Below are 50,493 nucleotides of genomic sequence, written 5' to 3' on the forward strand. Positions count from 1 at the left end.
TTAGCTCAAATTGTTTTGCTGGCATCATGTTTGATGTCCAAAATTTTGTTTCGTTCACTAACTCAAGGTTAGCTACTAAAAACTTTATTGATTACGTTTTGCTTGTTCAGTTTTCAAGGTTCATTTACCATCGCTCGTTTTCGGCGACTTCTTTATATTAACATCTCACTCAAATCATGTCAACAACTTTTTTTAAAAAGTTTTTTTCTTCATTTCCTTGAGTTGTTTTGTTATGTCTTAGCGACAATTAATATAATACAATATCAATATATTAGTCGTCAACAACTTTTTTTAAAAAATATCGAGGTATTTTTTATACCTCGATATTTAGCATACTACAGTCCTTGCTCTATTTCTAGAGCTTCTTTATTTACCTTATAATGACGGTGGAATATCATTTCGCTTTTCGCAACGACAGGTTCAATTTGAATATAGCCTTTATCCACTAAATATTCTATAAACACTTCTAAATCCACTGAATAATTCATAAGCTCATCATGGTCGTGCAATTCCTGAATTGTCCAACTTTCTTTTGCTTGCATTACCTCTAAAATATGTTGAGCGCCGTCTCGAGTACGCGAATGTATTAAAAACTCACTTGCTAAAAACAATAACTCTAATCGTTTTTCAATCGGCTCATTACTCGTTACAAGCTCCTCATATAACTTATAAATCGCCGGCTCGATTTTTTTCACTTGTGCCCAAACAGTTACTTCCGGATAAAGTCCACTATCAATAATGGATAAACGCCCTAAATGATGCAACGAATCTACTACATGATTATAAGCATCAAGATAACTACCCTTATCAAAGTACTCTTTCCCTTCTAAATAACGTCGAATTAATTTTGAGAATTGAATACCCGTTTTAATTTTACGACCGCTAAACGGAAACTCCTGTAATTCAATTTTTAATTTATGAAGAAATTCATTACGATCAAATAATACTCTACCAAAGAAAATCCAATCGACCACTTTTTTATTTGAGCCAATTAGTAACCATTTTCGTATTATTTTCTCACTAACAGTATGTAAAGCTACTTTATTCCCTTCATATACGTAATGTTTCGTAAAGACTGGCTTTTCCGCTTCTTTTACAATAATAAGTAAGACTGTATCAAAAGTATCTGTAACATTACTTTGTTCCTCACGTTTTTCTACTAAAATAACGCCTAATGTATTCGACTGACTTGCACGTTCCTGGTATATCGGACGTAAAACTTGCTCCATGTTCAGCCCTCCTCTATTTGCTTATAACCTTTTATCTTCATTCAGCGGATGTCACGGATTTTCAAAGGAATGAATTTAAGGATGTTAGCCTAAAATCTTCGCATCCTGCGAAAACGGCTAACTGACCTGCATCGGTGCTGCTGTCGCTACGCTTTCGCGCAAAAAACATCTGCAGGACTGAGCACTATTGAAAATCCGGACGAATTGTTGATCTGCGCGAAAGCGCAGCGACAAAACAATTACGCCAAGGCGAAATCGATTTCGTTAAAATTTCGACATACTCTAAAAGTATTCCTTCTTTCTATACTCTCAAAGCTAAAATACTTTGTTCTTATGTGTTATAGTAGATTTTAGATTGGGAGGCAAGATGATAAATGAAACCTTACAAAAGTAAAATTAATAAAATTCGTTCATTCGCATTAGCACTTATTTTTATCGGCTTTGTAGTTATGTATGGGGGAATCTTCTTTAAAAACAGTCCTATTCTAGTATTAATTTTCATGTCCCTTGGTGTACTTTGTATTATTGGTAGTACAGTCGTATATGCATGGATTGGCCTTCTCTCAGCGCGAGCCGTTCAAGTAGAATGTCCTAATTGCCATAAGCACACAAAAGTATTAGGCCGTGTAGATATGTGTATGTACTGCAATGAACCATTAACGCTGGATCCAACTCTAGAAGGAAAAGAGTTCGACCAATCTTATAATAAGCCAAAAAAATCCTAGCCCTTATATAAGAGCTAGGATTTTTCATTACACCTTTGCAGATTCATCTTTACACGATGGACAAGTACCGTAAATCTCTAAACGATGCGAATGCACATCATAGCCTGTTACTTGTGATGCAAAATGTTCAATTTCATCGAGACCAGGATAATGGAAATCGACTATTTTCCCACAGCATTCACAAATCATATGATAATGATCATTTGTAATGAAATCAAAGCGACTTGAAGCATCACCAAATGTTAGTTCTTTCACTAAACCAACTTCACGGAATACGCGAAGATTATTATAGACAGTCGCTACACTCATATTCGGGAATTTCCCTTCAAGTGCTTTATAAATTTCATCCGCCGTTGGATGTGCCATAGATTGAATTAAATATTCTAAAATCGCATGACGCTGAGGAGTAATACGTACACCAGTTGTTTTTAACGTGTCAAGTGCATCCTGTAAATGCGTTGCAGACATCGTCATGCACCTCTTTCATAAATATTATTACTTTATAATAGTTATAAATAGTGTATCGAATTAGACTTACTTCTGTCAACATTCGTACATTTTCTAAATCAATAACATTTAAATATATAGGGACATACGATATCTATTGCTTAATACATTACTGGCCCCATTTTGAAAAATAATGATAAATGCTAAAAAACGATTCTTATACCGCTTCAATAGCCCCTTGATAAATCCATTACATTTTCTAAATCTGTTTCACCACGCAACCACTTCTCTAAACTTGGCTTAAAGATCTCTAAGCTACGTTCAACATATCGGTATGAGTGACTTGAAATATGTGGAGATACAATAACATTCGGTAAAGTCCATAAAGGATGATTAGTAGCTAAAGGTTCTTGTTCAAATACATCTAAAACAGCATAACCAATTTCACCTGATTGAATAGCATGAACCAGAACATTATCCTCTACTAAGTTTCCACGACCAAAATTCATAAATATAGCATCTTTTTTCATCGCTTTAAAATGTTCTTCTTTCAATAAGTGTGTAGTCTCTGCTGTTTTAGGTAATACAGAAATGACAATATCAGCCTTGGGTAACACTTCGATTAATCGATCAAAGCTCACCATGTCATTCATATAAGCCGATTCTTTCCCTGAACGGTTACAGCCTATTGTCGTAACACCAAAAGCTTGCAATAAACGACCTACTTCCGAGCCGATCGCTCCTGGTCCTAAAATAAGTGCTGTACTATCACGCAACTCGGTTTGTTTCGCTTTTTTTGACCATTCGCTTTTCTTTTGCTGCTCATACATCCAAGGCAGTGCACGCTTAATCGCTAAAATATGGGCGAGCATCGATTCTGCCATTGGTGTTTTATGAATGCCACGCACATTTGAAACTAAAATCCCTCGTTCAACAATGGCTTGAGCTGGCATTTTTTCTATCCCCGCTGAAGCTACAAAAATCCACTTAAGATTTATGGCATACTGAATATTTTCATCATTTAAATCTTCACCATATGTTACAAGCACATCTGCTTTTTGTAGCTCATCGTTTGATAAACCATTTTCAAAAATAAAATCAACTTGTGGAAATTGTGCTACCAGTGGTTCGCGTAAGTCTGGTCTTGGTTCAAATGTAAAATAAACTCTCATTGCTTTGCCTCCCATTCCGCTAAATATGTATATACTTCTTCAATATGATTTTTCACACGTACTTTACGCCAAGCCTTTACCAAATTTCCTTCTATATCAATTAAAAATGTTGAACGTTCAATCCCCATATATTCACGTCCATACATTTTCTTCAGCACCCATACTCCATACGCCTCTGCCACTGCATGATCTTCATCCACTAATAATGAAAATGGTAATCCGTGCTTATCTATAAATTTTGTATGCTTTTTTTCATCGTCAGGACTAATGCCAAGTACAACTGCATTTAATTGACTAAAATCTTCATGCTTATCACGGAAGTCACATGCCTCCGTCGTACAGCCTGGTGTCATATCTTTAGGATAAAAATATAAAATAACATTTTGTCCCTTATAATCCGCTAACTTTACAATTTCTCCTTTTTCATTCACAAGGGAAAAATCTGGTGCTTTTTTTCCTTCTATTAAAGTCATATCAATCTCCTCCTCTGTATGATTCATTTTACTCTAAGAAACAAAACAAGTCATATTCCTTAATTTCTTTGGATTTCTTTCACTGATAGGTCTACAATAGATGAAGTATAAAAATTAAGGAGGCAATATATATGAATCACACAAAATCTGAGGCAGTACACGCAGAAGCGCTACAGCATATCGTTGGTGGTGTAAATAGCCCTTCTCGTTCTTATAAAGCAGTTGGCGGTGGCTCACCTGTTGCCATGGTCCGTGGGAAAGGTGCTTATTTTTGGGATGTTGATGGCAACCGTTATATCGACTATCTAGCAGCTTACGGCCCAATCGTTACTGGTCACGGTCATCCACATATCGCAAAAGCAATTACAAACGCTGCTGAAAACGGCACTTTATTTGGTACTCCAACTGAATACGAGGTTACTTTTGCAAAAATGCTAAAAGAAGCAATTCCATCAATGGATAAAGTACGCTTTAATAACTCTGGTACAGAAGCTGTCATGACAACAATTCGTGTCGCTCGTGCTTACACTGGTCGTACAAAAGTTATGAAGTTTGCTGGCTGTTATCACGGTCACTTTGACTTAGTATTAGTAGCTGCTGGCTCTGGTCCTGCAACATTAGGAACACCAGACTCAGCAGGTGTTACAACTTCAACAGCAGAAGAAGTTATTACTGTACCATTTAATAACCCTAAAGCATTTACGGAAGCAATGGATAAATGGGGCGATCAAATTGCTGCTATTTTAATAGAGCCTATCGTTGGAAACTTCGGTATCGTAGAACCAAACCCAGGCTTCCTAGAATTAGTTCATGCAACAGCCAAGGAAAAAGGTGCATTAACAATTTACGATGAAGTGATTACTGCATTCCGCTTCCACTATGGTGGTGCTCAAAACTTATTAGGCTTAACACCTGACCTTACTGCACTTGGTAAAGTAATCGGTGGTGGTTTACCAATCGGTGCATATGGTGGCCGCAAGGAAATTATGGATACAGTTGCTCCACTTGGTCCTGCCTACCAAGCAGGTACAATGGCCGGAAATCCTGCATCCATGCAAGCTGGTATTGCCTGCCTAGAAGTATTACAAACGCCAGGTATTTATGATGAAATGGACCGTCTCGGAGGCATTTTAGAGGAAGGTATCTTGGCTGCCGCGCAAAAACATGATGTAACAATTACTGTTAATCGTCTTAAAGGGGCTCTTACAATTTACTTTACAGATGTGAAAGTAGAAAACTATGAGCAGGCTGAAAACTCAGACGGTGAAATCTTCGGCCGTTTCTTTAAATTAATGCTTGAACAAGGGGTTAATTTAGCTCCATCGAAATATGAAGCATGGTTCTTAACAACAGAACATACAGAAGCAGATATTCTTGAAACAATTAAAGCAGTAGATAACGCATTTTCTCAATTGTAATGATCTAATTACACAAGTCTGATCAACAGTTGCTTTCAAGCTGAAAGGGGCACTTTTGCCTCATCGTGAATAGAGCAATTTAGTGTTGACGAAAACAGCGTCTTCGATTAACTACAACTATAAATGAAAGGCGACTCTCCTAAGAGTCGTCTTTTTCATTTAAATGACATACAAATCTATGTATTTTATGAACACTTCCTTCTATAATGTAAAGAAGCATCAATTATGCCTCGGCATAAAGAAGTTAAAATTTTAGACAGAAAGGACATCCATTTTCTATGAAATTAGGTGCCCGTGTATTTAAAACTGGTGTAGCCATTGTGTTCGCACTATTTATTGCTGAGTTGCTAGAGTTACCTTCACCTGTTTTTGCTGGAATTGCAGCTATCTTTGCGATTCAGCCATCTATTTATCGCTCCTATCAAACGATCGTTGAGCAAGTACAGGCCAATATTATAGGTGCTACCATCGCGGTCATTTTCGGCTTACTTTTTGGTCACCATGTAGTAGCAGTCGGCATTGCCGTCATTACTGCTATTGGCTTAATGTTAAAATTTAAACTTGAAAAATCGTTGTCTCTAGCACTTGTCACAGTTGTAGCAATTATGGAGATTCAGGGTGATGACTTCATTACATTTGGCCTTATTCGCTTTATTACCATTTTAGTTGGGGTGTTAGCAGCATTTGTCGTCAACCTATTATTCCTGCCACCAAAATATGAAGTAAAGCTTTTCCGTAAAATTTACTTTTTACAGGATGATATAATTCGCTGGACGAGACTTGCTGTACGTCAGGCATCTGAACATACGTCTACAAAAGGAGCATTAAGCAAATTTAAGGATCGTATGCAACGAGTTGATACACTGTATGATTTTTATAAGGAAGAGCGTAATTACTTAAAAAATAAAAAGTATGTAAAAGCACGTAAATTGGTCGTTTATCGCCAAATGATCACAACGTCAAAGAAAAGCTTGGAGCTGCTTCAGCGTCTTCATAATCATGAAAATGAATTAGCACAGCTACCAACACAATTTCATTTAATGATTCAAGAGCGACTTGATTTCCTGCTGACTTACCATGAGCAGCTATTGTTAAAATATACCGGGAAATTAAAGCCTGAACATTCAGAGTGGAGTAAAAACATTGATTATGTTCAGCGCAATGAGTTGATGGAAATATTCATTAAACAAATAACGTATGCACATGATGAAGGCGATACAGAATTCTCAAGCTATCACTTGCTTTATATTTTATCGCGTATTTTAGATTATGAAGAAAACCTAGAGCATTTAGATACGCTCATCGTGTCGTATCAGACTCATCATGGTCATGAAATCAATGTGGAATTTGAAGAGGAATTTATTTAGTAGCTAAAATCATACAAAAGGGCGAAGGGTTGGAAATATCCAATACTTCGCCCTTTCTGTTAACTTTTCATTTTTGGGTCAAGTGCATCACGCAGACCATCCCCCATTAGATTAAATCCAAGAACCGTCAACATAATAGCCAAGCCTGGGAAAATCATCGTCCACGGTGCCTTTAATAAATAGATACGTGCATCCGCAAGCATTTTACCCCACTCTGGTGATGGTGCTTGAGCTCCTAATCCAAGGAAACCTAGTGCTGCTGCTTCAATAATCGCTGTCGCTATTGCTAGCGTTCCTTGTACGATGATTGGCGTCATTGAGTTGGGTAAAATATGCGAGAATAAGATTCGTGAATCACGCATTCCAATCGCCTTTGCTGCAACGATATATTCCTCTTCTTTAACACTCAATACTTTCGAACGAATTAAGCGTCCAAAGTTCGGTACATTAATAATCGCAATAGCAATCAATGCATTTTGTAATGATGGCCCAAGTACTGCTACAACTGCAATAGCTAGTAAAATACTAGGGAACGCTAACAAAATATCGAAAATACGCGAAATAAACGTATCAATCCATCTTCCATAATAACCCGCAATAATACCAAGTAAACTACCTACAACCACAGAAAGAATAACCGAAAAAAAGCCTACCGATAAAGAAATACGAGCGCCATGTATGATTCTAGAAAAAATATCCCGACCAAAGTCATCAGTGCCAAACCAATGCTCACTTGACGGTGCTAATAAACGATTCGTTAAATTTTGTTCATTACTACCTTCAGGAGCTATCATCGGACCAAATATAGCAATTAAAATGAAAAATAGTACAATACCTGCACCTACTAGGGAAATTTTGCTCTTTTTAAAGCTACGCCAGCCTTCTCTCCAAGGACCTGACGCACGTTCACGACTTGGTGCTGCCTCTGTTTTTATATTTATCGCTCCAGTCATTATCGCATCTCCCCTCTACTTGTATTTAATCCGTGGATCGATCACTGTATACAGTAAATCCACAATCAAGTTAATCATGATAAAAATAAAAGCAATTACTAAAATACCTGATTGAATAACAGGATAATCTCGGAAGCCAATGGCATCATAAATATAACGACCAATTCCAGGCCAGCTGAAAATTGTCTCTGTTAAAATTGCACCACCAAGCAATAAACCTGTTTGCAAACCGATAACTGTTAACACTGGAATCACTGCATTTTTCAAAGCATGTTTATACACTACAATAAACATTTTTTGTCCCTTCGCCCGTGCTGTACGTACATAGTCAGAGCGCATGACTTCAAGCATCGACGACCTAGTGATCCTTGCGATAATCGCCATCGGAATTGTCGCAAGTGCCATCCCCGGCAATACTAATCTCTTTAAAACCTCAATAAATTGATCAAAGCGTCCTTGTATAAGCGTATCCAGTAAATAAAAATGAGTAATGGAAGTTATCGGATCTCGTACATCCTCTCGTCCAGACGTTGGAAACCAACCAAGCTGATTACTAAAGGCCCACTGTTCCATCAAACCAAGCCAGAAAACGGGCACGGACACCCCAACTAAAGCAACAACCATTACTACATAATCAAACCAGGAGTTTTGAAACCATGCCGAAATAATTCCAGCGTTCACTCCAACTACCACTGCGATAATCATTGCAAATAGTGCGAGCTCAGCTGTTGCTGCTAAATATGGAATTATTTCCTCGGAAACAGGTAACTTAGTTCGTAGTGATATCCCTAAATCCCCCTGAAAAATGCCACCTAAATAACTAACATATTGCGTATACCATGGCTCATCTAATCCTAAACTTGCGTTTAATGCTTCGACCGCCTCTTTCGTTGCCTGTTGCCCTAAAATTACTTGCGCTGGGTTACCAGGGATTGCACGAATTAACATAAAGACGATAAAAGTCATTCCAAGCAAAACTGGGATTAATTGAAATACACGTCTTCCCATATAGTGAAGCATCTTCTTCACCCCTCTGTTATTTTCATAATATACTTTTGCATCAGGTGTATTGATTAATCGTTTTTGTCCACTTTTTTAAATTAGAGGATTGTCACCATAACGTGGGATTGATTTCCGTTCCGACTGGGCGCTTTCCTGGGGGCGTCCGATGAGCCGCTTCGCTTCGCTCCAGGGTCTCGGGCCTGCACGATGTAGGTCACGAAGGCGTTATCACAGGACGTGATGTTCTTAGCCTTCGTTCCTCTAACGCTGATCCCCAAGGAGTCGCCCTGTCTCCACTCCAATCAACTTATATACATGGCGTTTTAACAATGGCATTCCCAACTTTTGATGATGCGTCACATAAAAAAATAACTCTAGCCTACCAAAAAACGAGTATTTTCATATAATTCTTTAGTAAAAAGAATCTGCGAGATTTCTACGGCTTACCCGCAGAAAAGCAAGCAGATTCTTCTAAATCCATATTAAAATAGAATTCTACTATCTACTGCATATCTACTACATCTAAACGGTCAGAACCTGTTGGATGTGCAATATAGTTTGTAACTTTAGTGTTCCCAGCTAAAATTGGAGTAGAGTGAGCAAGTGGAACCCAAGGAGCATCCTTAGAGATAATCTCTTGAGCTTGCTTGTAAAGTTCATTACGCTTGTCCTCATCCATTTCTGTTTGTGCAGCCACTAATAGTTTGTGTAGTTCTTTGTTGTCATAGAACGTATAGTTGTTAGAGCCAATATTATCACCGTCTAATAAAGTGTAAAGGAAATTATCCGCATCTCCGTTGTCACCTGTCCAACCAAGTAAGAACGCATCCGCCTCTCCATTTTCCGCCTTATCTAAATACGTAGCCCATTCAAACGTTACAATCTTAGATTTCATACCAACATCTGCTAAATTCTTTTGAATAGCTTCCGCAATTTTTTGACCATCAGGCATGTACGGACGTGGCACAGGCATAGCCCATAGTTCGATTTCTTTACCATCATAGCCTGCCTCAGCTAATAATGATTTTGCTTTTTCTGGATCATATTCATAGCCTTTAACCTCATCGTTGTAGCCTGCAATTAATGGAGGCATTGGATTTTTTGCTGGCTCACCTAATCCTTCAAAAAATGCATCTACTAATGCTTGTTTATCGATTGCATAGTTTACTGCTTGACGGACTTTTACATTATCGAACGGTGGACGTGTTACCGTTAGTCCAAGATAGCCAACATTCATAGATGGACGTTCGATTAATTGTAAATTTGCATTGGATTCGATTGAAGCTTTATCTGAAGGGCTTAGGCCATCAGCTACATCAACCTCACCATTATTTAGAGCATTTAAGCGAGCTGAGTTATCTGGGATTGAACGGAAAATAACTTTATCTATTTTCGGTAAATCTGCAATACGGTAATCAGGGTTTTTCTCAATTGTGATAGAATCATTTCGTTTCCACTCTACAAATTTGAATGGACCAGTACCTACTGGATGATCTTTAAGTGCCTCATCATTCTTTTCAAATGCTGCTGGTGAAGCAATAGCAAATGGTGACATCGCTAAGTTTTTCAAGAACGTTGCTTGTGGTTGAGCTAGTTTAAAAATAACTGTATAATCACCTTCTGCAGTAATTGATTCAACTATTTGCTTCCCACCCATAGTAAATTGAGAGTGGTAGTATGGGAATTTATCAGCACCAGCTTTCCAGCGCTCAAAATTTTTCACGACTGCTTCAGCATTAAAATCAGTACCGTCATGGAACTTAACCCCTTCTTCAAGTTGCATCGTGTACGTTAGACCATCCTCTGAAGGTTCCCAAGATTTTGCTAGACCTGGTTGCAATGTTACATCTTTCTCTCCAAAGTTAATTAGAGTCTCATAGATGTTAACCGTAACTTTAAACGATTCACCTTCTGTCACTGTCGCTGGATCAAGAGCAGTTGAATCTCCACCACGACCATATACTAATGTTTTTGGTTCACCACTACTAGCTGTATCGCCACCAGTTGAAGTATCTTTACTACCCGTATCCTTAGTATCTGAGCCACCACAAGCAGCTAAGATTGTCGAGAGAACAAGGATAAGCATTACACCCAGAGTCCAAAGCTTCTTTTTCTTCATTGATTTTCCCCCTAAGTTTTTTTATATCATTGAATGTTGGATTGCGGGATAAAGATGGCAAGCAACATAATGACCCGGCTTCACTTCTTGCATTTTTGGAACTTCTTGAGAACATTCTTCCTTTTTAAAAGGGCATCTCGTATGGAAAGTGCAACCACCTGGCGGATTTGAAGCACTTGGAATATCTCCAGAAATAATGAGCTGTTCACGTTCAAACGTAGGATCTGGAACAGGTACCGAAGATAGCAGTGCCTGTGTATAAGGGTGAAGTGGCTCAGCATATAAATCCTCGCTAGCCGTAAGCTCTACTAACTTCCCTAAATACATCACACCTACCCGATTACTAATATGGCGTACAACCCCCAAATCATGGGAGATAAAAATATAAGTTAACTTCAGGTCCTTTTGTAAGTTTTGCAATAAATTCAATACCTGGGCCTGTATGGACACATCGAGTGCAGAAACGGGCTCGTCCGCAATAACCATACGAGGATTCGTCATAAGTGCACGGGCAATACCAATACGCTGTCTTTGACCACCACTAAATTGATGTGGGTACCGTTTCACATGGTATTCATTTAACCCTACGATTTCGAGAAGCTCTAAAACTTTTTGTTTCCGTTCCTTTGCATTGCCTATTCCATGAACAATAAGAGGCTCCTCTAATATTTTCCCAATATTATGTCTCGGGTTAAGAGAGGCATAAGGATCTTGGAAAATCATTTGAATATCTCTACGTGCTTTACGCATTTCGTTGTTGGATAATTCTGAAATCATTTTGCCTGCAAATTCAATTTTCCCCTCTGTTGGCTCAAGTAATCGCATTAAAAGTCGACCAGTAGTTGATTTGCCACATCCCGACTCCCCTACAATGCCTAAGGTTTCCCCTTCAAAAACCTCAAAGGAAACATCATCTACTGCCTTTACATCACCAACCTGTGTATTAAGGATGCCTTTCCGAATCGGAAAATACTTTTTTAAGCCATCAACCTTCAATAACACTTTCGACACGTTGCTCCACCTCCTGTTTCCCTAGTAAAAAACATCTGGATTTATGCTGCTCTGCTGCTTCATATAAAGGTGGTGTTTCTTGTACACAACGATCCATCACAAATTCGCAACGCGCTGCAAAACGACAGCCTACCTGAACACTTCCTGGTTTTGGTACACTACCCGGTATAGAGTAAAGATTGTCCTTTTTATAACGCATATCAGGTACAGATTTAATAAGTCCTTGTGTATAAGGATGCTTCGGATTTGCGAATATCTCTTGAATAGGCGCCTCCTCTACAATCTGACCAGCATACATGACAATTACACGCTCGCATGTTTCTGCTACAACACCTAAATCATGTGTTATTAATAACACAGCTGTATTTAAACGTTTATTTAAATCTTTCATAAGCTGCAAGATTTGAGCTTGAATCGTAACATCTAATGCAGTAGTCGGTTCATCAGCAATTAATACCTTCGGATCACAGACAAGTGCCATCGCAATCATAACCCGTTGTCGCATTCCACCTGATAATTGATGAGGATAATCTTTTAATAATTCCTCAGCACGCGGTAAACCTACAAGCTTCATAATTTCTACTGCCCTTGCAAAGGCTTTCTTTTTCGACCACTTCGGATTATGAATTAAAATCGCCTCTTTTAGCTGGTCTCCAATAGTAAATAAAGGATTTAAGGATGTCATAGGCTCCTGAAAAATCATCGCCACATCTTTTCCACGAATTTTCTGCATTTGTTTATCAGATAATGTCGCGAGATTTTTGCCATCTAATAGTATGTCTCCACCCGTTATTTTTCCTGGTGGTGATGGTATTAATCCCATAATAGATAAAGAGGTGACACTTTTACCGCTTCCTGATTCCCCTACAATCCCTAAAATTTCTCCCTCATGTACAGAAAAATCAATATCATCTACGGCAGGAATTTGTCCATCATCTGTAAAAAAGGTTGTCTTTAAACCTTTTACTTCTAGCAACTTTTTCCTCATGATCAATCGCCCCATCCTACCTATATTTTACTTAATTACATCTGTCCTAAAAAACCTACTCTAACTATCACTTTTTTCTATATTTTCAGATAATTCTATCTAAAAAATATTACTCTTTCAATCATTATTATTCTTCAATAAACATAAATTTTCTACATCATTCGATTTTTGTATTAATAATATCTTATTAAACGAAAGTATTTTATAAAGATAACAAAAAAATAGCCTCCCATTTACATTTAAATGGAAGACTTTTTATAGTTTATTTACTATTAACGCATATGCATGCTCAGAGTCTTTAACTTGAATATCTCAATCTAAATGTTGCACTTGGAATAAATTGTAGTATGTCCCCTCTTTTTGCATTAATTGCTCGTGTGTACCACTTTCAATTAATTGTCCATGATCGATAACAAGAATTTTATCAGCATGTGTAATTGTAGAAAGTCTGTGAGCAATAATAATTGTTGTACGCTCATGCGCAAGTGCATCTAGTGATTCTTGAATAAGCGCTTCACTTTCTAAATCCAATGCAGAGGTTGCTTCATCTAGTATTAAGATAGGTGGATTTTTTAAAAATACACGAGCGATCGCTACTCGTTGCTTTTGGCCACCTGATAACTTCACACCGCGTTCCCCGACCTTTGTGTCATAGCCATTTGGCAAGCTCATTATAAAATCATGTGCATTTGCCGCCTTGGCAGCAGCAATGACCTCTTCATCAGACGCATCTGGCTTGCCCATTAAAATATTCTCTTTTACTGAATCACTAAACAAGATATTATCCTGTAGAACTATGCCAATTTGTGAGCGTAAAGAATGTAAAGTTACATCTTGAACATCATATCCATCAATACGCACTGTCCCATTTGATGTATCGTAAAAGCGTGGAATCAAACTAATAATGGTTGATTTACCTCCACCGCTCATACCAACAAATGCTACTGTCTCTCCAGCATTAATGGTGAAATTAATATTGTTTAAAATTTGTGAGCCATCAGCTTCATACTGAAAGTTCACATTGTCAAAGCGGACCTCACCATTTGCCCGAGGTAGCTCTAACGCATTCGCCTTGTTTACTACTTCATATGGTTCGTCTATTAATTCAAACATTCGATCCATCGATGCAATGGACTGTGTTAACATCGTTGATGAACTTACAAGACGACGGAGTGGACCATAAAGGCGTTCTATATAAGCAATAAAGGCAACCATCGTTCCAACTGAAAGAGAACCATTAATAACCTGATAACCTGCATAAGCAATTACTAAGAGAGGTGCTACATCAGTGATTGTATTTACTACTGCAAAGGATTTAGCATTCCATTTTGTATGGTCCAGTGCCTTCTCTAAAAATTCACCATTTGCTTCATCAAATAATTTTTGTTCATGTTTTTCTAGTGTGAAGCTCTTAATAATGCTCATTCCAGCTACACGTTCATGTAAATAACTTTGTACACCTGCAAGTGCTTGCGAACGTTTACGTGTCAAAGACCGAAGTTTACCAAAGAAGTACTTCACACTAAATGCATAGAACGGGAATGCAACTAGTGCTACTAGCGTCAGCTTAACATCCATGGCAAACATAATACCGATAGCAATAACGATTGTCGCAAGATCGAGCCAAATATTCATTAAGCCTGTCATGACAAAGGTTTTTGTTTGTTCCACATCATTAACAACTCTTGAAATAACATCGCCAGCTCTTGTATTTGCATAGTACCTTAAACTTAGTCGCTGTAAATGCGCATATATTTGTTGTCGAATATCAAAAAGCACTTTGTTACTAACATGTTGAGCAAAATATTGACGGTAATATTCAATCGGTGGTCGAATAATAAAGAATACAATGATCGTACCACCTAACCAGTAAAACAGCTCTTTCGTTTTCTCAGCATCCGTTAGATTGTCTGCAGCGATTATATCATCTAACACAATTTTTATGAGTAACGGGATAAATAACGGAATTGCAAATTTCACTATACCGATTAATATTGTTAAAATAATTTCCCATGTATATGGTTTTACAAACTTCATATAACGCTTTATGCTACCCAATCCATTTCACATCCTTATCAAAAAGCCTCATGGCAAAAATTGAGTATCTCATTACGTGATTATCATTTGACCGATCACTTTGCCACACAAAAAGAAACAGACATCCAAAACTGAATGCCCAAACGTATTATAGCAATATTTCGTTTGAAGTACAGTTAATATAACTTTGTCGCTAACTATTTTGGAATTAGAATAGCCCATTCACGCCATAAAAAAACACCCATTAGTAAAACTAATAGGTGCTATTAACAATCATCTGCTTGCATATCGAGCTGAAACTTATATCGATTTGTCCAGGCATCGATGAAATCAGGTGCAAAGGGTCCTCTTTTTTGTTGAATCCAGCTAATTAATTTATCGACATTGCGCTTTAAAATTTTATCAATGACATCTGGATAAGACATTTCCTTCCGATGCAACTCATATTCATCCTCATCTAGGAGTGAAAAAGACATGTCAGGAAAAACTTTTATATCCAAATCATAGTCAATATATTTAATGGCATTATTATCGAAAACAAATGGTGAGCTTAGATTACAATAATAATACACACCGTCCTCACGTAGCATGCAGATGATGTTAAACCAGTGCTCCGCATGGAAATAACAAATAGAAGGCTCTCTCGTTAGCCACGTACGACCATCGGATTCTGTCACAAGTGTCCGTTCATTCGCACCAATAATGATATTTTTCGTTCCTTTTAACACCATTGTTTCTTGCCAAACACGGTGGATACGGCCATTGTGCTTATAACTATGTATTTGTATCGTTTCTCCTTCTACCGGTATTGCCATTTTTGAAGCCCACCTTTTCGTCTATGCTACCTAAATCTAGCAGTCTCTAGTATATTATAGCAATGTGTACGCGAAAGGTGTAGTTAGAAAACCACAAATTTCCCTGCGCTCTTTTAAATTTGTACAAAATTTTGTGAATTTGAAGCAAATTTAATCAAAACAATAACCCAATTGGAATTTTTTTAAAATTTTCACTCGGAGCTGACGGTTCTTTTCTTGACCCGAGCAGTTCTTTCGTCTGCCTGAGCGTTTAAGTTTCTCACTAGTCCCGTTTTTCAAAATAGAATTAAAAAGGAGCTGCCTTTTTTAAATCTTTTCGATTTAGACAGCTCCTTAGAGGTAAATGCAGCTATGCAATTACAAAGTGTTATTCACCAAGGTCTTGGTTAGTTTTTTTGAAGTTTCCTGAAGCTGAAGCTTTCTTTTGTTCTGCTTTAGCATTTTGCTTTTGCACTTCAGTAACGTCTGTTTCATAACCAAATTCTTGACTTTGACGTTGCATGTTTTTATTTGGCTGGAAATTTTGGTTGTTGTTCTTTTTCATGATCATTCACCTCCACGCTAATTATTGTGTACCGAGGTAAATGTTTTTATGCCCATAAATTTTTATAAAAATAATTTTGTCGATTAATCCTTTATTTCTTGCCAAATTTTCAGCATTGGAACAGGCATTGGTAATAACTCTATCTGTTCGCGAGTCAGCCATTCGCCCTTTACTGTTGAATTACATTTCATAAAATAGCTATTTAGATGCCATGTTAAATGTGAAAAAACATGTTTAAATGTTAGCAAATCCTGTTGAGATTGAACATTTATAGCGTAGTCATTCATAAAAGTATCTATTGAATCTTTACCATGTTCAAGCATCGGAAACTGCCATAGATTAGCTAATAAACCCTCTGCTGGACGCTGCTCCAATAAAATTCGACCTTTGTCATCTTTACATACAAGAACATCATATGTGATATGCTTCATCTTTACTTTTTTAGATTTAACAGGCAGTTTTTCGGGCTCACCTTCATTAAATGCAATACAATATTCCCGAACTGGACATAATAAGCACTTTGGGGAAGTCGGTGTACAAATAAGCGCCCCAAGCTCCATTAAACCTTGATTGAAAGACGATGCATTTTCAGGATCGATAAGTTCTTCAACTGCCGCTTCAAAAATCTTTTTAGTCTTTGGAAGTGCTATATCATCATGAATAGTAAGCACACGACTTAAAACACGCATAACATTGCCATCAACTGCATGTTCGGGTTTATTATAGGCAATACTTAAAATAGCTCCAGCAGTATACGGACCTACACCTTTTAATTTTGAAATTTCATGGCGATTATCGGGTACTACCCCACCGTAGTTCTCTAATACCTCGCGAACACCCGCTTGTAAGTTACGTGCACGGGAATAGTAGCCTAAGCCTTCCCAATGCTTCAATAAATATTCTTGTGGTGCTTCGGCGAGCAATTCTAATGTTGGAAAACTTTCCATAAAGCGATTGTAATAAGGAATAACTGTGTCGACACGTGTTTGCTGTAGCATCACTTCCGATACCCATATTTGATATGGATCCGTAGTATGCCTCCAAGGTAAATCACGTTTCTCAACATTAAACCATTCGACTAAAGATTGTCGAAATTCTGTTACATATGGATAATTCACAATGACCTCCAGTGTATTTACGATTTAAATTATGGTAAAAAGGGTATACAATTAAGAAAAGATCATTTGTGTGAAACGGTCTTAAACCCATATTCAGCACAAATGTTCATGAAGTAAATATCAGGTATTACGAATTATTGAAATATACATGTATGCAAATTGTACTCTAATTTTATGCATACTAGGAGTGGATATTTTTGGATTCAGGTACACATTTCGTTATGGGTATTGCACTCGGTGGTCTTGCTTTAGCCGATCCCGTAATAGCAAATCATTCAATGACATTTACTGCAGTAATTGCAGGTACGATTATTGGCTCACAGGCGCCTGATGTCGATACAGTATTAAAACTACGCAACAACGCTGTTTATATTCGACATCATCGTGGAATTACACATTCAATACCAGCAGTAGCGATTTGGCCCATCTTAATTACAGCAGTTTTATCATTTATTTTTCAAGATGCCAATGTGTTTCATTTATGGCTTTGGACGTTTTTAGCTGTAGTACTTCACGTCTTTGTCGATATCTTCAATGCTTATGGTACACAAGCATTCCGACCATTTTCTAGCAAATGGGTTGCACTTGGTGTCATTAATACATTTGATCCTATTATTTTTACACTACATTGTCTTGGCATTTTACTTTGGGTATTTGGTGCAAATCCAATTTGGACATTTGGCATCATGTATGTCATTATCATCATTTACTATATTTTACGTTTTGCAGTTCAAAAAGCTGTTAAGAAAGCTGTGCATAATACCATTCAGGATGAGGAGTATGTAATTGTAGCTCCTACAATGCGATTCTTCCACTGGCGAATTGCTGCAAAATCAAAAACACATTATTATGTTGGTCGTGCATACGGGCGAACTGTTAATATTTACGATAAATTCGAAATAGAACCTTTACCAAAAACGCCTCTTATTGAAACAGCCATGAAAGATCGCAATCTCGCTGCATTCACTTCATTTTCGCCATTATATCGGTGGGAAATTTCAGAGCTTGAAAATGGCTTAACAGAAGTGAGATTAATTGATCTGCGTTACCGTAGTGATAATCGCTATCCTTTCGTTGCTGTCGCTCATTTAAACGATGACAACGAGATTATCACTTCATATACTGGCTGGATTTTTACAGAAGATAAACTCCAGAAAAAATTACAGATTGGCGCAAGTAATTAAATAGCAAACCCTGACCAGCTTTGGTCAGGGTTTTGTTATTGCACCATATCATCGCTAGCATCAAGTAAATGTGAGTATTTAGGATTGCGTCCTGCAAATGCATGCAACTTATCACCATAGCTAGTAATTAATTGGCGTACTAAATTTTCAGTATAATCTGCCCCACGATAGCTATAGCCAGCTTTAGCAGATGTTGATTCAAAATCACTCCATAAAAGTTCAATCCATACTCGTGCACGGCCTACGGACATCTGTGGATTTTTTGCAAGTAACTCTGCTGTAAGCTTTTCGATTTTTTCTTCCACTTATTTGCCCACCTTTATTGGAGATAGAATTGAAACGGGTAGAGCTTCTTGATATTTTTCGCCGCCTAAACGATGTCCCCAAGCAAAGCGTCCTTTTAAATAATCTACTTGAAAAAATTCATTTTCCGAGCCGTCTATACGATACATCTCTCCAGGAATTATTGTATCTAAATCCACTAAATACGCAGCCGCCATTAAAGCCTTACGCTCATACACTGCAAATTCATTAATGATTCCTAGCTGCTCCGCCTTACGTGCTTTTTCCTTAAGCATGGCTATTTCTTCTCGTAATTCATGCTCTGACATTACAGCATAATTTTTTTCGTTCATTCCTCATTCTCCTTTTCTTCTATAAAACGATCGATAACCTCTATAGGAAAACCCTTTTGATAGAGCACCTGCTTTATTTTCATTTTCAGTTCATAACCAGTATACTTCGATGAGTACTTTTTCCAAACTTTTTCGCCTTGTACATTAAGTAGCTGTTGCCATTCATCTTCACCTTGTTCAAGCTCTATTTGCCCCAGCACCTCATCTACAACAGTAAAAGAATACCCTTTTCGCATTAAAAAATCTTGAATTTTAGCTTTTACTTGTGTTGGCGTTTTCTTTTTTTCTGATCGAACGACCTTGTCAGCCAACTGTGTCGCAAGTTTTACCTGTTCCTCATGACTATATGTAGCAAGTACCTCATCCTGTAAGCTCTTATCAATCCCCTTTTTCATAAGATCTTGTCTAATCGCTTTAGGACCTTTTTTCATAGTAGCCTTTTTCGTATCGAGTAATGCTTTGGAGTAAGTTTCATCATTTAAAAAGCCATATGATTTCAACTTTTGTATAGCCTCTAAAATAACTGCCTCCCCAAATTCTAATGTGAGAAGCTTTTTCTTTACTTCATGCTCACTCCGCATTTGATAAGATAAAAAATTTAGCCCTTTATTAAAAGCTTTTCGAATCTCATCCTCATATGCAATTTCCTGTATATCAAATTCCTCAAGCACTTTCCCCTTTGTTAATCCAAATTGAAGGAGAATTGCCTCATCTACAGGAAAAGCATATTCTTCGTTCAAATATATATTATAACGTTCTGGATTGTTTTTTTGACGTGCAATTTTCGTAATAATACGCATTGGTAACACCTCGCTAATCACCATTATAACATTTTTCGTGGGTATTGCTTTTTCCCTACAGTATACATGTTCGCGGGTATTTTCTCGTCGCGCGCGGATTTGGGGGTTCTATCCACGATTTCGAAGGTTCTATCCATCACTCATAGTTCTATTCGCCATTTCAGAAGTTCTCTCCGTTATTTGATTGATTTCTATACTGACCATTCCACTAGACAGGAATGGATAAAAACCAACTTCCCTGGAAATTGGTTTTAATGATTACTCATCATCCAAATTTCGCTTCTCTTCCACGGGTATTTTCCTGTCGCGCGCGGATATTCGCTTCCCTTCCGCGGGTATTTTCACGTCGCGCGCGGATATTCGCTTCCCTTCCGCGGGTATTTTCACGTCGCGCGCGGATATTCGCTTCCCTTCCGCGGATATTTTCACGTCGCGCGCGGATATTTACTTCCCTTCCGCGGGTATTTTCTCGTCGCGCGCGGATATTCGCTTCCCTTCCGCGGGTATTTTCTCGTCGCGCGCGGATATCCACTTCCCTTCCGCGGATATTTTCACGTAACGCGCGGATATTTACTTCCCTTCCGCGGATATCCATTTCAGACATTGGTAATTAGATAGATGGTAAACTTGCTCATATAGAGTAGTTTAAAAAAGGGAGGAATTCTTATGAAGATTGTTATTGCAGGTGGTACTGGTTTTGTAGGGAGAGCTCTTACAAAGCTATTGCAGGAAAAAGGACATGAAATCATTATTTTAACCCGGAACAAATCAGGTCGTGAAAACGATATTCAATATGTACAATGGCTACAACAAAATACACGACCTGAACAGTTGTTAGATAATGTCGATGCATTTGTTAATTTAGCAGGAATTTCTTTAAATAATGGACGTTGGACAAAAAAACAGAAGAAAGCCATTTATACAAGTCGTATGGAAGCGACACTTGAAATAGTACGTATTATGGAACATCTTACCTCAAAGCCAAAAGTGCTTGTCAATGCAAGTGCTGTCGGGATTTATCCTACTTCTACAACGACTATCTATACCGAAGACTCCACAGACTATGCAACTGATTTTTTAGGCACGACAGTTTATGATTGGGAACGCCATGCAAAACGTGCTGAGAAATTAGGGGTTCAAGTTGCCCTTGCACGTTTTGGTGTTATTTTAGGTCGTACCAGTGGTGCACTTCCTTCCATGTTACTACCATATAAATTGCATATCGGAGGCACAATAGGTTCAGGTGAACAATGGCTTTCATGGGTTCATGTCGAGGACGTAGCACGAGCTATATATTTTGCAATTACGAATAATGATATTCATGGCCCTTTTAATGTTACTGCACCTCATGCTACACGCATGAAGGATTTCGGAATAACAATTGCAAGTGTAATGGGAAAACGCCATTGGATGCCGGTACCAAGCGTTGCAATGCGTTTAGTGTTAGGTGAGCAAAGCACGCTTGTATTAGAAGGTCAGCACGTGCTACCTACTGTCTTAGAAAAACATCATTTTACATTTAATTTCCCACATTTAAACGACGCACTTAAAGATTTATTGTAGGATCTAGTCGGATATTTTTTTGAATATAACGCATCCTAATGAAAAAGAAAGGATGCGTTTTTATGTGGAAACAGCATATAGTAGGAGCAACAATCGCTACTTTTATTATTGCCGCAGCAATTAGCTTTAATCCATTTTCTGCTTTTAGCTCTGATGAATACAACTGGGGCTTTAAACGAGCAAAAAACGGTGAACAAGCCGAGGCTGGAGCTCAGCTTGATCAGCTACTTGAGCAATATGATGCTATTTATAAAGGTAAGCCTGATAAAAAGGTTGCGTATTTAACCTTTGATAACGGCTATGAGAATGGCTTTACAGAAAGTATTTTGGATACTCTGAAGAAGGAAAACGTACCAGCTACCTTCTTTTTAACTGGTCATTACTTAGAAAGCGCCAGTGATTTAGTGAAACGCATGGTTAAAGATGGACATACTATTGGTAACCATTCATACGGACACCCAAATATGGCGAGGCTAACTCCCGATGGTATGCGTACTGAATGGAAGAAACTCGACGATAAGTTACGTGAATTAACAGGCATTGAACGTACAACATATGCCCGACCACCTGAAGGTACATTTAATGCGAAAGTATTAGAGGTAGGCAATGCTGCAGGCTATCGTCATATTTTTTGGTCTGTTGCCTTTAAAGACTGGGTAAGAGATGAACGACGTGGTGCAGATTATGCGTATAATGCACTAATGGAACAGCTACACCCTGGTGCTGTAATTTTAATGCATACAGTTGCTCAAGATAATGCAGAAGCACTTCCGATGTTTATTGCTGAAGCGAAAAAACAAGGCTATACATTTTTATCCCTTGACGATTTAGTTTTAGAACACGAAGATTTCCCTGTCGCTTTGCAATCGTCTACTCCTTAGTTATAATGGGGAGATGATATTAAAAGAACAGGGACGTGGAACGCTTGACGCAACAAACAACAATGGAAGTAGGACAAAAATTCCCACTAACAATAAAAAGACTTGGTATTAATGGCGAAGGAGTAGGCTTTTATAAACGCAACGTTATATTCGTAAAAGGCGCAATTCCTGGTGAAGAAATTACAGCACAAGTGACGAAAACACAGCGAAACTTTGCCGAAGCTGAAATATTAGCAATTCGCAAAGCTTCAAAATATCGTCAGGAAGCACCTTGCTCCGTTTACAACGAATGTGGTGGCTGTCAGCTTCAGCATATGACATATGAAAAACAGCTAATCGAAAAGCGTGATATCGTTATTCAAGCATTAGAACGCTATGCTAAGCCTTTAGCTAACACAGTTGACGTGCGCAAAACGCTAGGGATGGAAAATCCATGGAATTATCGTAACAAAAGTCAATATCAAGTACGTAAAGAAGGTAAGCGTGTCTATGCAGGGCTATTTGCGGAAGGAAGTAACAAGTTACTGAACATCAATGATTGCCTTGTCCAACACCCAGTTACATCAAAAATTACGGTGGCGACACGTAAAATTTTGCAAAAACTAAATATTACTATTTACGATGGTCGTACACTTGATGGATTAGTACGTACGATTGTTGTACGTACAGGAATTCGTACGGGTGAAACACAAGTCGTGCTCGTCACAACACGTAAGGAAATTCCACATCTAGCGGAACTCATTACACGTATAAAGAAAATCGACCCAAGTATCGTATCGATTGCACAAAATATTAACCATGAGAAAACATCGTTAATCTTTGGCGATGAAACGATTGTTCTCGATGGTAAAGATACGATTCATGAGGAGCTTGGCGAATTAGCCTTTGATTTATCAGCTCGCGCCTTTTTCCAACTGAATCCAACACAAACCGTTCATCTCTATGATGAAATCAAAAAAGCCGCAGCATTAACAGGCAAAGAAACAGTTGTTGATGCTTACTGTGGTGTTGGGACAATCGGTCTATGGCTAGCTGACAAAGCGAAAGAAGTTCGTGGAATGGATGTTATTCCAGAAAGCATTCAGGATGCACGTAAAAACGCCCGAAATCATGGCTTCAAACATACAAAATACGCAGTCGGCACTGCAGAAAATGTATTAGCAAAATGGCGCAAAGAAGGATTCACACCAGATGTTATTACAGTAGACCCACCACGCACAGGTCTAGCACCTGAGTTCATTCGTACGGTGTTGAAGTTAAAACCGAAGCGCTTTGTTTATACGTCTTGTAATCCTTCAACATTGGCGAAGGATTTAAACGAATTAACGAAGCTTTATGATGTGGAGTATATTCAGCCTGTGGATATGTTTGCACAGACGGCGCAGGTGGAATGCGTGGCAAAGCTTGTGTTGAAAAATAAATAGTGATGAAAAAGGACGTCTCAAATATTATTTGGGACGTCCTTTGCAATTGTTGAACCATTAATACAGAAATTTGTATAGTAGATAACTCTCATTTTCAATATTTGTCCATTTTATAGTTTTTCAAAATCAATATTAATGCGATACATACTAAAATAAATGATAGTAAATAGAATATTAAAGAGACTTTATTTCTAATACCAATTGCCACAAAGGTAGACATATTAGCAAAGAGCAAAAATGCTACAGCTACTCCTCTTTCACCTTTTTTATATCGCTTATTATATACAGTAATGCTAATTAACAGAATTAGCCCTATTAAAAACCAAAACATCGAGACAAAATTATACCAGTACATATAACCCCTCTTTTTTTAACCGGATTGCCTGCTATACACCCTGTTATTGAAGCAATGTCAAACCCCAAATATGCACCTATACAAATAACACAAGCCGTTCCTGCTGATAGAACACAGGCTGTTCCGCATACAGCAGCCAATACTGCACCGACACTCCAGCTTATACCTAAACATTTTGCTATACCTCCCCAATTAACTCCCTTTGTTTGAAAAATTGGATATGAGATAATACAGAATCTGAATCTTCCTGTTCCTGGTATTCTTTTGCCGTTATAAATGTATCTTTTGTTATTTCATTAGCTATTTCTTGTCCATTTGAATAGTAACTTACTTGAAAAGTACCTAAATTGGATTCTTTTACATGTAATTCTGTATAAGTATCTACACTATATTCACCATTGTAAAATACGGTTAAATTACTGATTTCATGGAATTTTTGTTTAAAACCTTTTATTGGAATGATATAAGCCTTTAGGAAAGTATTATTAACTCTATATAGTTTGGCATTAAAATAGTCAAAGTGCTCATTTATGGTTATATAAGTACCATAGCTTTAGCTATAACATTTTAAAAATCAGTTTTTTCGGGAAATTGAACAACTTTTGATAAAACTCTCGATCTTTATCAATTATCAATAAAAATATATTATTTCTTAAAGGCAATAAAGTTATAGTGCTTGTAGCCGTATATAAAGGTAGAAAGAAAAATATATTAAATAGAAACAAATTAAATACCAGCAAAAAAAGGCGTCTCCTAAAATTAAGAGACGCCCTCATTGTTTATTTTTATATGTACTGCACAGCTCAAGCTGCCTGGTGGATGACGGACGGTCCAGAAAAATCAGCACCTTAACCAATAACCCAGGATTTAAAAGATTTTTATACTTTAAGTTTTTAACTTTAATTAAAAGAACTTTGAAACGTAAACTTTGGTCTTTCAACTTTTATCTTTGAGCTTTCAACTTAGTTTGTTTAAAGCATCAATTGTTGTAAGGCATGTTTAAGGTTTTAACTCGCACACATGCCTTGAAGCGCGAGCGACTTTTCGTTTTCCGTTTTCGCTAGGCCATGCATATTTAGTTACGCTTGCACTTCAATAAATGTCGTTGCGTTTGATTCCGATAATACCGCGTCGACCTCTGATTCAAATTCTTCAATTCGATTATTTAACGCTTCAATTTTCTTTTTAACATTCATCGGATCAATTAACTCGTACTCGTTTCTTTTCATAAATGTCTCCGTATGTAACTTTACTGCTTCTGGAGATTGTTTTTCTTTATTTCCTAATATATTCACTAAATACGTTTCTAGCTTTGCTGGCAACGCATCATTTTCTTTAGCAACCGTATTTACCGCTGAACGATATTGCTGTTGCATGACTTCTAACAGTTCCTTTTCATATTGAATGGACTGTTTGCGTTCAATCGCTTCTGCTACAGTCATTTCTTCTTTTCCTACAATTACTTTTGTTTTAGCATTGGACTCTACAACTAGTGCCTTAATTCGGTTGCGGTAGTCAATTAAGCTAACTACTTTATCGTATGAAGCTTGCATTTGCTTTTCATATTCTTGCATTTCTATACCATTAATTTTGCTATTACTTTTACGATTGGCTAACACTGCACTCACTTCATTCGTTGCTGCTTCAATGCGGTGATTTAGCATCTTTAACTCTGTTAATGCACGATGAATCGATATTTTTTTATAGTCAGTCATAATTTAATCTCCTTAAAATAATTAGTAATCTAAGCGAGTGTTCTTCTATTATATAGAGATAGAAATGCAAAGTCCAAATATTACCTATCTACTAATTTTATTTGATTTTATGAAAACTTGTCTGTATAATATGATTCTAGGTGCCAAACCTATGTGACTTGGACGGAACATCCTTGTCACGCAAAGAACGCCATAACAGCACGGATTTGCTGGGCGTTTTTTGTTTTATGAGCGGGAGATGAGCCCCGCTCTTTTTATTTTCTCTAAAAAAAGTCTCCGAGCTGAGTAATTCTTCTGATTCCCCGAGCGTCTTCAAGGATAATTTCCAAAAGACAATGCCTCTTACACCGACACTGGTCGCTTATTTTTATTTCGTCCAAATACTAGTAAAACAGTGGCTACAGCTAGTAAAAGCATTGCTACCAGTAAAAGAAGGCTATAATTTTTTACATATTCTAAATAAATGCCACCTAAAAATGGTCCTGTTAAGCTACCAATACTTAGTGCAATGCCGCAAAGGAGATTTCCGGTAGGCAGTAGTTCCTTTGGTGTTAAATCAGCCATATAGGTAATCCCTAATGAAAACATTGAACCGACTAGTGTTCCTGTAAAGAAAAATGCTACGGCTACTGCCATTTGTGAATGCTCCAAAAAGCTTGCAATGCCAAAAATAACAGCTCCTCCAAACGAGCCGATCATTAAGACATTACGTCGTCCTACTTTATCCCCTATGGCTCCAAGTGGCACTTGTGTTAAAATCCCACCAAATGTAAAGACTGATAAAATAATAGGAATCATATTTACATCGAAATCTTTACGTAAGGCATAAACTGGGAACAGCGCATTTAATGATGATTCTAAAAACCCATAAACGAATGGACCTAAAAATGCAATCCATCCAAATACAATGGCCATTTTATAACGCTGCCAGCCTCTTGCATGTAAGTCTCCCGTTAAACGCTCTGGCTTTTCATTTTGTAAGAGGAATACAAAAGACCACGCGAATAAGCACATAATAGAGGACACAATAAACGGTAATGCCTCTGAAATTTGTATTAGTTTTACCATTAATGGACCAACTGCAAAGCCCGTGCTAAAGGACAAGCCGTAAATCGCCATACCCTTCCCTAAGCTTTTATAATCTGAGGTGCTTGTAATCCACGTCTGTGTTGCAAAGTGTAATGCATGATCCCCTACCCCAATGAGTAAGCGAAGGATAAACCAAAAAGTTACACTCTTCCATAAAGGAAATGCTAATAGTGAAGCGAAGACAAGTGCACCGCCAATTAAAATAATCGGTTTATAGCCCCATCTTCTTAATGGTTGCTCGATAAACGGTGAGATTAATAAAGTTCCTATGTATAGACCTGTTGCATTCAATCCATTCAACGCGGAGGATACTCCATCACGTTCGAAAATAATTGAAATCAGTGGTAAAAGCATCCCTTGTGAAAAGCCTGATATAGATACAATTAACACTAAAATGGCAAATCTTTTTTTGCTGTAATCTGAGAAGTATGTCATTTTTTCCTCCAACATCAAGTCTTTTTTCCAAATAACAGCATACCAAAAAGCCTTAGCGCTCACCACATGTGATTTTACGCTAAGGCCTAACTAACACTTATCTCCATTTAATTGTATAAACACGAATTTCGGCTTTTACATTGGCCGAGTACTTGTTTAAACTCCCTCCTTTTCGAGTTAGAGTTTTTAGGACTTTTAAAATCAGCTCCTTTACTTTTTCTTAATATTAATTTAACACACAGAATCAATATTGTAAATATTCTGTCTATTATTTTTTTAAAATAATCGCATAGTCCTAGGTGTTTACCTAAGCATTGAAATTTAGTCCCAAATCAGCTACTATGGAGGGGACGAAATGAGGTGTATGTATGTCAAATCCAATCAATGATAAAAAGCAGCAAGTGAATTACTTAAGAGAACGTCTTGAAATATTTTTAGAAGTTTTAGATGCGATTGATCCTGAAACAACTGAATTAGAGGATATTGATCGTTTAATTCAAATGATGGATGATTTAGAAGACAAAATGGAGCAATTTAACGCTCGTGAAAAATAACTGATAAAAGCAAGTGGAGATCATTTTCCACTTGCTTTTATCTTCTGTTATTTAATAGCAATCCCAATTATAAAGAACTTTACTAAAATCTTTACGTTTCAGCTCATCCTCTGTAATGAAAAAGTTGCCGACCCCGACATCCCCCCACAGAATATGATCGCCTACACTGTCAATCTGAAGCAACAAGACTGTTGAATCTGTATAGTCCCCATAAGCTCTCGGATCTTCCTGGGTAAAGAATGGATATCCCCCGATTTTATGACCTGTACTATTTAATGCTTCATAAAATGAGTCTACTAAATTATCATTGTCTTCTATATTAGCAAGGATCTTCGCAAATGTTTTTTCACTTCTAAAGTCATTTGCTGATAATGGTTCATATCTTGTTTCAAAAGACAATGCCATTTCCTTTTCCACTGGAAAGTAAAATTCTTCTTCTTTCGCTTCAACAAATGAGAAGTCTTGTACTAATTGCGACTCATCACTGACAATACGCTCGTGGAAAATGACGCGGAAGCCTTCCTGATTTTGACCATTATCAAAGTCCATCCCTAGCACATCATCGTAGCCATCAATATAAAACTGTAAGATTCCCTCTTCAGGGAAATGCGGTAAATGCTTAGGTACATCTGCAAAATTAATTTGTGCCAGTAATTTTAATGGTTGCCCTTCAGAACTTTTCGGATATTCCATTGACAACGGAAAATACGGATCGCCTGCAAACTTACTTTCAAATAGAGATGTTTTTCGTTCTTCCGTTTCAATAAATATGGTTGGCTGAATCGTTTCCTCTATTACTGTCCTATATTGTTCAAATGCTTCAGGTAAATTAAGTAGCTTCATATATAACCTCCTAAAGTAGATTTAGTATCATTATAGAACAAATGTTCTTTTTTATCAATCTTTATTTTGATGAAATTATATCTTTTGTATAAAGAAGGAAACCTTCGTTCATCGATAGAAATAGTCAACTAAGTGCTTAAATAAAATGACCGCTCTGGACATTTGATCAGCCTCCGCCCTAAAAGTGATCACCTTCTCGGAAAATGCCTTCGTTTCCTACTATTACTCTTTTTAAGATATTGTTTATTCCCCTGCTTTAATTATCTTAATAATTGCTTAACGATAGATAAAACTTTATTAACATAATTTTATATTAAAATTACCTCTTTTTGACAATAGGCCTTTAATTCCGACCACAATGAGTTGTACTCTTTTTTTCATTAGTTGAAAAGAGTATAATGTAACGTGGAAATAATCAAATTTTCTATGGGGGGCAATACCAAATGAATATCCAAACTTTGGAGAAAAGTCTTTACGATTTAATTACAGAAACATCTACTAATCTACCAAAAGACGTACGTCGTGCAATTAAGAAAGCTAAAGATGCTGAAAATGCTGGTACTCGTGCTGCAATGAGTTTAGACACAATCTCAAACAATATTATTATGGCAGAAGATAATGTATCACCAATCTGTCAAGATACGGGTCTACCAACATTCAAAATTTATACTCCTGTTGGTGTAAACCAATTAGAAATTAAAGAAGCTATTAAAAAAGCTATTAACGATACATCTGCTGACGCAAAATTACGTCCAAATGCTGTTGATTCATTAACTGGTGAAAACAGCGGAAATAACCTTGGTGAAGGTCTACCTGTTATGAAATTCGAACAATGGGAAAAAGACTACATCACAATTAAGTTAATCCTTAAAGGTGGCGGCTGTGAAAACAAAAACATTCAATACAGCCTACCATGTGAACTTGAAGGTCTTGGCCGCGCTGGTCGTGACTTAGATGGTATCCGTAAATGTATCATTCACTCAGTATACCAAGCTCAAGGTCAAGGCTGTTCAGCTGGCTTTATCGGTGTAGGTATCGGTGGTGACCGCTCTTCTGGTTACGACTTAGCGAAAGAGCAGTTATTCCGTCATGTGGAAGATACAAATCCAAATGCTGATCTTGCTAAATTAGAAGAATATGTAGTGAAAACTGCAAACACATTTGGTATCGGTACAATGGGCTTCGGTGGTGAAGCAACATTACTTGGCTGTAAAATTGGTGTGATGCACCGTATCCCTGCATCATTCTACGTATCAGTTGCTTATAACTGCTGGGCATACCGTCGTATGGCTGTGGACATCGATCCTCAAACTGGCGACATTATTAAATGGCACTACCAAGAAGGCGAAAAAATTACATTTAAAGAAGATGAAGTTGCAGCAACAACAGAAGATACTTCTACAAATACAGTAGAACTTACTGCACCAATTACTGAAGAACAAATTCGTGCTCTAAAAGTTGGTGACGTTGTATCTATTACTGGTCGTATGTATACTGGTCGTGACGCAATTCACCATCACTTAATGAGTCACGATGCTCCAGTTGATCTTAATGGACAAGTTATTTATCACTGTGGCCCTGTAATGGCAAAAGATGAAGAAGGCAACTGGACAGTTAAAGCAGCTGGTCCGACTACTTCTATTCGTGAGGAGCCATACCAAGGTGACATCATGAAAAAATTTGGTATCCGTGCTGTAATCGGTAAAGGTGGTATGGGACCAAAAACACTTGCTGCTTTAGAAGAGCATGGCGGCGTTTACTTAAATGCAATCGGCGGTGCTGCTCAATACTATGCCGACTGCATTAAAGGTGTAGATGGCGTTGATCTAATGGAATTCGGTGTTCCAGAAGCGATGTGGCACTTAAACGTTGAGAAGTTCACAGCTGTTGTAACAATGGACTCTCACGGTAACTCTCTACATGCAGACGTAGACAAATCATCACTAGAAAAACTTGCGCTACACGCAGAAAGAGTTTTCTAATAAAGAAAAAATTCCTTTTACTTCGAATAGCAGTAATGATTATTTTAGCTGTGGCGGCAGCCACACTACAAAAAGAGTTTAAAATTAAATATGCAGTAATTCCTAAAGTAGGGTAATTCACTGCACAAATTCGAAAAGCACAGAATATTCCTAATGGATAATCTGTGCTTTTCTTATGTTCAAAATTATTTCAAAAACCTTATAATCACCTCAATCTCAATCTAGGACTGCTTTTATCCACCTCTATAAAAAATTCCCTTCAAATTTTTTACTTTCTTTTCCTAAATACCTTTGTTATAATAATTCTAAATTAGAAACAAGTTAACTGAAAGCTATTTTCAATTAATCAACATTCAAAAATATTGTTTTATAAAGGTTTTGATATTGATTTTCATTATCAGGAGGGATAAAGATGGAACATTCTAATCGAGAAAATTATAATATAATTGAGAAAGCAAAAGAACATGCAGAATTAATTGCTGCCCTTTTAGCTGGTTTGCTCATTTTTCTTGCATGGCGTTTAGATACTAACGAACAAACAACATCTTCTGTTCTTTTATATATTGTTGCATTTTGCGTTGGTGGATTTGCTAAAGCTAAAGAAGGTATTGAAGAAACCATTGAAGAGAGGAAACTCAATGTCGAACTACTGATGGTATTAGCCGCAATCGGTTCGGCAGCAATTGGTTATTGGACGGAGGGTGCTATTCTTATTTTCATTTTTGCTGTAAGTGGCGCTCTCGAAACATATGCAATGAATAAAAGTCATCGTGAAATTTCCGCACTCATGAATTTACAACCTGAAGAGGCTTGGCTTGTTCGTGGTGACTTTGAACCAATGAAAGTTTCTGTCTCTACATTACAAATTGGCGATCACCTGCTCATAAAACCCGGTGAACGAGTACCGGCAGACGGAGTAATTTTTAAAGGGCAATCTTCTATTGACGAATCGGCCATTAGTGGTGAGCCATTGCCAGTTGCAAAACGTGAAGGCGATGAAGTATTTGCAGGTACTGTTAACTTAAACGGTGCCATTACAATGGAAATGACTAAACCAAATTCCGAAACACTATTCCAAAAAATTATTACACTTGTCCAAAATGCACAAAGTGAGAAATCACCTTCTCAACAGTTCATAGAAAAATTCGAAGGTACGTATGTAAAAATTGTGCTACTTACTGTTGCTCTAATGATGTTCCTACCACATTTTTTACTTGGTTGGGACTGGACAACAACATTCTACCGTGCAATGGTACTTTTAGTTGTTGCATCTCCTTGTGCCCTTGTAGCAGCCATCATGCCCGCTACTTTAGCAGCAATTTCAAACGGTGCAAAAAACGGTGTGCTATTTAAAGGCGGTTTACATTTAGAGCATCTAAGTGTATTGCGTACTCTAGCTGTCGATAAAACAGGTACATTAACACAAGGAAAACCAATTGTGACTGATTTTATTGTTCGAGAAGGAATAGAACGAGAAACGGCGCTGGCTACCCTAGTTGGTATTGAATCGCAATCGAATCATCCACTTGCACAAGCCATTACTTCATATGCAAAGGCTGAAGGTCTTACAAAGTTTCCACAGGCCACTATTGAAGATATCCCAGGTTGGGGCATCAAAGGGTATGTTGATCATATAGAATATCAAGTTGGGAAACCTGATTTTGTAGGCGCAGAGGAAGCTGAGAATTTTGCAGATGGCGTAGCAACAAAACTTGCTGCAGAAGGCAAAACAGTTATTTTCATTCGTGACAAAAACGGCATTGTCGCATTAACAGCTTTAAAAGATACCGTTCGTAATGAAGCGAAAAAAGCAGTAGCCTTACTAAAAGAGCTAGGCATTAATGTCGTCATGCTGACAGGTGACAACGAGAAAACAGCGAAGGTTATTGCCAAAGAAGCAGGCGTGACGGAATACGTTGCTGAATGTCTCCCTGAAACAAAGGTGACGGAGATGAAACGACTTCTTTCTCAACATAAATATGTAGGGATGGTCGGAGATGGTATTAATGATGCACCTGCATTAGCAACAGCAACTACTGGGATTGCTATGGGAGAAGGTACAGACGTTGCACTAGAAACAGCAGATGTTGTTTTAATGAAAAACGACTTATCAAAAATTGCCTATGCAGTACGTTTATCACGTAAAATGCAGCGGATCGTTAAGCAAAACATCATCTTCTCTATCGGGATTATTGTATTACTAATAGCCTCAAATTTTTTACAAATCGTTGACTTACCTCTAGGTGTAATTGGACATGAAGGAAGTACCATTTTAGTTATTTTAAACGGCTTACGTATGCTGAATAAAAACGTTTAACCACCACTAATTATTAGCCTTCACCAATCGGGCTTTTACGGGCAGTTCTCCCCCACCTTTACGCTTCACTTTATTACTGCCCGTTAAAGCGGGATAAAGTGAAACTTAATCAGTGGGGGCTCTCTTCAATCCCCACTGATTATTAGTCTTCACCAATCGGGCTTTTACGGGCAGTTTTTACCCCACCTTTATGCTTCACTTTATTACTGCCCGTTAAAGCGGGATAAAGTGAAACTTAATCAGTGGGGGCTCTCTTCAATCCCCACTGATTATTAGTCTTCACCAATCGGGCTTTTACGGGCAGTTTTTACCCCACCTTTATGCTTCACTTTATTACTGCCCGTTAAAGCGGGATAAAACAAACAGCCTCGTATCACAAAACGTGATATCGAGGCTGTTCTTTTTGAAATTGCTAATTATTTGTTAAAGTCTCATGCTTAATAAATTCTTTTTGCAATGCTTTTTTCTGCATAGTCGCATTTAAAATGCCACCGAAAATTAAAATAATCCCCGTGAAATATAGCCAAAGCATTAAAATAATAACCCCACCAATACTGCCATATGTAGCGGAATAATTTGCAAAATTACTAATATAAAAGGAAAAAACATATGTGACCGCCAGCCAGGCAAGAGTTGAAAATAATGCTCCCGGCCAAACACCTATTAACTTCAAACGAGGACTTGTATTCGGAACAACCCAATAGATTCCCATTAATACTATAAAAATAAGTAGTAGTGGCATCGACCAGCGTAATCTTTCCCAGATAATTTCAAACTGTTCTTCAATGCCAACTATAGAAAATAAGAAATGCCCAATTTGTTGCCCAAAAACCGGTAAAAGTAGAGCGACAGCAATAACAATGACAAATGCTATAGTGAATACAAGGGATAACCCTCGATCTATGATACTCCCCCTAGTCTCTGTATCGTAGGCCTTGTTCAAGGCTCTAATCAACGCATTAACTCCTTTGGAAGCAGACCATATTGTTCCAAGCACCCCAATGGATAATAAACTACTATTACGGATTGTTAAAATTTCATTTAATGTATCTTCAATAAGCCTATATACCTCATCTGGCATAACATTCACTAGAAATGCATACACTTGCGTCGTATCAAAATTCAAATATGGTAATAATGTGACTAGAACAATTAGTAGCGGGAAAAAAGATAGTAAAAAGAAATAAGCCAACTGCGCGGCAAGAGCCGATACTTCCACTCGCTGTAAGCGTAGTATCAAATCTTGCATAAAGCCCTTTGATGTCATTACATCTACAGTGTCTTCGTCTGGTGAGACAAATGATTTCACCACACCGACCGCTGTATGTATAGATGCTTTTTTCTTTTCCAAACAAATTCCCTCCTATACGACAACTATTCTTTATCAGGTAAAGAAAAGGCTGATTTCGTTTCATTAATCATGCCTTCGATTGTAGAAGGTAATTCTTTAAATTCATCAACTTTGTCAACGATTGTGTTGACATTTTCTGATACACTTTCACATAGCACTTTAGCGGCCAATACTTTTTCCTCCACTAGTACCTGTAACTCCTCTCGATTGGCTGCATAGTACGAGATTGACTCTTTCATTTTTTTCGTTGTAGCGATAGTTTTTTCACGCGTTGCACGGTCAAACATACTTAATGCAGCACCAACTGCGGCACCTACTACGATAGATGCTAATAATTTACTTCGTCCCATATTAAATACCTCCTGCCTGGTAAATGTATATTCCTTTAAAATGACTAAACTACTTACTGCCCTTATTCTACCCAATAACAGTCTATTTTTAAAGCAATGCCCAAATTCAGTGTTGACATTTTTTTTATTCAATGAAATGATATTTCCGAGGATTACGAAAGGTAGGTTTAAACAAATGGATTTATCAGTACCGTCAAAAGAAAACGTTATTTATATGGTCGATCAAATGAAAGACAAACTTCGCATGGTTAATGTTGATGCAATGAAATCAGAAAATTTCGATGAAGCTAACTACGAAGACCTAGTCTATTTATACGAAATGGTCATGAAGCGCAACACATTTAGTCCAAGTGAGATGCAAGCCATTGTTGCTGAATTAGGCTCATTACGTAAATAAGAAAGCTTCCCTATCCAAATAAAGCTAAAAAAGATAAAAAGCTATTAGCATAAGTATTGCTAATAGCTTTTTGGTTTTAAAGACCTTATTGGTTAACGTTTCAACTTATTCAGCTTTTTTTGCGGCAGAGCCGTCCTCTTCTACAAGAGGTTGAATTAACACTTCTACACGTCGATTTTTCGCACGACCCTCAGGAGTATCATTCGGAGCAATAGCTTTGTTTTCGCCATAACCTTTAGCACTAATGTTCTCAGACTTTAATTGAGAATTACTATTCAATAGAACCAGATAGAATTTTGAAGCACGCATTACTGATAACTCCATATTTGATGAGAAATTAGGTCCTGCTGGAACATTATCTGTATGCCCCGTGATGACAATGCTACGTGGTGGATTAGATACTAATACATCCGCAAGTTCCTCCACAACCGGAATATATTCTGGTTTAACATCCGCTTTCCCTGGATCAAACAGAATACTATCACGAATTGTTACAAGTAAACCTTCATCAGTCATCTCTGTTGCAAATTGACCTTCCATCTCATTAACAGCGATGAAATTATCAACACTATCTTTAATTTCAGCTAACTCTTTTTGATCCTTTAAATATGCAGAATTTTGTTGTGGTTGTTGGTCACTTTCTGCATTCGGACTTTGTATCGGTGCAGGTTGCTCTAAAAAGCCTGTGCCACCATCAAATACCTGAGTAAACACTGCTGACATTTTATCTAGCTTCTCTTGGTCTACTGAACTGGATGCAAACAGTACAATAAATAATGCTAATAACAGCGTCAAAATATCAGCGTACGGCACTAACCAAGACTCATCAACGTGTTCCTCATGCTTTTTTTTCTTAGCTTTCTTTGCCAAGGCCGCCCGCCCCGCTTTCATCCGAAATTTGACGACGTTCTTCCATTGTTAAATAAGAAGATAATTTTTGTTCAATAACACGTGGTGCCTCCCCTTCTAATACGGAAAGGATACCTTCAATCATCAAACGTTTTTGTTTTACTTCTAAAGCAGATTTACGTTTTAATTTATTGGCAAATGGATGCCATAATACGTAACCTGTAAAAATCCCTAATAATGTAGCCATGAAGGCAGCTGAAATGGCATGCCCTAATTTATCGATATCATTCATATCTGATAATGCGGCAATTAACCCTACTACCGCACCAAGTACCCCTAATGTCGGAGCATATGTACCAGCTTGTGTGAAGATTAGCGCACCACTTGCATGGCGTTCTTCCATCGCTTCTACTTCTTCTGTTAAGACATCACGAATATAGTCCGCATTTTGTCCATCAATTGCTAATGTAAGTCCATTTTTTAAAAATGGGTCTTCAATCTCTGAAGCTTTACTCTCAAGCGCTAAGAGACCTTCACGGCGAGCCAAATCTGCCCATTGTGAAAACATCTTAATAATCTCAATATCATCTGCTAATTTTGTTTCTTTAAAAATATTTTTAAATAGCTTTGGTACTCGCTTTAACTCCTTCATTGGGAAGGCAATCGTTACTGCTGAAATCGTACCGAAGATGATAATTAGAATGGCTGCTGGGTTATAAAACGCACTTAAATTTACACCCTTTAGTACCATCCCTGTTAATAGCGCAATAAACGCTAAAATTAACCCTACTACCGACGATAAATCCATTTTTAGACCTCCAAATCTCCTATTAAACTTTATTTCGTCTATTTTTCCAAATGTTTAATATAGTATAAATGTATTTCACAAATTTTTCGATGTAATAATTACTTTTTATTCATTTTTCGACCACATTTGATTATATTGGATTAAGAATAGTACACTAAATTGTCTTTAATTGAAAAAAGTTAAGATTTTGTTATTATTATTCGACACAAAATTACTAAAACATATCGAACTAGCTGATGAAAGCAGGAGTAAATAAAAAAAAATCAGTACCTCTATATAAGCTGTTCGATCGATACTATCGATTATATCTCGGCATAATTGCGTCCGGAATCGGAGAAAGGCTTTAGGCAAACAGATGTTTTTTGCGCGAATGCGAAGCGGCAGCGGCACGTTGTTTTTTGCGCGAATGCGAAGGGAGCTACTGACAAATGGACTTAGCTTGACACATGTAGACTTTATGATTGGTTCTAAGCAATTGAATATAGACGGTTTTACTACAGACGGGCAAATAGACTTGTTTACCACAAGGGTAACTAGGCAATTCAAGCAATTTGTTCCTTCTATATTATTCTAGACTAGGTATGTTGTGAATGTCATAAATTATCCTTACAATTTCCCATTAACCTATTGTATAATTACTATAAGATAATATTGTAGATTATTTTAGTAGAGGGGAGCTTTTATTATGTTCATGACGACTGTATTAGGTTTTTCAGCAGTTTTACTAATTTCTCTAGGATTCTTCATCCACTACTTACAAGTCGGTTTAGATACTAAATCTTCAGTAACTGTAGATCCAATGCCAAAAGAAAAATATTAATTTCATTAAAAAAACAGCTATTAGAAAACATAGCTGTTTTTTTCTTTATTCAATAGAAGAATACCACCCTAAAAGATTGTGTGATGAATGTGGATGTGGTCCCTTTTCAACAGGTATTCAAACACCTACTGGAATAGAGGAACTCAGCCTAAGCACACCACGTCCTGTTTTGAGCAGGGGAATTACTCCCATGTGAAATTTGATTTTTTCAATTATTTCGATTCCCTAAATACATTACTTAATTTCTTTTTTTTTCATAAAATTGCGTGAATATTGTCATTATTATTTGCATATTTAAAGATTTGATCTAAAATATTTTTGTAGGGAAGGGAGTAATTCTTCATGTCAATGTTACAAGATATTCTAAAGTTTAATGTAGATTTCGTTCAAGAAAAAAAATATGAGCCTTTTATTACAACAAAGTATCCTGATAAACGCATCGTTGTGTTATCTTGTATGGATACTCGTCTTGTAGAGCTGTTACCTAAAGCTATGAATTTACGTAACGGCGACGTTAAAATCGTTAAAAGTGCCGGCGCATTAGTTAGTCACCCATTTGGTGCAATAATGCGTAGTTTACTTGTAGCTGTTTATGAACTACAAGCAGATGAGGTTTATGTTGTTGGTCATTACGACTGCGGTATGAGTGCAGTTGACCCAGAAGCAATGCTAAGTAAAATGGTTGCTAGAGGGATTAACCCTGAAACCATAAAAATGATGGAATATTCAGGTCTTGATTTAAAAGAATTTTTACGTGGCTTTGGCGACGTAGCAACAAGTGTAAAGAAAAGTGTTGATACAATTCGAAATCACCCGTTAATGGTTAAAGACGTACCTGTTCATGGCTTAGTAATTGACCCAAATACAGGTCGACTTGATTTACTCGAAGACGGTAATAAACAATAGTTAGAAAAAGAATCGTCTATCTTTCATTGTTCGAAAGATAGACGATTCTTTTTTAATCCTCTAAACGTGCATACATATAATGATCCACCCATTGACCATTAATGTACAGAAGCTTTCTTAAAAGACCTTCACGCTGAAATCCTGACTTTTCTAAAACGCGGATAGAAGCATTATTTTGTGTTGAGACATAAGCCTCTACACGATGTAAGCCTACTTGTTCAAAAGCAAATTGCACGACCATATTAACTGCTTCTGTCACAATCCCCTTCCCTACATAAATTTCATCCATCGCATAACCAACAAATGCACTTGAGTATGGTAAACGTTTGACGGCATAAAGAGCAATATGTCCTATTAAATTATTTGTACCCAGCTCAAAAATACCGAAAGTATATTCCCGCTTTGAGTCCATTAGGTATAAGCTTTCTTGAATTTTTTTATATTGAGCATCAATTGTATAATAATCAGGTCGCTGTAAAGGCTCGTATGTAGACCAAAAGTATTTATTACGGCTTACGAGACCAGTTAAACTTTGTGCATCTTTTTCTTGAAATGTGCGAATGTAGCATTTGCCCCCTTGAATTGATACCACATTTTCACCCTTTTTCCTCAATAATCTCCAAATCTTAAGCACCATTTCTCCACACTAACCTTCCGCAAATTGTCATTACATTTTAATGCTTGAATTCATTTTTTAAGTTTTACTTTAATTGTATGTAAAAAAAGATGCTGCTACAACTAAAACATCTCGTTGTTACAGCATCGATATCATTATTTAATTTTTTGCTTTTGTTTTTTAGGTTTCTCTTCTAGCATTTCAAGACTAGAAGATTCAGCCTCTTCTAAATGCGTTTTGTCTAAGACATTTGTTAAATGAAGGCCGCGTTTTTTTGCCTCACGTTCGATATGTGCAATTATTTCTTGTAGCACTTGTACACGCGCATATTTTTTATCGTTACCTGGCACTAGAATCCAAGGAGCATTTTTCTTATCTGTCTTCTCAAACATTTCATTTGCAGCATCCATATACTGAGGTGTTTTTTCACGATTACGCCAGTCTTCATCCGTTAGCTTCCAAGACTTATATGGATCATTCTCACGTTCTTTAAAACGTTTAAGCTGCTCCTCATCAGATACATGAAGCCAAAACTTAATGATAATATAATCCCCTGCTGTTAAAATCTTCTCAAAATTATTAATTTCTTCGTATGCACGAGACCACTCTTCTTTTGTTGCAAATCCTTCAATACGCTCAACTAATACACGACCATACCAAGAACGATCGAAAATAGCTACTTGTCCATGTTGCGGAAGTTTTCTCCAAAAGCGTTGTAAATAATTGTAGCGTAGTTCATGAGGCTGAGGTGCTGAAATTGGATGTACGATATAACCACGTGGATCAGCACGCTCAATTAGACGTTTAATAGCGCCACCTTTTCCAGCAGCATCCATACCTTCAAACACTAAAATTAGTCCAATTTTATTGTTTAATAAAAACTGTTGAGCATTTAACATTTCATATTGGAGTACTTTTAATTTCTTTTTATACATTTTTTTATCTAGTTCAATTGATAGATCTAGAGTATTTAAATTTTGAGTCATTAAAACTTCACTCCTTACATTTGAATACCCTTATTGTACTAAAGAAATATATGCATGCCTATGCAAATGGTAAATTGTAGATAATTTTAGCTTATTTCAGCGAGTGTACATACATCCGCTGAAATAGAGGAACTCAGTCTAAAAACGCCACGTCCTGTGGCAACGATTGAGTGACCAACATCTTGTTGGCCCAAAGCCCCCGGCAGATGTCACGGAATCAGAAAAGAATTCTTAGGGGATGTTAGCCTAAAATCATCGCATCCATGCGATAACGGCTAACTGACCTACATCGGTGCTGTGTTGCCGCTGCCGGTACGCTTTCGCGCAGTTAAAACCCTTTTGCTGTCGCTTCGCTTTCGCACAGACAAAGACACGTTGCTGCCGCTACGTTAGCACTACGCTTTCGCACAAAAACATTTGCAGGCCTTAGCACAAAGCCGATTCCGGACGCAATTATGCCGAGGCATAATTGATCGAAATAACACGATACATTGTTGGAATTTTCCGTTATAATGAAATTATTATGTCACAGTCCTATACTTATTTGTCTTTTCCCTATACAATTTAACACGAAGGGAGAGGAAAACATGCCTCGATTTATTTTGATGACAGTAACTTTTATTGTCTCACTTATCCTAACCTTTACATCCTATTTCATGAAAATAAACGGTCAATCTTCGTTAGAAATCTCAAATCGTTTTCCTGTAATATTTGCACCTTTTAATGCTAGCTATGTGATTTGGATTGTGATTTACATGTTACTTGGTTATTGGTTAGTCATGAATATTAAAAAGACAACTATTAAACAGACTGTTCTCTTTAGTAGCATATGTATCATGCAGGCGTTAACAATTGTTGTTTGGCATCACGAACTATTTATCGTGACAATCGCCAGTATGTTTATTTTAGTACTGTATTTATTTTTGTTGTACAATACGTATCCTCACAGCGATAACTCACCTTCAGGTCGTATACCCTTCTCGATTTACTTGGCATGGGTTACATTTATACTAATGACTAACGTAAGCTTTACGCTAACATCTTATCAATGGAACGGTTTTGGCCTTAGTAATCCACTTTGGGCAGTTATTTTACTGACAATCGGAGTCGCAATAGCGCTACATATTCGATTCCACCATTTTGATATTATGTATCCCAGTGTATTTATCTGGTCCTATGTTGGAGTCGCATTACATAATGGTTTGGATGAGCTACTTGTGACAACGGCAGCCTTATTTTTATGTGGTGTGCTACTTGTCGGTATATTATTTATTAAAAAAAATCCTGCCTACCAAAAATAAATTGGTTTGCAGGATTTTTAGTCTTTACATAACTAAGTATATTATTCTTCATCTAATGTTGTTAAGATGATTGGTTTATCCTTTGTAACGATAATGGAATGCTCAATTTGGGCAACTAATGATTTGTCTGGCGTAACGAATGTCCAGCCATCACCAGCTTCGACAATATGCTCCGCTTTAGCTGAGATGAAGGGCTCGACTGCAAGTACCATACCCTCTTTCATAATTGTAGAATCCCATGCATCATAATAGTTTAAAATATGATTTGGCTCATCGTGTAACGAACGACCTAAACCATGACCTGTTAGGTTCATAATCACTGTTAAATCATTGGCATATGCTTCACGTTCAACAGCTTTTCCGATTTGGTTTAATTTTGAGCCAGCTTTTACTTTTGTCATCGCACGATCAAAAGCACTTTTAGCTATACGACACAGTTTTTCTTTATCTTCATAGCCTTCACCAACTACAAATGAAATGCCCGTATCTGCAAAGTAGCCATTTAATGAACCAGATACATCAATGTTTACGATATCTCCCTCTTCAATCACACGTTTACCTGGAATACCATGTGCCACTTCCTCATTCACACTAATACATGTGTATCCTGGGAAATCATATTCCCCTTTAGGTCCAGAAATTGCTCCTGCCTCAGCAAACATACGGCCTGCAATTTCATCTAGTTCAAGTGTTGTTACTCCTGGTTTTGTAGCTGCCTTCATTGCTTCACGAATTTCAGCACAAATACGGCCGATTTTTTTAAAGGCTTCAATCTCTTCTTGCGTTTTTACGATCATTTTTAACGTCCCTTTCATCTAATATCTATTCATTAATATAACATAACTTTTTATACAAAAAACGCTAAACGCTTTAATTATTATATGCCATTATAAATTGTAAAGTGCTAAAAAACAGGCTCATCATCTTAACGTGTGGTTGATTTCCATTCCGACTGGGCGCTTTCCTAGGGGCGTACAGTCGGAACGAAGATCAACTTATATACATTGTATACTTTTCAACAAATGTCATCCCTAACTGGCTAAAAAAACCCTCCACTCATGTGAAGGGCATAATAATTATGATTTTCGTTGCATTAATTGAGGAGCTGCTGTAAATAACAGGACTCCGACAATTGCTGTTAAAATCGTTGCTGGCAGCATATATGTACCATTATAGATGATTGAATAGATCCATGCATTTTGATCGCCAGCATACTCTGAGAAAAATACAGCGCCAGCAGTTGTATGTGCAGCATAACGTAAAAACCCTGCGAATACAGTTCCTAAAATAATATAAAGCGCCATTTTTGTTTTGTTTAAATTTTTGGCAGCTTCTAGCACTGGTTGGCGAACAACAGCCGCTAAACCAACTACTGTGAAGGCAACACCATAATCGAGTAATCCTTGAAGCCAATGTACAATTGTAGCACCAAACATTGTCTGCATAACACCAATTAGTAAGCCCGTTGTTAGCCCTGGAATAAGGCCCCAACGGAATGCTATTAAAATAATTGGCACCATCACAAGGCTAACAGAACCACCTTGTGCCCATACTTTAAAGGAAACTTGATCGAGCACAAGGCCAATCGCTGCGAATATCGCAATTTCCACAAGCATTAATAATCGTTTATTGTCCATATTATTCTCTCCTTTGTTCCGATGTAGGATACAAGAGAAGGAATAGAAATGCGCTGATATGTCCCTATCTGACATCAAATGCTTTCATCTTCATTCGGCACGCTTTCGGCTGTATAAAGAAAAACGATGCCAGGACAGAGCCTCACATCGTAAAAGTGTCAGTTTCTATCCACATCCCTACGCAAGCGTTAACTTACAGGTTCAAAGAGTCAAGGCATTACGTGCCCAGTCTCAGCTGACATCATCAGCTCCCCTTGTGGTCGTTACATCTAAATTATTTGAACAACCTCATTGTACGAAAACATGGTGATGATTACAACCTCTTCCAACTTTTTTTTTGAAACTTTCCCGCTTTTCATGCGTAAATATAAAAAAAGGAGGTACAACTATGGAGAACCAAAAAACTTTATCTGCCTTTAGTTATCTCAGTATTTTTTTCGCACCTGTTATTGTGCCATTAGTAGTGTACTTTGTTTCAAAAGATGACTACGTAAAGAAAAACTCTATCCGAGCACTTATATCACATTTAATTCCATTCGTGTTTGGAATTATCTTCTTTGCCGTCTTTATTTTCTCAACCTTATCATTGAACAATTTTGACTCGAACTCAGACAGCACTACGTTTCTTATCATCTGGTTTGCTTCAATGGCAATTTACTTACTCATCACTCTAGGAATCGTCATTTGGAATATTGTTCAAGCCGTTCGCGTTATCCGATAAGTTTCATTACGGCATTGAACAGTAGTACTAATAGTCAAAGGAGCTGGATTTTTATGAAAGTATCTAAAGTTGTTAAAACCGCCGTAAAATTAGCACCTATCGTGATCCCGATTGTAAAAAAAGTAATCGCTACAAAGAAAGCAACGACTAATCACTCCAAAAACATCTATAAATAGGGTTAATAACAAGAATCTGCTTACTTTTTTCAGTAGATTCTTTATTTTTCGCTAATTAACAGTTCGCTATCTTCTATATGGCACTGTAAAATAAAATTTAGCAATACACATGAGGAGCTGTTTATGATAAATACCGAAAAACAATTAATGAGCTTGGTTAACGCTGCGCAGGTCCTAACCTCAACACTCGATATAGACCAAGTGTTAGAAAAACTTATTAGTGAAGTACTCCATGTGATTAAAGGTGCTGATGCAGGTGTGCTGTTTATGTTAAATACAGAAACAAATCGTCTAATTGCTAAGCATGCTATTGGTTATGATCTAGCTTACTTGAAGAAAATTCACCTTGCCTCAAATGAAGGGATGACTGGAAAAGTGTTCTCTCAAAAGAAGGCATTTAGATTCCACTCTAGCGATGATGTAACTGAAAACATGGCCGATTTATTTCCACAGTATGAAGAAAACTATACAAAAGCAGTCGGTGATTTTACTTACCCGAAAAGTGCTGTTTGTGCTCCGCTTCTTGATAAAAGTAATTCATGTATAGGCGTGTTAACGATTGTTAACTTTTCAGGAGATACACAGTTTGAAAATAGTGATTTAACAATGCTACAAGCATTTGCAAATCAGTCCTCGATTGCCATCGAAAACGCAAAATTATTTACTCAAAATGAGCGTTCTAAACGTATTTATAATGCTTTAACACGTGTCTCTTTAACACGAGGTCGACTAAACGAAATGATTGATACACTCGCTTCCTTACTAGGACAGTCTGTAGCTATTATCACTGATTTTTACGATTTACTTGTCGCATCTTCTTCAACAGCAAAGCTTGCAACCGAAATTTTAAAAGAGCAAGAATCAGAGCATCTTCATACAGTTGTTCAGCAGTGCGTGCGACATCAAGTACATATACCAATCAACCATGAAATGTATGTAAGTTATTTGTTTCCCATCCATATAGAGCGGGGTGTTATAGGAATACTGTTGATTGTTATGGATCACCATTTACAGATGGATCCTCTAGATTTATTCGCAGTAGAACAGGCAAGCGCTCTTTTCGCCTTACAATTAGCAGAGGAGGAAAAGGAGCTTGAAATTTCTTTTAAATATGATGGTTATTTGTTACAACAGCTACTAAACTTGAATTTTAATGCCTTTTATAAACGCCAAGAGGCCCAACAAGCTACCCATTATTTATGTGCTACTCTACAGCTTGAAGGAAGTAAGTATGGTGTTGCTCAAACTAAAAAAAAGCAGCAACAATTTAGTAAGCTACTCTATCGTTTAACACGTTTATTTTCCTTACCAGTTTTCATCTCAGAACACGATTCGCACTACCATTTTTTATTTATGAACAATCTAAGAGAACCAGTTGAACAATTTAAAGAAAGCATTCAACATTTTTTCAAGCTCCTCGATCAGGATTCTAAAAAGTACCATTCACTTTCGTTTATGGTTGGCCTTGGGAGACACTTCGACACAATTGAAAATATCTCCAGTTCTTACCGGGACTCAAAAAAGTGCATAGACTATTTACAAACACTCGAACAAGCACCGTTCATTTTATCCTACGATAAGCTTGGACCTTACACCCTTTTCTTAAATAATGACCCACAGGAAATGGCAGAGTATGTAGAGATGAAACTTGGACCCATTATCAAATATGACAAACAGCATAAAACTGATTTGTTATATACAATAAAGGTATTTTTCGAGAATAATCAGAATCGCAAACAAACAGCCGAGACATGCTTTGTACACCTAAACACCATCAAATATAGACTTCAGACAATTTTTTCATTGATAGAAATTGATGAACAAAACGGGAAAACTATGTTTGAATTAAATCTCGCAATCTATATGCTTTCCTACTTACAAAACGCAAAATTAGCCATAACAGACAAAGTGTAATTCTTATCTTTGTCTGTTTTCACATAGTATTTTATTAGTATTCATTGTTATACTAAACCCTACTTGTTGAATTTTCAGAATATTTGTATTAAGCAAGGGGGGCTTAACAGGAATGGAAATGTGGAGTTTGTTTACGATTATTGCTTCACTGGCTTTATTAATTTTTCTAGCACTACGTGGTTTCAGTATCATTATTATTGCGCCAATTGCCAGTTTAATCGTCATCATTTTAAATCAAATGCCTATTTTAGATTCACTACAGGACAACTATATGAGCGGGTTCATAAACTTTATGAAAAATTACTACCTCATCTTCTTATTTGCCGCAATTTTCGGTAAATTTATGGATGATAGTGGCGCTGCTCGTGCAATAGCAGAAAAACTTTTAAATATTATGGGACGTCATAGTAAATTTAACGCGCTAATGGCAGTCGTCATCATTTGTGCTTTTTTAACATTAGGTGGCATTAATACATACGTTGTTATTTTCGCTATTTTACCAATTGCTAAGCCTTTATTTAAAGCTATGAATATACCTTGGCATCTATTTACAGGAGCATTTTTCTTTGGCATGGCAACCTTTACGATGACTATGCTTCCTGGTTCACCATCTGTACAAAACATTATCCCAACGAAATATTTAGGGACAACAGCTACTGCAGCACCGGTTGTTGGGATTGTTGCTACAATTACCATTATTCTTTTTAATTGCTTCTATTTAAAGCGTCAATTGTCTAAATCTGAGGCGCGTGGTGAAACTTATGAAAATATGAAAAATCCAGAAAAACAGGATTCAAAAGCTTTTGAGGCAAGCGAGAGAAAATTACCACCTTTTATCTTAAGTATTTTGCCACCAATCTTCTTAATTGTTACATTAAACGTTTTTAAAGTAGATATTCTCTACACATTAATACTCACGGTGCTTGTTTCCATCGTTATTTTTTGGAAATACATAGACAACAAATTACAAGCAATTAATGTAGGAGCAACAAATACTGTTTTACCAATCGTCAATACAAGCGCTGATGTTGGTTACGGCACCGTTATTGCAGCGACAGCTGGTTTTGGAGTAATAACAGAAATGCTGGCCAACATACCAGGAAGTCCTTTAATTTCTCTTTATGTCGCTATTGCGGCACTTGCAGGGATTACGGGTACTGCCTCTGGTGGACTTGGAATTGCGATGGAAACACTAGCTCAAACTTATTTAGATTTAGGCGTTGATCCAGAGGCACTTCATCGCATTGCGACAATTGCCTCCGGTAGTTTAGATTCATTACCACACAATGGTGCTGTTATTACTGTACTGGCAGTTATAGGTTTAACACATAAAGATGCCTACAAACATATATTTTTCGTTTCAGTAATTGGGCCTCTTGTGGCGGCAATTCCTGCATTAATTGCTGCGATCTTAATTTATTCGTAAATATTAATTAAACAGTAGGAGATGAACAAACATGAAAGTCTCTCTTTTCGCAACATGTTTAGTAGATATGTTTCAAACAAATGTGGGCAAAGCAACTGTAGAACTTCTAGAACATCTTGGCTGTGAAGTCATATTTCCAAAAGGGCAAATTTGCTGCGGGCAACCTGCCTACAACTCTGGCTATGTTAAAGAAGCAAAGGAAGCAATGAAAAACATGATAACAGCATTTGATGATGCTGAATATATTGTCTGTCCTTCTGGTTCTTGTGCTTATATGTTCCGCGAATATGAAAAAGTTTTTGCAGACGATGCTCAATGGTCGGCTCGTGCAAAAAGATTGGCTAACAAAACTTATGAATTAACACAATTTATCGTAGAGGTTCTTGGCATTACAGACGTGGGTGCTAGCTTCAATGGAAATGTGACCTACCATATGTCCTGCCATATGACACGTTTACTCGGTGTAAAAAGCGCGCCTTTCACATTACTAGACAATGTGAAAGGATTGACGTATACAGAGCTACCTAACAAAACAACTTGCTGTGGTTTTGGTGGTACATTCTCAGTTAAAATGACACCTATTTCTGAGCAAATGGTTGATGAAAAGGTGCAGCATATTATTGAAACAGGTGCCACTTATTTAGCTGGTGCGGATGAAGGCTGTTTAATGAATATTCGCGGTCGTGCGGAACGATTAGGTGCACACGTACAAGTACTTCATATAGCCGAAATTTTAAATTCCCGAAAAGCGGAGGTGCGTGCATAATGCCAATGAAGGTCAGCAATGAATCTTTTAATAATCGAGTTGGAGAAGGCATTCAAAATACCTTTATGCGTAGTGCCGTTTCAGGCGCACAAGACCGATTAGAAACAAATCGTCAATTGGCTACCGAAGAGCTTGGTAATTGGGAGGAATGGCGTTCGCTAGGTGAAGAGATTCGTCAGCATGTACTTGCAAACCTAGATTACTATTTAACACAGCTAAGTGAACAGGTCGCTGCACGTGGTGGCCACGTTTTCTTTGCAGCCACTGCAGAAGAAGCCCAAGTCTATATCGCCAAAGTCGCTAATAAAAAGCAAGCCAAAAAAATTGTTAAATCAAAGTCAATGGTAACAGAAGAAATTGACTTAAATCATTATTTAGAGGAGCATGTTGGCTGCCGTGTCATCGAAACTGATTTAGGAGAATACATTTTACAGCTCGACAACGACTTGCCTTCACATATTGTCGCACCCGCTTTACACCGTAAGAAGGAACAGGTACAGGAAAGTTTCCAACGTCATCATCACTATGAAGGCTCTGAACGTCCCGAGGAACTAACAAAACACGCACGAAAAATGTTACGTGATGATTATTTAACTGCGGATATTGGAATTACGGGCTGTAATTTTGCAGTTGCCGATACTGGCTCTGTTTGCATCGTAACAAATGAAGGAAATGCTGATTTATCGACAGCATTACCAAAAACACAAATTACAGTAATGGGTATGGAAAGGCTTGTTCCAACGTTTGAAGAGCTAGAAGTACTAGTCAATATGCTAACAAGAAGTGCAGTAGGTCAAAAACTGCCTAGTTACGTAACTGTATTAAGCGGCCCTCGTCAAGAAGGTGATGTAGATGGTCCAGAAGAATTTCATTTAGTCATTGTTGATAATGGGCGATCTGAAATTTTAGGCAGTGAATTCCAAGCAATTTTACAGTGTATTCGTTGTGGTGCTTGTGCTAATATTTGCCCTGTTTATCGTCATGTAGGCGGTCATTCATACGGTTCAATTTACTCTGGACCTGTTGGGGCTGTCTTATCTCCATTGCTTGGTGGATATGATGAATATAAGGAACTACCATTTGCTTCAACACTTTGTGGGGCTTGTACTGATGTTTGTCCAGTAAAAATTCCGCTACATGAGTTACTTCATAAGCATCGACAAACCATTGTGGAAAAGGAAGGTCGTGCTCCAGTATCTGAACGCTTCCTTATGTCTATTTTCGGTATTGGCTCCTCATCAAGCGGTATGTATAAATTCGGATCTAAAGTTGCATCAAGTGTTTTAAAACCATTAACAAAAAATGAGCAACTATCAAAAGGCATTGGCCCATTAAAAAATTGGACAGATATTCGTGAATTCCCTGCACCTAAAAAGGAACGCTTCCGTGACTGGTTCGAAAATCGACAAAAAGGAGATGATTAAGGGATGGTAGGCACAATTCAAAATCGCGAGACATTTATTCGTCAATTATCTTCTAGACTTCAACGGTCAACTATACCAACACATGTGGAGCGTCCTCAATGGCGCTATACCCCGCAGCATAAAACGTTACAAAACTTATCTCAGGATGAGCTATTGGGCGTCTTACAAAAACAATGCACACGCATCAATACGAACTGCGTTGTGACATCTGCTGCTGATTTAGCTACGACACTGGAAAAAGTTATTGACGATTATGATGGAGGTCCCATTATGACTTGGCAGGATGAACGATTTGACGCTTATGGTCTGACAACGCTGTTTTCAGATACATTACCTAAAAAACAAATCGAACTGCACACTTGGGACCCGACAATTGGCAGGGACAATATAACACTAGTAGAGAAAGCAAATATCGGAATTACAATTAGTGATATCACACTGGCGGAATCAGGTACAGCTGTACTTTTTAGCAACCCAAATCACGGTCGGACTGTTAGTTTCTTACCTACAAAATCCATCATTTTAATGCCAAAAAGCTCCATCGTACCTCGAATGACACAGGCCGCTGTACAAATTCGAGAGCGTCTACAAAATGGTGAAACGCTTGCTTCTTGCATTAATTTCATTTCCGGACCTAGTAACTCTGCCGATATTGAAATGATTTTAGTTGTCGGTGTTCACGGCCCTATGTACATGACCTACATCATTATTGATGATTTATAGAAGAAACATACTAAGATTAGTAGTACAAACCAAGGCCATGGTTTGTGCTACTATTTTATTTAGTAGAAGTGAAGAAAAGTCGACCAGCCTCTGGGATCATATAGAATCCGTATCATAAACTGGCTAA

The 50,493-nt window shown here is 37.4% G+C and carries 49 protein-coding genes, 1 pseudogene and 1 riboswitch; of the genes and pseudogenes, 22 read left to right on the top strand and 28 right to left on the bottom strand.

Annotated elements, in window-relative coordinates; translation table 11 throughout:
- Positions 1-335: 335 nt before the first annotated feature.
- Positions 336-1,229, bottom strand: coding sequence for a nucleotidyltransferase-like protein (locus tag BFJ97_RS21245; RefSeq protein WP_068986617.1), 894 nt, complete (start codon positions 1,227-1,229; stop codon positions 336-338).
- Positions 1,230-1,603: 374 nt separating this feature from the next.
- Between BFJ97_RS21245 and BFJ97_RS21250 the strand changes: the two genes are divergently transcribed.
- Positions 1,604-1,954 (top strand): YgzB family protein, encoded by a 351-nt coding sequence (locus tag BFJ97_RS21250; RefSeq protein WP_068986618.1) that lies wholly within the window; start codon positions 1,604-1,606, stop codon positions 1,952-1,954.
- 27 nt (positions 1,955-1,981) lie between these two features.
- Here the strand turns inward: BFJ97_RS21250 and perR are convergent, their stop codons facing one another.
- The 3 genes from perR to bcp form a co-directional block, all read right to left on the bottom strand.
- On the bottom strand, positions 1,982-2,422 hold the full coding sequence (perR, locus tag BFJ97_RS21255; RefSeq protein WP_068986619.1) for a peroxide-responsive transcriptional repressor PerR: 441 nt from the start codon (positions 2,420-2,422) through the stop codon (positions 1,982-1,984).
- Between the two features lie 206 nt (positions 2,423-2,628).
- Complete coding sequence (locus tag BFJ97_RS21260; RefSeq protein ID WP_068986620.1) at positions 2,629-3,573, bottom strand: D-2-hydroxyacid dehydrogenase; 945 nt, start codon at positions 3,571-3,573, stop codon at positions 2,629-2,631.
- The gene (gene bcp, locus BFJ97_RS21265) at positions 3,570-4,046 is read right to left on the bottom strand and encodes a thioredoxin-dependent thiol peroxidase (RefSeq protein WP_068986621.1); all 477 of its coding nucleotides are present in this window, start codon (positions 4,044-4,046) and stop codon (positions 3,570-3,572) included. Before bcp ends, BFJ97_RS21260 begins: the two co-directional genes overlap by 4 nt.
- A 131-nt stretch (positions 4,047-4,177) precedes the next feature.
- Between bcp and BFJ97_RS21270 the strand changes: the two genes are divergently transcribed.
- On the top strand, positions 4,178-5,464 hold the full coding sequence (locus BFJ97_RS21270; protein WP_068986622.1) for a glutamate-1-semialdehyde 2,1-aminomutase: 1,287 nt from the start codon (positions 4,178-4,180) through the stop codon (positions 5,462-5,464).
- Between the two features lie 278 nt (positions 5,465-5,742).
- Positions 5,743-6,831: an FUSC family protein gene (locus tag BFJ97_RS21275; RefSeq protein ID WP_068986623.1), complete on the top strand. Its 1,089-nt coding sequence runs from the start codon at positions 5,743-5,745 to the stop codon at positions 6,829-6,831.
- 59 nt (positions 6,832-6,890) lie between these two features.
- Here the strand turns inward: BFJ97_RS21275 and nikC are convergent, their stop codons facing one another.
- The 9 genes from nikC to mutY form a co-directional block, all read right to left on the bottom strand.
- On the bottom strand, positions 6,891-7,784 hold the full coding sequence (gene nikC / locus BFJ97_RS21280; protein WP_068986624.1) for a nickel transporter permease: 894 nt from the start codon (positions 7,782-7,784) through the stop codon (positions 6,891-6,893).
- 15 nt (positions 7,785-7,799) lie between these two features.
- On the bottom strand, positions 7,800-8,804 hold the full coding sequence (locus BFJ97_RS21285) for an ABC transporter permease (RefSeq protein WP_068986625.1): 1,005 nt from the start codon (positions 8,802-8,804) through the stop codon (positions 7,800-7,802).
- Between the two features lie 484 nt (positions 8,805-9,288).
- On the bottom strand, positions 9,289-10,905 hold the full coding sequence (locus BFJ97_RS21290; RefSeq protein ID WP_068986626.1) for an ABC transporter substrate-binding protein: 1,617 nt from the start codon (positions 10,903-10,905) through the stop codon (positions 9,289-9,291).
- Positions 10,906-10,926: 21 nt separating this feature from the next.
- Positions 10,927-11,916 carry an ABC transporter ATP-binding protein gene (locus BFJ97_RS21295; RefSeq protein WP_068986627.1) on the bottom strand — a complete coding sequence of 330 codons (990 nt, stop codon included), beginning with the start codon at positions 11,914-11,916 and terminating at the stop codon, positions 10,927-10,929.
- Positions 11,891-12,904, bottom strand: coding sequence for an ABC transporter ATP-binding protein (locus BFJ97_RS21300; protein WP_083227121.1), 1,014 nt, complete (start codon positions 12,902-12,904; stop codon positions 11,891-11,893). Before BFJ97_RS21300 ends, BFJ97_RS21295 begins: the two co-directional genes overlap by 26 nt.
- A 312-nt stretch (positions 12,905-13,216) precedes the next feature.
- Positions 13,217-14,962, bottom strand: a complete 1,746-nt coding sequence (locus tag BFJ97_RS21305; protein WP_068986628.1) for an ABC transporter ATP-binding protein — start codon at positions 14,960-14,962, stop codon at positions 13,217-13,219.
- 245 nt (positions 14,963-15,207) lie between these two features.
- Positions 15,208-15,756, bottom strand: a complete 549-nt coding sequence (gene ntdP / locus BFJ97_RS21310; RefSeq protein WP_068986629.1) for a nucleoside tri-diphosphate phosphatase — start codon at positions 15,754-15,756, stop codon at positions 15,208-15,210.
- A gap of 367 nt (positions 15,757-16,123) precedes the next feature.
- Positions 16,124-16,300: a gamma-type small acid-soluble spore protein gene (locus tag BFJ97_RS23885; protein ID WP_083227122.1), complete on the bottom strand. Its 177-nt coding sequence runs from the start codon at positions 16,298-16,300 to the stop codon at positions 16,124-16,126.
- A gap of 83 nt (positions 16,301-16,383) precedes the next feature.
- Positions 16,384-17,418, bottom strand: coding sequence for an A/G-specific adenine glycosylase (gene mutY, locus BFJ97_RS21315; RefSeq protein WP_068986630.1), 1,035 nt, complete (start codon positions 17,416-17,418; stop codon positions 16,384-16,386).
- Positions 17,419-17,615: 197 nt separating this feature from the next.
- Here mutY and BFJ97_RS21320 point away from each other — a divergent pair, with 197 nt between their 5' ends.
- The gene (locus BFJ97_RS21320) at positions 17,616-18,602 is read left to right on the top strand and encodes a metal-dependent hydrolase (RefSeq protein WP_068986631.1); all 987 of its coding nucleotides are present in this window, start codon (positions 17,616-17,618) and stop codon (positions 18,600-18,602) included.
- A 35-nt stretch (positions 18,603-18,637) separates the two neighbouring features.
- Here the strand turns inward: BFJ97_RS21320 and BFJ97_RS21325 are convergent, their stop codons facing one another.
- The 3 genes from BFJ97_RS21325 to recX are packed head-to-tail and all read right to left on the bottom strand — an operon-like array spanning position 18,638 to position 20,037.
- The gene (locus BFJ97_RS21325) at positions 18,638-18,907 is read right to left on the bottom strand and encodes a YfhJ family protein (RefSeq protein WP_068986632.1); all 270 of its coding nucleotides are present in this window, start codon (positions 18,905-18,907) and stop codon (positions 18,638-18,640) included.
- Positions 18,908-19,237, bottom strand: a complete 330-nt coding sequence (locus tag BFJ97_RS21330) for a YfhH family protein (protein ID WP_068986633.1) — start codon at positions 19,235-19,237, stop codon at positions 18,908-18,910.
- Positions 19,234-20,037, bottom strand: coding sequence for a recombination regulator RecX (gene recX / locus BFJ97_RS21335; protein WP_068986634.1), 804 nt, complete (start codon positions 20,035-20,037; stop codon positions 19,234-19,236). The genes BFJ97_RS21330 and recX overlap by 4 nt, the downstream gene beginning before the upstream one ends.
- Before the next feature lie 666 nt (positions 20,038-20,703).
- Here recX and BFJ97_RS21345 point away from each other — a divergent pair.
- The 3 genes from BFJ97_RS21345 (at position 20,704) to rlmD (ending at position 23,905) form a co-directional block, all read left to right on the top strand.
- The gene (locus BFJ97_RS21345) at positions 20,704-21,600 is read left to right on the top strand and encodes a TIGR01777 family oxidoreductase (protein WP_068986636.1); all 897 of its coding nucleotides are present in this window, start codon (positions 20,704-20,706) and stop codon (positions 21,598-21,600) included.
- Between the two features lie 62 nt (positions 21,601-21,662).
- Positions 21,663-22,481: a polysaccharide deacetylase family protein gene (locus BFJ97_RS21350; RefSeq protein WP_068986637.1), complete on the top strand. Its 819-nt coding sequence runs from the start codon at positions 21,663-21,665 to the stop codon at positions 22,479-22,481.
- A gap of 44 nt (positions 22,482-22,525) precedes the next feature.
- Positions 22,526-23,905 carry a 23S rRNA (uracil(1939)-C(5))-methyltransferase RlmD gene (gene rlmD, locus BFJ97_RS21355; protein WP_068986663.1) on the top strand — a complete coding sequence of 460 codons (1,380 nt, stop codon included), beginning with the start codon at positions 22,526-22,528 and terminating at the stop codon, positions 23,903-23,905.
- Positions 23,906-23,999: 94 nt separating this feature from the next.
- On the opposite strand, the gene BFJ97_RS21360 is transcribed toward rlmD, so the two are convergent.
- The 3 genes from BFJ97_RS21360 to BFJ97_RS21375 all read right to left on the bottom strand — a co-directional run bounded on the left by BFJ97_RS21360 (position 24,000) and on the right by BFJ97_RS21375 (position 27,499).
- Positions 24,000-24,260, bottom strand: coding sequence for a hypothetical protein (locus BFJ97_RS21360; RefSeq protein WP_068986638.1), 261 nt, complete (start codon positions 24,258-24,260; stop codon positions 24,000-24,002).
- A gap of 1,079 nt (positions 24,261-25,339) precedes the next feature.
- Positions 25,340-25,975, bottom strand: coding sequence for a hypothetical protein (locus BFJ97_RS21370; protein ID WP_068986640.1), 636 nt, complete (start codon positions 25,973-25,975; stop codon positions 25,340-25,342).
- 342 nt (positions 25,976-26,317) lie between these two features.
- Entirely contained in the window at positions 26,318-27,499 is a 1,182-nt protein-coding gene (locus BFJ97_RS21375; RefSeq protein ID WP_068986664.1) for an MFS transporter, read from the bottom strand.
- A gap of 368 nt (positions 27,500-27,867) precedes the next feature.
- Here BFJ97_RS21375 and BFJ97_RS21380 point away from each other — a divergent pair, with 368 nt between their 5' ends.
- Positions 27,868-28,053, top strand: a complete 186-nt coding sequence (locus tag BFJ97_RS21380; RefSeq protein ID WP_068986641.1) for an SE1561 family protein — start codon at positions 27,868-27,870, stop codon at positions 28,051-28,053.
- Between the two features lie 51 nt (positions 28,054-28,104).
- Here the strand turns inward: BFJ97_RS21380 and BFJ97_RS21385 are convergent, their stop codons facing one another.
- Complete coding sequence (locus BFJ97_RS21385; RefSeq protein ID WP_068986642.1) at positions 28,105-28,896, bottom strand: YwqG family protein; 792 nt, start codon at positions 28,894-28,896, stop codon at positions 28,105-28,107.
- Between the two features lie 443 nt (positions 28,897-29,339).
- On the opposite strand from BFJ97_RS21385, the gene BFJ97_RS21390 reads away from it, so the two are divergent.
- Entirely contained in the window at positions 29,340-30,878 is a 1,539-nt protein-coding gene (locus tag BFJ97_RS21390) for a fumarate hydratase (protein ID WP_068986643.1), read from the top strand.
- A gap of 412 nt (positions 30,879-31,290) precedes the next feature.
- Positions 31,291-33,195: a heavy metal translocating P-type ATPase gene (locus tag BFJ97_RS21395; protein ID WP_068986644.1), complete on the top strand. Its 1,905-nt coding sequence runs from the start codon at positions 31,291-31,293 to the stop codon at positions 33,193-33,195.
- A gap of 412 nt (positions 33,196-33,607) precedes the next feature.
- On the opposite strand, the gene BFJ97_RS21400 is transcribed toward BFJ97_RS21395, so the two are convergent.
- Entirely contained in the window at positions 33,608-34,546 is a 939-nt protein-coding gene (locus BFJ97_RS21400; protein ID WP_068986645.1) for a YihY/virulence factor BrkB family protein, read from the bottom strand.
- A 23-nt stretch (positions 34,547-34,569) separates the two neighbouring features.
- A complete protein-coding gene (locus BFJ97_RS21405; protein WP_068986646.1) occupies positions 34,570-34,896 on the bottom strand; it encodes a YtxH domain-containing protein in 327 nt (108 codons plus the stop codon).
- 175 nt (positions 34,897-35,071) lie between these two features.
- On the opposite strand from BFJ97_RS21405, the gene BFJ97_RS21410 reads away from it, so the two are divergent.
- Positions 35,072-35,293, top strand: coding sequence for a DUF1128 domain-containing protein (locus BFJ97_RS21410; RefSeq protein ID WP_068986647.1), 222 nt, complete (start codon positions 35,072-35,074; stop codon positions 35,291-35,293).
- Positions 35,294-35,398: 105 nt separating this feature from the next.
- Here the strand turns inward: BFJ97_RS21410 and motB are convergent, their stop codons facing one another.
- Entirely contained in the window at positions 35,399-36,163 is a 765-nt protein-coding gene (gene motB, locus BFJ97_RS21415) for a flagellar motor protein MotB (RefSeq protein WP_068986648.1), read from the bottom strand.
- Positions 36,147-36,950: a flagellar motor stator protein MotA gene (gene motA / locus BFJ97_RS21420; RefSeq protein ID WP_068986649.1), complete on the bottom strand. Its 804-nt coding sequence runs from the start codon at positions 36,948-36,950 to the stop codon at positions 36,147-36,149. The genes motB and motA overlap by 17 nt, the downstream gene beginning before the upstream one ends.
- A gap of 409 nt (positions 36,951-37,359) precedes the next feature.
- Between motA and BFJ97_RS24395 the strand changes: the two are divergent.
- The 3 genes and pseudogenes from BFJ97_RS24395 to BFJ97_RS21425 form a co-directional block, all read left to right on the top strand.
- Positions 37,360-37,524: pseudogene (locus BFJ97_RS24395) on the top strand (aminopeptidase); the annotation flags it as partial.
- A gap of 111 nt (positions 37,525-37,635) precedes the next feature.
- Positions 37,636-37,770 carry a hypothetical protein gene (locus BFJ97_RS25540; protein ID WP_263297522.1) on the top strand — a complete coding sequence of 45 codons (135 nt, stop codon included), beginning with the start codon at positions 37,636-37,638 and terminating at the stop codon, positions 37,768-37,770.
- A 342-nt stretch (positions 37,771-38,112) separates the two neighbouring features.
- Entirely contained in the window at positions 38,113-38,676 is a 564-nt protein-coding gene (locus BFJ97_RS21425) for a beta-class carbonic anhydrase (RefSeq protein ID WP_068986650.1), read from the top strand.
- Between the two features lie 52 nt (positions 38,677-38,728).
- On the opposite strand, the gene BFJ97_RS21430 is transcribed toward BFJ97_RS21425, so the two are convergent.
- Positions 38,729-39,313, bottom strand: a complete 585-nt coding sequence (locus BFJ97_RS21430; RefSeq protein WP_068986651.1) for a GNAT family N-acetyltransferase — start codon at positions 39,311-39,313, stop codon at positions 38,729-38,731.
- A gap of 134 nt (positions 39,314-39,447) precedes the next feature.
- A complete protein-coding gene (locus BFJ97_RS21435; protein WP_068986652.1) occupies positions 39,448-40,278 on the bottom strand; it encodes a polyphosphate kinase 2 family protein in 831 nt (276 codons plus the stop codon).
- A gap of 587 nt (positions 40,279-40,865) precedes the next feature.
- Between BFJ97_RS21435 and BFJ97_RS21440 the strand changes: the two genes are divergently transcribed.
- A complete protein-coding gene (locus BFJ97_RS21440; protein ID WP_068986653.1) occupies positions 40,866-41,579 on the top strand; it encodes a tryptophan-rich sensory protein in 714 nt (237 codons plus the stop codon).
- A 41-nt stretch (positions 41,580-41,620) separates the two neighbouring features.
- Here BFJ97_RS21440 and map read toward each other — a convergent pair whose 3' ends face one another.
- Together map and thiT are read right to left on the bottom strand one after the other, a co-directional pair.
- Positions 41,621-42,376, bottom strand: coding sequence for a type I methionyl aminopeptidase (map, locus tag BFJ97_RS21445; protein WP_068986654.1), 756 nt, complete (start codon positions 42,374-42,376; stop codon positions 41,621-41,623).
- A 279-nt stretch (positions 42,377-42,655) separates the two neighbouring features.
- Complete coding sequence (gene thiT, locus BFJ97_RS21450) at positions 42,656-43,216, bottom strand: energy-coupled thiamine transporter ThiT (protein WP_068986655.1); 561 nt, start codon at positions 43,214-43,216, stop codon at positions 42,656-42,658.
- Between the two features lie 157 nt (positions 43,217-43,373).
- A riboswitch (TPP riboswitch) is annotated at positions 43,374-43,481 on the bottom strand.
- Between the two features lie 123 nt (positions 43,482-43,604).
- Here thiT and BFJ97_RS21455 point away from each other — a divergent pair.
- The 7 genes from BFJ97_RS21455 (at position 43,605) to BFJ97_RS21480 (ending at position 50,366) form a co-directional block, all read left to right on the top strand.
- A complete protein-coding gene (locus BFJ97_RS21455) occupies positions 43,605-43,937 on the top strand; it encodes a DUF4870 domain-containing protein (protein ID WP_068986656.1) in 333 nt (110 codons plus the stop codon).
- A gap of 53 nt (positions 43,938-43,990) precedes the next feature.
- Positions 43,991-44,113, top strand: a complete 123-nt coding sequence (locus BFJ97_RS25545; RefSeq protein WP_263297521.1) for a hypothetical protein — start codon at positions 43,991-43,993, stop codon at positions 44,111-44,113.
- Positions 44,114-44,236: 123 nt separating this feature from the next.
- The gene (locus BFJ97_RS21460) at positions 44,237-46,027 is read left to right on the top strand and encodes a helix-turn-helix domain-containing protein (protein WP_068986657.1); all 1,791 of its coding nucleotides are present in this window, start codon (positions 44,237-44,239) and stop codon (positions 46,025-46,027) included.
- Between the two features lie 112 nt (positions 46,028-46,139).
- Positions 46,140-47,453, top strand: coding sequence for a GntP family permease (locus tag BFJ97_RS21465; protein ID WP_068986658.1), 1,314 nt, complete (start codon positions 46,140-46,142; stop codon positions 47,451-47,453).
- A gap of 31 nt (positions 47,454-47,484) precedes the next feature.
- The gene (locus tag BFJ97_RS21470; RefSeq protein WP_068986659.1) at positions 47,485-48,219 is read left to right on the top strand and encodes a (Fe-S)-binding protein; all 735 of its coding nucleotides are present in this window, start codon (positions 47,485-47,487) and stop codon (positions 48,217-48,219) included.
- Positions 48,219-49,643 carry a LutB/LldF family L-lactate oxidation iron-sulfur protein gene (locus BFJ97_RS21475; protein ID WP_068986660.1) on the top strand — a complete coding sequence of 475 codons (1,425 nt, stop codon included), beginning with the start codon at positions 48,219-48,221 and terminating at the stop codon, positions 49,641-49,643. The genes BFJ97_RS21470 and BFJ97_RS21475 overlap by 1 nt, the downstream gene beginning before the upstream one ends.
- 3 nt (positions 49,644-49,646) lie before the next feature.
- A complete protein-coding gene (locus BFJ97_RS21480) occupies positions 49,647-50,366 on the top strand; it encodes a LutC/YkgG family protein (protein WP_068986661.1) in 720 nt (239 codons plus the stop codon).
- Positions 50,367-50,493 lie beyond the last annotated feature (127 nt).

Origin of the sequence: Lysinibacillus xylanilyticus (genome assembly GCF_001708185.1) — a bacterium.
GTDB classification, from domain to species: domain Bacteria; phylum Bacillota; class Bacilli; order Bacillales_A; family Planococcaceae; genus Lysinibacillus; species Lysinibacillus xylanilyticus_A.

Excerpts from the sequence above, each read along its gene's own strand:
- BFJ97_RS21245 (WP_068986617.1), bottom strand. The coding sequence starts at position 1,229 with ATGGAGCAAGTTTTACGTCCGATATACCAGGAACGTGCAAGTCAGTCG.
- BFJ97_RS21250 (WP_068986618.1), top strand. The coding sequence starts at position 1,604 with ATGAAACCTTACAAAAGTAAAATTAATAAAATTCGTTCATTCGCATTA.
- perR (WP_068986619.1), bottom strand. The coding sequence starts at position 2,422 with ATGTCTGCAACGCATTTACAGGATGCACTTGACACGTTAAAAACAACT.
- BFJ97_RS21260 (WP_068986620.1), bottom strand. The coding sequence starts at position 3,573 with ATGAGAGTTTATTTTACATTTGAACCAAGACCAGACTTACGCGAACCA.
- bcp (WP_068986621.1), bottom strand. The coding sequence starts at position 4,046 with ATGACTTTAATAGAAGGAAAAAAAGCACCAGATTTTTCCCTTGTGAAT.
- BFJ97_RS21270 (WP_068986622.1), top strand. The coding sequence starts at position 4,178 with ATGAATCACACAAAATCTGAGGCAGTACACGCAGAAGCGCTACAGCAT.
- BFJ97_RS21275 (WP_068986623.1), top strand. The coding sequence starts at position 5,743 with ATGAAATTAGGTGCCCGTGTATTTAAAACTGGTGTAGCCATTGTGTTC.
- nikC (WP_068986624.1), bottom strand. The coding sequence starts at position 7,784 with ATGACTGGAGCGATAAATATAAAAACAGAGGCAGCACCAAGTCGTGAA.
- BFJ97_RS21285 (WP_068986625.1), bottom strand. The coding sequence starts at position 8,804 with ATGCTTCACTATATGGGAAGACGTGTATTTCAATTAATCCCAGTTTTG.
- BFJ97_RS21290 (WP_068986626.1), bottom strand. The coding sequence starts at position 10,905 with ATGAAGAAAAAGAAGCTTTGGACTCTGGGTGTAATGCTTATCCTTGTT.
- BFJ97_RS21300 (WP_083227121.1), bottom strand. The coding sequence starts at position 12,904 with ATGAGGAAAAAGTTGCTAGAAGTAAAAGGTTTAAAGACAACCTTTTTT.
- ntdP (WP_068986629.1), bottom strand. The coding sequence starts at position 15,756 with ATGGCAATACCGGTAGAAGGAGAAACGATACAAATACATAGTTATAAG.
- BFJ97_RS23885 (WP_083227122.1), bottom strand. The coding sequence starts at position 16,300 with ATGAAAAAGAACAACAACCAAAATTTCCAGCCAAATAAAAACATGCAA.
- BFJ97_RS21330 (WP_068986633.1), bottom strand. The coding sequence starts at position 19,237 with ATGAACGAAAAAAATTATGCTGTAATGTCAGAGCATGAATTACGAGAA.
- recX (WP_068986634.1), bottom strand. The coding sequence starts at position 20,037 with ATGCGTATTATTACGAAAATTGCACGTCAAAAAAACAATCCAGAACGT.
- BFJ97_RS21345 (WP_068986636.1), top strand. The coding sequence starts at position 20,704 with ATGAAGATTGTTATTGCAGGTGGTACTGGTTTTGTAGGGAGAGCTCTT.
- BFJ97_RS21350 (WP_068986637.1), top strand. The coding sequence starts at position 21,663 with ATGTGGAAACAGCATATAGTAGGAGCAACAATCGCTACTTTTATTATT.
- BFJ97_RS21360 (WP_068986638.1), bottom strand. The coding sequence starts at position 24,260 with ATGTACTGGTATAATTTTGTCTCGATGTTTTGGTTTTTAATAGGGCTA.
- BFJ97_RS21370 (WP_068986640.1), bottom strand. The coding sequence starts at position 25,975 with ATGACTGACTATAAAAAAATATCGATTCATCGTGCATTAACAGAGTTA.
- BFJ97_RS21375 (WP_068986664.1), bottom strand. The coding sequence starts at position 27,499 with ATGACATACTTCTCAGATTACAGCAAAAAAAGATTTGCCATTTTAGTG.
- BFJ97_RS21380 (WP_068986641.1), top strand. The coding sequence starts at position 27,868 with ATGTCAAATCCAATCAATGATAAAAAGCAGCAAGTGAATTACTTAAGA.
- BFJ97_RS21385 (WP_068986642.1), bottom strand. The coding sequence starts at position 28,896 with ATGAAGCTACTTAATTTACCTGAAGCATTTGAACAATATAGGACAGTA.
- BFJ97_RS21390 (WP_068986643.1), top strand. The coding sequence starts at position 29,340 with ATGAATATCCAAACTTTGGAGAAAAGTCTTTACGATTTAATTACAGAA.
- BFJ97_RS21395 (WP_068986644.1), top strand. The coding sequence starts at position 31,291 with ATGGAACATTCTAATCGAGAAAATTATAATATAATTGAGAAAGCAAAA.
- BFJ97_RS21405 (WP_068986646.1), bottom strand. The coding sequence starts at position 34,896 with ATGGGACGAAGTAAATTATTAGCATCTATCGTAGTAGGTGCCGCAGTT.
- BFJ97_RS21410 (WP_068986647.1), top strand. The coding sequence starts at position 35,072 with ATGGATTTATCAGTACCGTCAAAAGAAAACGTTATTTATATGGTCGAT.
- motA (WP_068986649.1), bottom strand. The coding sequence starts at position 36,950 with ATGGATTTATCGTCGGTAGTAGGGTTAATTTTAGCGTTTATTGCGCTA.
- BFJ97_RS25540 (WP_263297522.1), top strand. The coding sequence starts at position 37,636 with ATGTTCATGACGACTGTATTAGGTTTTTCAGCAGTTTTACTAATTTCT.
- BFJ97_RS21425 (WP_068986650.1), top strand. The coding sequence starts at position 38,113 with ATGTCAATGTTACAAGATATTCTAAAGTTTAATGTAGATTTCGTTCAA.
- BFJ97_RS21430 (WP_068986651.1), bottom strand. The coding sequence starts at position 39,313 with ATGGTGCTTAAGATTTGGAGATTATTGAGGAAAAAGGGTGAAAATGTG.
- BFJ97_RS21435 (WP_068986652.1), bottom strand. The coding sequence starts at position 40,278 with ATGACTCAAAATTTAAATACTCTAGATCTATCAATTGAACTAGATAAA.
- BFJ97_RS21440 (WP_068986653.1), top strand. The coding sequence starts at position 40,866 with ATGCCTCGATTTATTTTGATGACAGTAACTTTTATTGTCTCACTTATC.
- map (WP_068986654.1), bottom strand. The coding sequence starts at position 42,376 with ATGATCGTAAAAACGCAAGAAGAGATTGAAGCCTTTAAAAAAATCGGC.
- thiT (WP_068986655.1), bottom strand. The coding sequence starts at position 43,216 with ATGGACAATAAACGATTATTAATGCTTGTGGAAATTGCGATATTCGCA.
- BFJ97_RS21455 (WP_068986656.1), top strand. The coding sequence starts at position 43,605 with ATGGAGAACCAAAAAACTTTATCTGCCTTTAGTTATCTCAGTATTTTT.
- BFJ97_RS25545 (WP_263297521.1), top strand. The coding sequence starts at position 43,991 with ATGAAAGTATCTAAAGTTGTTAAAACCGCCGTAAAATTAGCACCTATC.
- BFJ97_RS21460 (WP_068986657.1), top strand. The coding sequence starts at position 44,237 with ATGATAAATACCGAAAAACAATTAATGAGCTTGGTTAACGCTGCGCAG.
- BFJ97_RS21465 (WP_068986658.1), top strand. The coding sequence starts at position 46,140 with ATGGAAATGTGGAGTTTGTTTACGATTATTGCTTCACTGGCTTTATTA.
- BFJ97_RS21470 (WP_068986659.1), top strand. The coding sequence starts at position 47,485 with ATGAAAGTCTCTCTTTTCGCAACATGTTTAGTAGATATGTTTCAAACA.
- BFJ97_RS21475 (WP_068986660.1), top strand. The coding sequence starts at position 48,219 with ATGCCAATGAAGGTCAGCAATGAATCTTTTAATAATCGAGTTGGAGAA.
- BFJ97_RS21480 (WP_068986661.1), top strand. The coding sequence starts at position 49,647 with ATGGTAGGCACAATTCAAAATCGCGAGACATTTATTCGTCAATTATCT.